Origin of the sequence: Streptomyces sp. NPDC051315 (genome assembly GCF_044455165.1) — a bacterium.
Taxonomy (GTDB): Bacteria; Actinomycetota; Actinomycetes; order Streptomycetales; family Streptomycetaceae; genus Streptomyces.
The window spans coordinates 302551-360221 of sequence record NZ_JBITEN010000001.1; the positions used below are offsets into that span (position 1 = coordinate 302551).

General features: G+C 70.2%; 36 protein-coding genes and 1 other RNA gene (2 of these 37 only partly in view). 24 read left to right on the plus strand and 13 right to left on the minus strand.

Annotation, left to right across the window (positions count from 1 at the left end):
* Both ACIBBD_RS01340 and ACIBBD_RS01345 read right to left on the minus strand, forming a co-directional pair.
* Positions 1 to 497 carry the 5' portion of an aldo/keto reductase gene (locus ACIBBD_RS01340; protein ID WP_399417182.1) on the minus strand. 490 nt of this gene lie to the left of the window's left edge, so only the first 497 of its 987 coding nucleotides appear in the window; the start codon lies at positions 495 to 497; its stop codon lies beyond the left edge, outside the window.
* Between the two features lie 57 nt (positions 498 to 554).
* Positions 555 to 881 (minus strand): nuclear transport factor 2 family protein, encoded by a 327-nt coding sequence (locus ACIBBD_RS01345; protein ID WP_399417183.1) that lies wholly within the window; start codon positions 879 to 881, stop codon positions 555 to 557.
* Positions 882 to 1007: 126 nt separating this feature from the next.
* Between ACIBBD_RS01345 and ACIBBD_RS01350 the strand changes: the two genes are divergently transcribed.
* Both ACIBBD_RS01350 and ACIBBD_RS01355 read left to right on the plus strand, forming a co-directional pair.
* Positions 1008 to 1553, plus strand: a complete 546-nt coding sequence (locus tag ACIBBD_RS01350; protein ID WP_399417184.1) for a DoxX family protein — start codon at positions 1008 to 1010, stop codon at positions 1551 to 1553.
* Positions 1554 to 1588: 35 nt separating this feature from the next.
* Positions 1589 to 1945 (plus strand): MazG-like family protein, encoded by a 357-nt coding sequence (locus ACIBBD_RS01355; protein ID WP_399417185.1) that lies wholly within the window; start codon positions 1589 to 1591, stop codon positions 1943 to 1945.
* A gap of 19 nt (positions 1946 to 1964) precedes the next feature.
* Here the strand turns inward: ACIBBD_RS01355 and ACIBBD_RS01360 are convergent, their stop codons facing one another.
* A complete protein-coding gene (locus ACIBBD_RS01360) occupies positions 1965 to 3158 on the minus strand; it encodes an esterase-like activity of phytase family protein (protein ID WP_399417186.1) in 1194 nt (397 codons plus the stop codon).
* Between the two features lie 180 nt (positions 3159 to 3338).
* Between ACIBBD_RS01360 and ACIBBD_RS01365 the strand changes: the two genes are divergently transcribed.
* The 3 genes from ACIBBD_RS01365 (at position 3339) to ACIBBD_RS01375 (ending at position 8937) form a co-directional block, all read left to right on the plus strand.
* Complete coding sequence (locus tag ACIBBD_RS01365; protein ID WP_399417187.1) at positions 3339 to 4019, plus strand: class I SAM-dependent DNA methyltransferase; 681 nt, start codon at positions 3339 to 3341, stop codon at positions 4017 to 4019.
* 89 nt (positions 4020 to 4108) lie between these two features.
* Entirely contained in the window at positions 4109 to 5965 is a 1857-nt protein-coding gene (locus tag ACIBBD_RS01370; RefSeq protein ID WP_399417188.1) for a SpoIIE family protein phosphatase, read from the plus strand.
* 944 nt (positions 5966 to 6909) lie between these two features.
* Positions 6910 to 8937, plus strand: coding sequence for an N-6 DNA methylase (locus ACIBBD_RS01375; protein WP_399417189.1), 2028 nt, complete (start codon positions 6910 to 6912; stop codon positions 8935 to 8937).
* 5 nt (positions 8938 to 8942) lie between these two features.
* Here the strand turns inward: ACIBBD_RS01375 and ACIBBD_RS01380 are convergent, their stop codons facing one another.
* On the minus strand, positions 8943 to 10430 hold the full coding sequence (locus ACIBBD_RS01380; RefSeq protein ID WP_399417190.1) for a serine/threonine protein kinase: 1488 nt from the start codon (positions 10428 to 10430) through the stop codon (positions 8943 to 8945).
* Between the two features lie 151 nt (positions 10431 to 10581).
* Here ACIBBD_RS01380 and ACIBBD_RS01385 point away from each other — a divergent pair, with 151 nt between their 5' ends.
* The 4 genes from ACIBBD_RS01385 to ACIBBD_RS01400 are packed head-to-tail and all read left to right on the plus strand — an operon-like array spanning position 10582 to position 19988.
* The gene (locus ACIBBD_RS01385; protein ID WP_399417191.1) at positions 10582 to 12225 is read left to right on the plus strand and encodes a PD-(D/E)XK nuclease family protein; all 1644 of its coding nucleotides are present in this window, start codon (positions 10582 to 10584) and stop codon (positions 12223 to 12225) included.
* On the plus strand, positions 12222 to 13397 hold the full coding sequence (locus tag ACIBBD_RS01390) for a hypothetical protein (protein ID WP_399417192.1): 1176 nt from the start codon (positions 12222 to 12224) through the stop codon (positions 13395 to 13397). Before ACIBBD_RS01385 ends, ACIBBD_RS01390 begins: the two co-directional genes overlap by 4 nt.
* Entirely contained in the window at positions 13390 to 16995 is a 3606-nt protein-coding gene (locus ACIBBD_RS01395; protein WP_399417193.1) for a hypothetical protein, read from the plus strand. Before ACIBBD_RS01390 ends, ACIBBD_RS01395 begins: the two co-directional genes overlap by 8 nt.
* A 23-nt stretch (positions 16996 to 17018) precedes the next feature.
* Positions 17019 to 19988 (plus strand): pPIWI_RE module domain-containing protein, encoded by a 2970-nt coding sequence (locus ACIBBD_RS01400; protein ID WP_399417194.1) that lies wholly within the window; start codon positions 17019 to 17021, stop codon positions 19986 to 19988.
* Positions 19989 to 19994: 6 nt separating this feature from the next.
* Here ACIBBD_RS01400 and ACIBBD_RS01405 read toward each other — a convergent pair whose 3' ends face one another.
* Positions 19995 to 20960 (minus strand): serine/threonine-protein kinase, encoded by a 966-nt coding sequence (locus ACIBBD_RS01405; protein ID WP_399417195.1) that lies wholly within the window; start codon positions 20958 to 20960, stop codon positions 19995 to 19997.
* Positions 20961 to 21137: 177 nt separating this feature from the next.
* On the opposite strand from ACIBBD_RS01405, the gene ACIBBD_RS01410 reads away from it, so the two are divergent.
* The 4 genes from ACIBBD_RS01410 to ACIBBD_RS01425 all read left to right on the plus strand — a co-directional run bounded on the left by ACIBBD_RS01410 (position 21138) and on the right by ACIBBD_RS01425 (position 35359).
* A complete protein-coding gene (locus tag ACIBBD_RS01410) occupies positions 21138 to 26387 on the plus strand; it encodes a DEAD/DEAH box helicase (RefSeq protein ID WP_399417196.1) in 5250 nt (1749 codons plus the stop codon).
* A gap of 44 nt (positions 26388 to 26431) precedes the next feature.
* Entirely contained in the window at positions 26432 to 29464 is a 3033-nt protein-coding gene (locus ACIBBD_RS01415; RefSeq protein WP_399417197.1) for a helicase-related protein, read from the plus strand.
* Complete coding sequence (locus ACIBBD_RS01420; RefSeq protein WP_399417198.1) at positions 29464 to 33603, plus strand: Eco57I restriction-modification methylase domain-containing protein; 4140 nt, start codon at positions 29464 to 29466, stop codon at positions 33601 to 33603. The genes ACIBBD_RS01415 and ACIBBD_RS01420 overlap by 1 nt, the downstream gene beginning before the upstream one ends.
* A gap of 103 nt (positions 33604 to 33706) precedes the next feature.
* Entirely contained in the window at positions 33707 to 35359 is a 1653-nt protein-coding gene (locus ACIBBD_RS01425) for a hypothetical protein (RefSeq protein ID WP_399417199.1), read from the plus strand.
* Positions 35360 to 35363: 4 nt separating this feature from the next.
* Here the strand turns inward: ACIBBD_RS01425 and ACIBBD_RS01430 are convergent, their stop codons facing one another.
* On the minus strand, positions 35364 to 35558 hold the full coding sequence (locus tag ACIBBD_RS01430; RefSeq protein WP_399417200.1) for a DUF397 domain-containing protein: 195 nt from the start codon (positions 35556 to 35558) through the stop codon (positions 35364 to 35366).
* A complete protein-coding gene (locus tag ACIBBD_RS01435; protein ID WP_399417201.1) occupies positions 35555 to 36421 on the minus strand; it encodes a helix-turn-helix domain-containing protein in 867 nt (288 codons plus the stop codon). The genes ACIBBD_RS01430 and ACIBBD_RS01435 overlap by 4 nt, the downstream gene beginning before the upstream one ends.
* Positions 36422 to 36618: 197 nt before the next feature.
* Between ACIBBD_RS01435 and ACIBBD_RS01440 the strand changes: the two genes are divergently transcribed.
* The 3 genes from ACIBBD_RS01440 to ACIBBD_RS01450 all read left to right on the plus strand — a co-directional run bounded on the left by ACIBBD_RS01440 (position 36619) and on the right by ACIBBD_RS01450 (position 41144).
* Positions 36619 to 36978, plus strand: a complete 360-nt coding sequence (locus tag ACIBBD_RS01440) for an ATP-binding protein (protein WP_399417202.1) — start codon at positions 36619 to 36621, stop codon at positions 36976 to 36978.
* 178 nt (positions 36979 to 37156) lie between these two features.
* The gene (locus ACIBBD_RS01445) at positions 37157 to 37966 is read left to right on the plus strand and encodes a hypothetical protein (protein WP_399417203.1); all 810 of its coding nucleotides are present in this window, start codon (positions 37157 to 37159) and stop codon (positions 37964 to 37966) included.
* Positions 37959 to 41144: a DEAD/DEAH box helicase gene (locus ACIBBD_RS01450; RefSeq protein WP_399417204.1), complete on the plus strand. Its 3186-nt coding sequence runs from the start codon at positions 37959 to 37961 to the stop codon at positions 41142 to 41144. The genes ACIBBD_RS01445 and ACIBBD_RS01450 overlap by 8 nt, the downstream gene beginning before the upstream one ends.
* A 99-nt stretch (positions 41145 to 41243) precedes the next feature.
* On the opposite strand, the gene ACIBBD_RS01455 is transcribed toward ACIBBD_RS01450, so the two are convergent.
* Complete coding sequence (locus ACIBBD_RS01455) at positions 41244 to 41780, minus strand: hypothetical protein (protein ID WP_399417205.1); 537 nt, start codon at positions 41778 to 41780, stop codon at positions 41244 to 41246.
* 127 nt (positions 41781 to 41907) lie between these two features.
* Between ACIBBD_RS01455 and ACIBBD_RS01460 the strand changes: the two genes are divergently transcribed.
* From ACIBBD_RS01460 to ACIBBD_RS01485, 6 genes are all read left to right on the plus strand, one after another.
* Positions 41908 to 42285, plus strand: coding sequence for a hypothetical protein (locus tag ACIBBD_RS01460; protein ID WP_399417206.1), 378 nt, complete (start codon positions 41908 to 41910; stop codon positions 42283 to 42285).
* Positions 42286 to 42358: 73 nt separating this feature from the next.
* A complete protein-coding gene (locus ACIBBD_RS01465) occupies positions 42359 to 42868 on the plus strand; it encodes a hypothetical protein (RefSeq protein ID WP_399417207.1) in 510 nt (169 codons plus the stop codon).
* Positions 42869 to 42935: 67 nt separating this feature from the next.
* Positions 42936 to 44225, plus strand: a complete 1290-nt coding sequence (locus tag ACIBBD_RS01470; RefSeq protein ID WP_399417208.1) for a hypothetical protein — start codon at positions 42936 to 42938, stop codon at positions 44223 to 44225.
* Positions 44226 to 44326: 101 nt separating this feature from the next.
* Positions 44327 to 45004, plus strand: a complete 678-nt coding sequence (locus ACIBBD_RS01475; protein WP_399417209.1) for a hypothetical protein — start codon at positions 44327 to 44329, stop codon at positions 45002 to 45004.
* A 66-nt stretch (positions 45005 to 45070) separates the two neighbouring features.
* A complete protein-coding gene (locus tag ACIBBD_RS01480; RefSeq protein WP_399417210.1) occupies positions 45071 to 45886 on the plus strand; it encodes a hypothetical protein in 816 nt (271 codons plus the stop codon).
* Positions 45798 to 46232, plus strand: a complete 435-nt coding sequence (locus ACIBBD_RS01485; protein WP_399417211.1) for an AAA family ATPase — start codon at positions 45798 to 45800, stop codon at positions 46230 to 46232. Before ACIBBD_RS01480 ends, ACIBBD_RS01485 begins: the two co-directional genes overlap by 89 nt.
* A gap of 45 nt (positions 46233 to 46277) precedes the next feature.
* Here ACIBBD_RS01485 and ACIBBD_RS01490 read toward each other — a convergent pair whose 3' ends face one another.
* The 4 genes from ACIBBD_RS01490 to ACIBBD_RS01505 are packed head-to-tail and all read right to left on the minus strand — an operon-like array spanning position 46278 to position 53004.
* Positions 46278 to 46898 carry a DUF262 domain-containing protein gene (locus ACIBBD_RS01490; RefSeq protein ID WP_399417213.1) on the minus strand — a complete coding sequence of 207 codons (621 nt, stop codon included), beginning with the start codon at positions 46896 to 46898 and terminating at the stop codon, positions 46278 to 46280.
* Positions 46895 to 48016 carry a DNA helicase gene (locus tag ACIBBD_RS01495; protein ID WP_399417214.1) on the minus strand — a complete coding sequence of 374 codons (1122 nt, stop codon included), beginning with the start codon at positions 48014 to 48016 and terminating at the stop codon, positions 46895 to 46897. The genes ACIBBD_RS01490 and ACIBBD_RS01495 overlap by 4 nt, the downstream gene beginning before the upstream one ends.
* Positions 48017 to 48022: 6 nt before the next feature.
* A complete protein-coding gene (gene drmB, locus ACIBBD_RS01500) occupies positions 48023 to 49873 on the minus strand; it encodes a DrmB family protein (RefSeq protein WP_399417215.1) in 1851 nt (616 codons plus the stop codon).
* Positions 49870 to 53004, minus strand: coding sequence for a helicase-related protein (locus tag ACIBBD_RS01505; RefSeq protein ID WP_399417216.1), 3135 nt, complete (start codon positions 53002 to 53004; stop codon positions 49870 to 49872). The genes drmB and ACIBBD_RS01505 overlap by 4 nt, the downstream gene beginning before the upstream one ends.
* 132 nt (positions 53005 to 53136) lie before the next feature.
* Here ACIBBD_RS01505 and ACIBBD_RS01510 point away from each other — a divergent pair, with 132 nt between their 5' ends.
* Entirely contained in the window at positions 53137 to 55071 is a 1935-nt protein-coding gene (locus ACIBBD_RS01510; RefSeq protein WP_399417217.1) for an RNA polymerase sigma factor RpoD/SigA, read from the plus strand.
* Between the two features lie 87 nt (positions 55072 to 55158).
* Positions 55159 to 57315, plus strand: coding sequence for a UvrD-helicase domain-containing protein (locus ACIBBD_RS01515; protein WP_399417218.1), 2157 nt, complete (start codon positions 55159 to 55161; stop codon positions 57313 to 57315).
* 54 nt (positions 57316 to 57369) lie between these two features.
* Here the strand turns inward: ACIBBD_RS01515 and rnpB are convergent.
* An RNA gene (gene rnpB, locus ACIBBD_RS01520) (RNase P RNA component class A) lies at positions 57370 to 57671 on the minus strand; it runs 100 nt beyond the window's last position.

Consider the following 57671-nt stretch of genomic DNA (forward strand, 5'->3'; position numbering starts at 1 on the left):
CAGGCGTAGGCGCGGACGAGCCCCTCCGACACGAACTCCTCGCACAGGTCGCGCAGTGCGGCCGCCTGCGTGGGGTGCGCGTCGGAGAGGTGCAGTTGGTACAGGTCGACGTGGTCGGTGCCGAGCCGGGCGAGGGAGGCGGTGAGGGCGGCACGCGCGTGCTCGACGGAGGCGTCCTGCCCGTACAGCGTCCGGGTGCGTTCGTCGAAGAGGTTGCCCCACTTGGTGGCGACGACGACCTCGTCCCGCCGCCTGCCGAGCGCCCGCCCCAGGATCCGCTCACTGTGTCCGGCCCCGTAGACGTCGGCGGTGTCGAAGAAGGTGACGCCGAGGTCGAGGGCGCGGCGCACCGCCCGTACGGACTCCTCGTCGTCGACCCTGCCCCAGCCGAGCGGCTGCCCCTCGGGGTCCTGCCACTCACCGCCGATGGCCCAGCAGCCGAAGCCGAGGGCGCTGACCTGTATGCCGCTTCGTCCCAGTGTCCGGTTCTTCTCCATGCCCGGGGACGCTACGAGTTGGAGCGCACCCCAAGGCAAGGCCCCGGCCGGACCGCTCTACGCCTGCCCGGTCTCGAAGCGGGAGATCCGTCCGTCGTCCTCGACGACGAAGCGCCACTTGGTGCGCATCTCGCCCCAGGTGTCGTTGCTGTAGCGGGCGAGCAGGACACGGCCGCCGTTCGACTCGTTGTCGACCTCCATGTGGCCGTGGGAGGAGAAGATCTCCCGGTCGATCCACTCGGCGAGGTCGCGGTCGGAGCCGTCGTCCGCCATGGTCGCGTCGGGTGTGAGGAGGGCCAGGAAGGCCTCCCGGTCATGGGCGTTGACGGCGGAGACGAAGGCCCGGACGGCCGGGTCGGTGAGTTTTCCGGTCTGGATCGTCATACGCGTCAGCGTCACACCGCTCCCCGGGCCCCGCCACCCGAACGGCGCCCAGGACGGGCCGGACGGGTGCCACGGGTGCGACGGTGGACACGCGGAGGGGGTCATCGCCGTCGTCTGGAGTTCACCGTGACTGGTTTCGACCGACATGATCTGGGCCTGCTGCTGCTTCGGCTGGGCACCGGAGGAGTGCTCGTGGCCCACGGCACACAGAAGCTGTTCGGCTGGTTCGGCGGGCACGGCCTCGAGGGCACCGGCCAGTTCATGGAGTCCGTCGGCTACGCGCCCGGCAGGGCCAGCGCCACGGCGGCGGGCCTGGCCGAGGCCGGCGGCGGCACGCTGCTGGCGCTGGGCCTGGCCACCCCGGCGGCGGGCGCGGCGGCGGCCGGCGCGATGGCGGGCGCGTCCGCCGTCCACGTACCCAGCGGCTTCTTCGCGCAGAGCGGCGGCTACGAGTACGCGGCCTCCCTCGGCCTGACCGGGGCGGCCCTCGCCATCACCGGCCCCGGCCGCCTCTCCCTCGACCACGCCCTCGGCCACGCGGTCAACCGTGGCTGGATGGTCCCCACGGCCCTGGGCTTGACGGCGGCGGCGACCGCGGTGATCGTCGGCCTGCGCACCCAGCGCCTGCGCAGGCGCGAGGAGGGCGAACAGGAGGCGCTGTTCGAGGAGTGACCCCCGGGGCGGGCCCGGCCTGGCAGGCTGCGGACATGACCGATCAGCGCCCCGCCCCCCGGCCCGCCCCCGCAGACCTCTGGGACACCGTCGACGCCCTGTGGACCTGGCTGGACGCCGGTCAGCCGGCCGGCGGCCGGGAAGCCCTGCTGCTGCGCATGCTGAAGCTGTCGGAGGAGGTCGGCGAGGCCGCCCAGGCGGTGATCGGCGCGACCGGCCAGAACCCCCGCAAGGGCGTCAGCCACACCTGGGAGGACGTCGGGTCCGAGCTGTGCGACGTCGTCATCACGGCGCTGGTGGCGCTGCGGACGCTGACGCCGGACGCGCGGGAGGTGTTCGCGCGGCACCTGGCGCGGGTGGCGGAGCGGTCGCTGGGCACGACCGCCCCGTGACACCCGCGCGGCACCACGGTCAGCGCAGCGCCCGCCGGTCCGCGTGCAGCGGTGCGGACAGCCGCACGGTGATGAACTCGTTGTCGTCCGGCCTCCCCGGCGTCCGGCCGGAGGAGAAGGGGAAGTTGTTGTCGTTGAGGACCGCGACCGTCCGGTCGTCGAGGAGGGCGAGGTCCTCGATGGTCTGGAACGGGAACCGGAAGGTCGTGCCGAAGCCGCCCAGGCCCCTGGGGTTGGCGAGGTCGAGCAGATCGGCGACGAGTGTCTTGTCGACGAGTCCGTCACGGTCGCGGTCGCGGATGTCGACGAGGTAGATCCTCTTGAACTCGGCGCTCTCCCCCTGGCCGCCGTCGCGCTCGACGACGAGGAAACGGTGCCGGTCGACGGCGATGGCGTCACCGATGGCGTTCGAGGCGGACTCGAGGCGGTAGGCGTACCGCTTGCCGGTGTACCGTCCCGCGCGCAGGTCGAACTCGCTGAAGCGCAGGTCACCCGGGGTGTCACCGGTGACGGTGCCCTCCGTGAGCGGGTACAGGTGACGTCCGTCGACACCGCGCACCAGGCCCTCGAAGCCCTTGCTGCTCGCGAGGGTCGGCCGGGCGCCGTCGAGGAAGGGGTTCTCGGGAGCCCGCACGCCCGCCAGGGGCACGGGGGCCTGCAGCAGTCGTCCGGTGGCGGAGAAGTGCAGCAGGAACGGGCCGAACTCGTCGCCCGTCCAGTAGCTCCCGTCGGCCACCCGCACGATCGACTCGACGTCGAAGTCGGCACCGGTGAGCACCCGGTCGGCGCGGGTCAGCGGGAAGGGCACGTGGTGGTCGGGGTCGCTGAGGTGGAACCCGCCCAGCACGGTGACCTTACCGGTCCGGGTGTCGGGCTCGACGCGGTGCACGCGCAGCAGGAAGTCGGCGCTGTTGGCCTTGGTGCCGTAGCCGTTGTCGGACAGCACGTCGTACGTCCCGTCGCGCCGGTCGACGACGCCGCTGAAGCCCTGCACGGGCTGGCCGGCGAAGGGGGCGGCGACCCCGTTGAAGGGCCCCGCGCCGATCGCGGACCCGGAGGGCTCGCTGCCCGGCACGAAGGTGGCCGCCGGCAGCGACGCGAACCCGGTGAGCGTGGCCCGCCCGAACCCGGCGGGGGCGGGATCGGCCACCGCGGGCGAGGTGAGTCCGAGGGCCAGCGCCGCGGCGGTGACCATGATCGAGAGTCTCTTCATGGCGCGGACGGTAGGGACACCGGGTGACGCCCGTCCCAACACCGGGCGACCGCCCGGTGCGGTGCGCGGGGCGGGGCAGGGCGGGGCAGGGCGATTCTGTTCGACCGGTTGCATCCTCCATGCCCAGAATGTGTGACTTGTGGAAAAATCGCACGGGGACACCCAGGAGGGAGACGTCTCGTGAGCAGCTCCGGCGACCAACGCGACTACGCGGGCCTGCGGCTCGACCGGACGGGGCAGGCCGAAGCCTTCGACGCCCTCGGCGACCGTTACCACGAGGCCTTTCCCCACAAGGCCGGCCAGGTGGCGGCCACCGAGTGGCTCATCGCGTCCCTGCCGGCCGGGTCCCGCGTGCTGGACCTGGGATGCGGCACCGGCCTGCCGACGGCACGCCAGCTCACGCGGGCCGGTATGGAGGTCGTCGGCGTGGACCTGTCGGCCGGGATGGTGGCGCTGGCCCGGGCGCAGGTGCCCGGTGCGCGGTTCCACTGCGCCGACATCGCCGACCTGCGCCCGGGAGGCGCTCATGACCTCGGCCGTTTCGACGCGGTCGTGGCCTTCTTCTCCCTGCTGATGCTGCCGCGCGCCGAGATCCCGCTGGCGCTGCGCACCGTGCGGCATCTGCTGCGGCCCGGCGGCCTGTTCGCGCTGTCGATGGTGGAGGCCGACGTGGACGACTTCACCATCCCGTTCATCGGCAGGACCATCCGGGTCTCCGGCTATCTGCGCGACGACCTGCGCGAGGTCGTCCAGGCGGCGGGCTTCGGGATCGTCGAGGAGTCCTCGTACATGTACGCGCCGGCGACGGCGGACGTCCAGCCGGAGGAGCAGATCTTCCTGCGCTGCCGCCGGAGCGACTGAGAAGAGCCGGATCGGGGCCGCAGCGGAGCCGGCGGAACCGCCGGCCGGGGCGCGGGCCCCCGAACCCAGGGTGGAGGGAAGCACAGCGCGTGACGCATCACCTCGGAGCCCACGAACGCCGTCCCGGCGGGACACCGTCCTCCCCGCCCGCACGGGGAGACGGCGCGGTGCTGCCCGTGCCGGTCCCGCAGCACGCGCGGTCCGCCGCCGGGTACCGGTGGGCCCGGCCGCCCGGAGGCGCGGGGACGGGCCCCCAGAACGACCGGCTGCGCTACCTCGACGCGGCGACCCGGCAGATCGCACGCGGCATGGACCTCGACGAGACCCTGCACGAACTGTGCCGCGCCGCCGTCCCGGCCTTCGCCGATCTGGCCCTCGTCCACCTGCGTGACCCGCTGCCGGTGGGGGACGAGATCCCCGCCGGCCCAGGGGTGCTGCGTCCGCACAGCGCGTACCGGGTGCCGGAGGACGACCGGGCCGACCACGGCGGGTCGCCGGCGCCGGTGGGCCCGCGGCCGCCGCGGCCCGCGCCGCCGGTGCGCCCGGCCGCCGTGGCGGGGCTCGCCCCCTTCCTGGCGGCCGGCCGTCCGGCGTTCGGGAACACGCCGGGACTGATCCCGGCGGTGACCGAGCTGCTGGTGTCGGCGGGAGTGGCTCCCGCGGAGGTGCCCGGGGACCTCCGGCTGATCGTCGCTCCGCTGCGCGGCCGCAGCCATGTCATGGGCAGCGTGGTCCTGGCCCGCGGACCCGGCCGGCCGCCGTTCACCCCGGACGACCTGCTCGTCGCCTCGCAGCTCGCCACGCACACCGCGCTCGGCGTCGACAAGGCGGTGCTGTACGGGCGGGAGGCGTCCGTGGCGAACGCGTTGCAGCGCACGATGCTCCCCCTGTCGCTGCCCGAGCCGGCCGGCGTGCGGCTGGCCAGCCGGTACCTGCCCGCGTCCCGGACCGCCCAGGTGGGCGGTGACTGGTACGACGCGATCCCGCTGCCCGGCAACCGCGTGGCGCTGGTCATCGGCGATGTGATGGGGCACTCGATGACCTCGGCGGCGATCATGGGCCAGTTGCGCACCATCGTGCAGACCCTGGCCGGCCTCGACCTGCCACCGGACGAGGTCCTGCACCATCTCGACGAGCAGGCGGAGCGGCTCGGCAGCCGGCACATGGCGACCTGCCTGTACGCGATGTACGACCCCGTGTCCCAACGCCTGCTGATCGCCAACGCCGGCCATCCGCCCCCGCTGCTGCTCCACCCGGACGGCCGGGGGGAGATCCTGCGGGTCCCGCCGGGCGCGCCGATCGGCGTGGGCGACGGCGGCTACGAGTCCACCGAAACGGACGCGCCGCCCGGAGCGACGCTGCTGCTGTTCACCGACGGCCTGGTCGAGGCGCGCGGCTCGGACGTCCTGACGGGTATGGAACGCCTTCTGGCCCGCCTGCGCAGGGCCGCCCCCGGCTCCGCGCCCCCGCCCCTCGAGCGCCTGTGCGACCGGGCGCTCGCCGGGCTGGGCACCGACGACCGGGACGACGACATCGCGCTGCTCGCCGCCCGCTTCGAGGGCATCCAGCCGGAGACCGTCGCCTACTGGTACCTGGCCCCCCACCCCCGCACCGCCGGCCAGGCTCGCCGCCTCACCCGCAGGACCCTGCGCCGCTGGGGCCTGGACGACCTCCTGGAATCGACGGAACTCCTGGTCAGCGAGGTCGTCGCCAACGCCGTCCGGTTCGCCACCCGCCCTCTCGCCTTCCGCCTCCTGCGCACGGACGTCCTGCGCTGCGAGGTGGGCGACGACTCCCCCCAGATCCCGAGAATGCGCCACGCCCGCCTGAGCGACGAGGGCGGCCGAGGCCTGTTCCTGGTCGACCACCTGGCCCTGCGGTGGGGGGCGACACGGGTGAGCACGGGCAAGGTGGTCTGGTTCGAGCAGCGCTTGCCGGGGGCGTGAGCGGCAGACGAGTCCGGCTGTCCGGTTCCCCCCGGATTCCCCCCCCGGATTGTCCCCAGCGCGTGATCTCTCAGGGTTGTGGGAGGGTTGCCGCAGGTCGATGACCTAGCGGGCAGACGAGTCGGGCTGTACGCCGGGTATCCCTGGAGCACCTTTCTGACCTGCGCTTTCGCGGGCCGGATCGGCTGTGACCTGCTGGGACGGGTTGCAGAGGCGATCGGAGGCAGTGAGAGGAAACCGCTCTGACTCGACCCCGGTTCGACCCGAGCTGCTCGGAGCCAGTCAGAGGCAATCGCCCTCTGATTGGCCCCGAATCGGCCGAGGTCAGGGCGGTGTCGAACGGGTCAGGACTCCTTTGACGGCGCTCCGAGTCGTTCTCGGTCGAGCCGCGATGGGGACGCGTACCTCCGCTGAGGAGCCAGGCAGACGACCTGTGGACCTGGCTGGAGACCAGCCGTCCGTTGGCGGTCGGGAGAGCCTGCCGCTGCGGCTCTTGAAGCCGTCGGAGGAGGTCGGCGAGACCGCCGAGGTTGCGATCGGCGCGACCGGACAAAACCCGCGCAAGTGTGTTGCCCTGCGCATGCTGACGCCGGAGACGCGGGAAGTGTTGGGCGCGACACTTGGCGCGGGACGGAATGCTCCCCGCCAGAAAGACACCATGACAAGGAGGTCAACATGGATGGCAGACGAGACAGATCGCCTGCGCATAGGGCGCGCATGGCCAAAGGCACACGCTCATCACACGCACGTCTCGAGCAGCCACTTCAAGGAATCGCCAACTCGTATACGACCGCTTCGGACCGGCCGAGCGAGCGAGCAATGTGAGGGCAAGCAGAGCCGGCCCCAGCATGTGCGTAAACTCAGTCAAACAATGCATCGTCCCCTCATACGCAGGTGATCACGATCCATTGTGAGCGAGGCCACCGCGAGCTCCGGAGGAGATCATGTCCACGACCGCAGGGTCACCCCCGGTAGTCGTCACCTTGGCGGAGATCGCCCGCATCGCGGGGGTCGGGCGCGCCGCCGTCAGCAACTGGCGGCGACGGTACGACAACTTCCCCTCTCCTGTCGGCGGCACCGACACGAGCCCGCAGTTCTCACTTCCGCAAGTCGAGGAGTGGCTCAGGCGGGAGAACAAACTCAAGACGGCGCTGAACCCGCTCGACCGGCTCTGGCCGGAATACGAGTCCCTGGGCGACCGGGCAACGACGGGCCTGCTGCTGGCCCAGGTAGGACTCCGGCAGAGCGGCGTCAAGACGGGCAGGCCGGCGGTGGGGCCGCTCCTTGATCAGCGTCAGACCCGCATTCTGGAACGCACTCTCGAGCTGGCAGAGCAGGATGAGGAGCACAGGACCTTCAACCTCCTTCTGGCGCGGTGGCTCCGGACGCACGTGCGGCAGATCACGACGACTCCGGTGCAGCTGGCCGAGCTCATGGCTCAAGCCGCGGCCATGAACCACCCAGGACCGGTACGGGCCGTGCTGGATCCTGCATGCGGGGTGGGGACGTTGCTCGTCGCAGCCGCCCGACAGTGGGGTGCTGACCATGCGGCGGGATTGCGTTTCCTGGGCCAGGACAGCGACGCGGTTCTTGTGGAGCTGGCCAAGGCGCACCTGGCGGTCGGCGGGTTCGCCGAGCGTGACCTGTCCAACGTCTCGTTGGCAGCGGGTGACACGTTGCGGGCCGATGCCCACCCCGGCGCACAGGCCGATGTGGTCCTTTCCAACCCGCCGTCGAACGAGCGTGACTGGGGTCACGCGGATCTCGCCACAGACCCGCGTTGGGTGTACGGGCAGCCTCCGCGCACCGAGCCGGAACTCGCCTGGGTTCAGCATGCCGCGGCAGCTTTGGCTCCTGGCGGCGTCGCGGTTCTCGTGCTGCCACCCGCTGTGGCGGCGCGCCGCGCGGGTCGCCGGATCCGGGCCGGTCTCCTGCGGTCCGGAATGCTCCGGACCGTGATCGCCCTGCCGCCCGGTGCCGCCCCGCCCTACGGTGTCGGGCTGCATCTGTGGATCCTGCGCGCGGACGGCGCCGAAGGCCTGGGCGGAGCAGACCGAGCGGAACTCACGTTCGTGGACACCACACACGCCGCCCGTCTCGTGTCCGTCGACGAAAGCGGCGTCGACTGGTCCGCCGTGACGGCGCAGATTGTGGGGGTCCTCGGCGATACCAGCACGCTGGGAAGCGTCTCGGTGCCCGTGGTCGACCTGCTGGACGACCAGGTGGACCTCACGCCTGCGCGGCGTGTTCCGAGGACACGGGCCGCCACCATCGTCGACCTCAGGCGCCTCTGGACGGGGTTCGACGCCCATATGAGGGAACTTCGCGATGCCGCCGACGCCCTGTCGGCACTCGTACCCGCGGACGGCGACGAGACGGTTCCGCTCATCAGCGTCGGCGAGCTGGAACGAGCCGGAGCCCTGGAGATCCGGACCGGACAGGGGCTGCCGGAGTCTCTAGTGCGCCGCGGGGAACACCAGGAGGACGAGGCGCGCGTCCTCACGGGTGCTCCGCTGTCCGGGCAGGCGCAGCTGTGGCTTCCAACGTCGGCCGTCGCGGCGGGCGAGCAGGACGGCTCGCTCACGGTCACAGCGTCCCAGGACGTCATCGTCTCGGTGCTGGCCCGGGCCTTCGACGCACGGGTGGACACCGACGCCCCGTCCGTCCTGGGGCCCCAGCTCGCGGCGCTCAGGGCGAATCCCACGGTCCTCGACCCATGGTTCCTGTCCGGCTGCTTGCGTGCCCCGGCCAATGTGCACAGGGCCGGCACTCACGCGTCCACCACGTCACGCATCGACGTGAGGCGTCTGCACATCCCGAGGCTCTCGCTGGAGGAACAGCGACGGTATGGGGAGATCTACCGGAAGATCACAACCTTCGAACGCGAGCTCACCGATATGAAGAGCGTGGGCGGCGAGCTGAGCCGGGCGCTGGGGGACCTGCTGGCCGCGGGGCACCTTCCCCGGAACTGATCCGGCTACAGCTCGGGCAGCCGGGCGAGGAGGTCGGTCACCTGCGCTTCGTAACCGGATTCAGCCAGCTCGACGGCAACCTCGCGGCAGCGGCTCGTCAGCCGGTCGGAATGCGGTAGGGCAACGAGAGACAGGCTGCGCACCACCGCGCGCCAGCCGCTGAACGCCCCGGCGAAGTCCCCCTCGGGCATCAGGCATTCGGCAACCCCGAGACGGGCCTCCAGTGCCAGAGGGTCCGAGGGGCCTCCGTTCTCGGCCACGTACTGGTACTGCTCTTTCGCCTCACCCGTACGACCGTCCAGCCGGGCGGCGTCGGCACACACCAGCCGCCCCTCCAGGACGATCGGCTCGCGGGCACCCCAGTCCGACACCGCCTTGGGCAGCAGGTCGAGGAGCTCGGCGCAGCGGTCGCCAGGACCGTCGGCGAGCAGTTCCGCCCGGGCCTGGGCGATCCGCCCCGCGAACTGGTTGCGCCCCAGCCACCCGCCGCGACGGCGGACCGGACGTCGTGATGCGGCACGGGGGGTGAGCCGCGTGTCCGTCGCGCCGGCCACCGAGCTCTCCCGCAGCCGATAGCGTGCGGTCGGGTCCGGATCCAGTTGCGGGTCCGGGGCCGGGTCGCCCGGCTTCGGCAGGAAGTCACGCAGGATTTCCAGCACATCGTCGATGGTGCTAGGGCGGTCCGCTGGGGCCTTGGCGAGGAGATCCCAGGTCAGGTCGTCCAGTTCCTCGGGAATGCCGACATTGATGCTCCGCAGCCGCGGCGGCAGGTCTTCGAGGTGCTGGGTGTCCTTGTTCCGATCCGGCTTGTCCTCGAAGGGCCTCTCGCCTGTGAGGAGTTCGAACAGCACACAGCCGAACGCGTAGAGGTCCACCGAGGCGGAGATGTCCTGCTGGCCCCGCAGCTGTTCCGGGGCCATGTACCCGGCGCTGCCCGGGGTCGCACCGAGTGCGGTGTAACGGGTCGCGTCGGGATCGGTGAGGTAGGCGATACCGAAGTCGAGCAGCTTCACCGCTCCGTCCGCGGAGGCGATGACCACGTTGCCCGGTTTCAGGTCCCGGTGCACGACGCCGTTCGCGTGCGCGTGCCCCAAGGCTTCGGCGACCTGGACGGCGACGGCGACAGCGGCGTCGAACGGGAATGGCCGGCGCATGTCCAGGAATTCGCGCAGGCTGATCCCTTCGACGTATTCCATGAGGAGGTAGGGCTCCTCACCCAGGTAGCCACGGTGTAGCAGACGCGGGATCCCAGGGTGCTTCAGTTCCTCGAGGACGACACCCTCGCGTTCGAACCGTTTCAGCAGCTCGACCCGGCGTCGCGCACGCTCTGCCGGAGTGAATCGACCCTGTGTGTAAGCGTCGAGCCGCAGCACCTTGACGGCGACCAACTGTCCGGTTCCCAGATCGGTGGCCGTCCAGATGGTGCCCATGCCGCCCTGGTCGAACGCCTCATTGACTCGGTAGCGGTCGTCAAGGACTTCCCCGGCTTCCACGCCTCACCCCCGGCTGTTCATGACACGGCGTCAGCCACACTGTAGCGGTTCACGGATCACAACGAGTCAATCGCTTGACTGAGTTCACACACATAGGCTTCCCTAGGAGTGTTTGGCGCTCTCGTCTTACCACGCCCGTAAGGGGTGCATCGTGCCGCTCCACCTGCCTCCGCCCGGAACGAACGGAGACATCCGACTCATCCGCACCTCGCTGCCACTGCTGCGCGAGGACCCTCAGGACTGCCCGCGCGGCAACGCCCTGCGCGCCAGGGCGCTGCTCGGTCAGGTTCCGCCGCGCCCGCGGGGCAAGCCCGTCGAGGACTTCGCCCTCGGGCCGGTCATGAGCGTCTTGGACGCGATCGAGCACGAGGGAGAAGACGTCGACAGCGTCTTGACCCGACTTCCGAGAAATCAGAAATACCACGCGGGACACGCGACTTGGGCGGAATCAGCCGTTCGGTCCTACCTGCTGGCGCGCACGGCGCGCGAAGCGCAGCGGCGCGGGCTCGGGCGCCCGCCGACCCTGCCGGTGCGCGCCCAGTGGACGGCCATCACTCAGAGCGAGGTCCCGGACGCCCGCGGGGCGATCCGCTACGAGCGCACGGCGTGGGGACGACGGTACGCGTCCGCCGACGGGTCGGAACGTGAGCTGTGGCTGCTGTCCGTGAATTCCGTCAAGGGGGATCGGCCACCCGCGGAGACCGCAGAGGCGGCGGCCGTGGCATTGACGGGCATCCCTTCCCAGTCGGCATTCCGGGACATCTTCCGTCCGGCGCCCGGCAGCACCGTCCGCCCGCAGCGCGTCCGGATCATCGGCATCGGCTGCGGCAGCGGCGATCACGACGTGCTGGCCGACTGGGACGCCGACGAGGTCGAGCGGCGGTTCACCGAGCACGCCAAGCCCGTGCTGCGCCGGGTGATCGAGGACGACCGGCTCAACCCCGGCTCCAGCTGCACGCGCTGCGAAGGTCTGGTTGCTTGCGAGCAGCCGCCCCGTGCTCCCGGCGTTCTCGGCGTCCCCGGGCCACGCCGCCCCCGCATCCGCCGCTCCGTGTCCGCGAGCGACCTGCGCGTCCATGCGCGCTGCCCGGCACAGTTCCACCTCACCCGCGTACTGCACCTTAAGTCGGGGGATCCGGAGAGTGAGCCGATCCGCAGGGGACGCGCGGTCGACGAGTGGCTCAACCTCCGCCACGAGAACGGATGCTGCCGCACGGCGCCCCTCCCGGACACTCTTCCCGGCCTCTCCCCCGCCGAACTGCCGACCGCCATCGCCCTGCTCGCCGAACACCAGCAGGCCTGCCCTCTCGACGGCCTGCCGTCCGACGAGGTCGTACGGGTGCAGCCACGCCTGACCGCGTACGACCCGGAACTGGACGTCGTCCTGATCGCCGACCCCGACCTCCTGTACACCCGCTCCGGCGGCTGGATCTGGCACGAGACGAAAACGGCTGCCAAACCGCCCTGGGAGGGCCGCGCGTTGCTGGAGACGTACCCGCAACTCGCCTTCGCGGTGCTGATGATGTCCGCCGGAGTGCCCGGTGGTGATCCGCGCCGGTCGCTGATCGAGCTGGAGGTGCTGTACCTGGACGCGAAAGGGACCGGGAAGTCGCGCTGCGAGGAGATCGATCCCGGCGATCCCGACACCCTGACCGAAGCACGCCACATCATCGCCGAGCTCGCCGGTCCCTGGGCGGTGGACGAGACGTACGCGCCGACGCCCAGCGGCCACTGCGGCGGCTGTGACGTGCTCACGCACTGCGCGGCCGGCCGCGCGCACCTGGAGGCACGGTGACCGCGACGACCGGCAAAGGAACGCCGCTGCACGACGCCGACTGGTCCGCCCACCGCGGCATCCCCCTCATGCGCACGCTCGCCACCGCTCTCACGGTGCTCGACGCGGCCACCGGCCCCGAGGCCTACTCTCTGCCCTACCCGCCCGAGGTTCAGCGCGCCCTCGACCGGACGGTGCTGGCCTGTCTGGAGCGCGGGGCCGAGCCTCCGGTGAGCCTTCCGGACCTGATGTCCTGGTGCCGCGAGCGACCGGTGGCGGACTGGCCGGTGGACCTGCCGGCCGAGGCGGCCGGACCGGATGATCTGCTGCTCGACCCGGAGTCCTCGCGTCCCACCGAATTGTGCTACGAGTGGGCGGAGCAGTTCTCGGACAGCGCGCTGGTTCTCTACGACCGTGAGATCATCCGCGCCGCGCTGCGGTTGTGCCGCGAGTATGGCGAGGAGGACGCGTACACCGAGTTCCGGCGGCTCCTGGTCACCCGGCCCGTCCTCACCTCGGCCGAGGAGTGGGCCCTGTCGATGGACCATGTACTCGACCCGGTGAAGGAGCTTCTGAGCCGCATCTACCGCCCCGTCCCGGACAGTTATCTGCGCGGTGACGTCTACGCGACCTGCGGCCGGTGTCTCACCCTGCTGACGCCGCTGCCCGACGGCGGCTGGTGGTGCGAGCGGGACCGCTGCCGCCGCCGGGGCCGGCCACCGGTGGGGCGTCGCATCGCGAAGGAGGAGGTTGGTGAGCTGCTCCAGCTGGCCAGGCCGTTGCGCCAGTTCGTCACCGGTCCTGGCCGCGCGGAGGTGCAGCTGGAAGGGCGGCTCACCGCGCTCGGGCTGAAGGTGCGGATGTGGCCGGCGTACGACGCCTACGACGTGCACGTCACCTTTCCCGACGGCTGGGTGTGGGCGGTGGACGTGAAGGACTGGGCCCACCCGGCGTTCCTGGGGCGGGCCGCCCGGCCGGTGCCGAAGGAGCCCCGTTACGACGAGGCGTTCTGGGTAGTGCCGCAGGACCGTGTCGACGACCGGCCGGGCTACATCGCCACGTATGAGCGCAACCGCCCGGCCGCCGCCCGCCGAGTTCCGTTGCTCACCGACACTCACCTGCTCGCCCGCGCCGAGGACCGGCTCGCGCGCGTCGGCGGGGCCACGCGTAAGGAGGAGACCGGCGATGCGTGACCGCGACAGCTGGCATCACCCGGTCAGCAGGGAGCTCGCCCGCTTGTGGGACGAGGTGCCCGCCGAACTCGGCGACGTGAAGCCCAGCCTGCTGTGTCAGGCGGAACTGGCGCTGCGGATCCTGGAGCACATCGCGCCGCATGAGCCCGCCCGTGGTGCGTACGTCCTGTTCGGCGGATACGAGTTCGCCGGTGCCCGGGGATACGTCTCCTCCCCCGAGCACGAGCTCATGCTCATCGCGGGCCGCCATCTCCTGTGGCACCTGCGCCGCGGCCGCACCTGGGAGCGCACGCTGGAGACCTACCGGGGCCTGCCGGACCGGCTTCGGGCCTATGAGGTGCTCGCGCTCGACCGGCCGGCGCGGCGACGCGAGCCTGCCGTCGCCTCGGACCGGTTCGCCGTGTACGACACCGCCCTTGCGGAGCTGCCTCCGCTGGCCCGCAAGGTCCTGCCCCTCGCGCCGCCCGGCCGTGCCACCTTCGTCGACCGGCGCCGTCCCACCTCCGTGACGCTGCCCGAGGAACTGCGTCCCGACCCCGTTCCCGGTCACGCCCCGGAGGCGGGACGGCCGGGGAAGGGTGCGGCCCTCACGATCAGCCGGGCCGAACTCGCCGAGACCGCCCGCTGGATGGACGCGACGGAGCGGGCGAACGAGATGGATCACCCGGGCCACTGGGAGGATCGCCTCACCGAGCTGCACATCTTCCCGCGCGACGCGGACGGGCTGGGCTTCTCGCAGGAGGGTGATCTCCGGCTCGACGGACTGCTGCACCTGGCCGGCATGGTCGGTGCGGGCAAGTCGACCCTGATGACGCTCCTCGCGGTCTGGGGAGCCCGCCGGACTCCGGCGCTGCGCACCACGCTCGTCGTGGGCGACGTGGCCGAACAGCTGCGTCTCACGGCTCTGTTCCGCGATCTGGGCCTGACCGCAACGCCGGTGCTGGGTCTGACCACCCGGGAGACACATGTACAGCGGCTGCACCGGCGGCTCGCCTCCCGCGGCGTGCACAACCTGCTGGACCACGACGACCCGGGCTTCGACCACCTGAGCACGGTGTGCGTGGTGGACGCCCTGCGCGGCACGGAGGCGGCGCAGCCCCTGCGGTTCGCGGACGCGCCGTGCATCTCGCTCTACCCCCAGAAGAAGCACACGCAGGACGAGAACCCGGACTCCGCCGGGCTGCCCGAGCCCTACCGGCCGGGACAGCGGCGGTCCCCGACCGAGGACGACCGTCCGGCTGAGGTGAAGGGAACGCCGCACGGGTGCCCCCTGTGGTACGTGTGCCCGCGTCACCGTGCGGCCCGGGAGCTGGTCGACTCCCTGATCTGGGTGGCCAACCCGGCGAGCCTCGTGCAGTCGGCCGTGCCGCGCCACCTGGGTGACGAGCGGCTGCGCCACCTGGAACTGGCCTGCCTGCGCAGCGACATCATCGTCGTAGACGAGGCCGACTCGGTGCAGATGAAGCTGGACGAGATCTTCGCGCCCTCGGCGACGCTGGTCTCTCCCGGACCCGAGTCCTGGCTGGACCAGGTGCAGACCCACCGCATCGAGGAGCTGTCCCGGCAGGGTCGGCTGCCGCTCACCGACCAGGAGATCGAGCGCTGGTCCGCCTCACTGACGGTGGTCCACGCCGCCACGGACCGCCTGTACAAGCTGTTGATCTCCGACGCGGATCTGCGCGAGTGGGCCGACATCGAGTACTTCAGCCCCTGGACGCTCCAGGAGAAGCTGCTCGGCTCCTGGTTCGCACAGGACCCCGCTGTCGGCGCTCCGGACGGGGTATCCGACGAATCGGAGCTGTACGAGGCGTACGAGGACGACGCTCCGGAGCCCGAGTCGGCCGGGCCGGAGGTGGATGTCCACCGTGCAGAACTGACCGAACAGTTCGACGACTTCCGGGACGATCCCCTGGGTGGCCGAGGCCCGTACGGCAACCTGACGGATGAACTGGTGCGCCTGGCCCAGGACCTGCTGACCACGCTGTCCTCCTCAGACACGCGCGAGCGCGTCCTCGCTGTGCTGCGCCCGCTGCTCGCAGGCACTCCCGCGTCCGTCCGGGCCCAGGACGAGGCGTGGCTCGATCTGACCGCCCGGCGCCTGGAGTTCATGCTTCTGCTCAGCGCCCTGAACCAGCGTCTCGACCGGCTGGTCTTCCTCTGGCCCCAGGTCGAGGCCGCCCTGCACCTCGACTCGACCGGCAACGAGCTGTCCCGCCGTCCGCCGCTCGACTACGCCCCGCTGGTCCCGGAGGCCCCGATGGGCAATGTCCTGGGCTTTCAGTACCTGCCCGACGAGCGGGAACGCGATGTCGAGGGACGGAGCAGCGGCACCCTGCGCTTCTTCCGGTGCGCGGGTGTGGGCCGCGAACTCCTGTTCTCCCTGCCCGACGTAGGCGCCGACGCGGGCCGCGGCCGCAAGGGACCGCACGTCGTGCTCATGTCCGGCACCAGCTGGGCGGGCACCTCGACACGCGCGCACGTGGTCGCCCAGGTGGGCGCGGTGCTGACACCCTCGCCACGGTCCCTCGAAGCCGTGAGCGAGTCGGAATTCACTACGCACTTCCTCTACGACGACGAGGGCCGCCCCCTGAGCCTGTCGGGCACTGAGCCGAAGGCCCGGCCCGCCGCATGCCGAGCGATGGTCAGCCGGCTCGGCTCCCCCGGCCGGGGCGGCGCCCCGAGCCCGCTGGAGCAGGAACTGGCCAGGGTCGCCGACAGCCGCCGGCGTCGGGCCATCCTCCTGGTCGGCAGCTACAAGGAGGCGCACACCGCGGCGGAGGTCCTGCACCAGATGGAGCGCTGGCACGGCCGCGTCCGTGTGCTGACCGCCGACGACGCCGACCTGGAGCAGGCCGTACGCGGCTCGGCACCGCCCCGGCCGGAGGCGGATCGGGTCACGGTGCTGCGCCGGGGCGACCTCGCCATGTTCGCCCAGGACCCCACGGCGGAGATCCTCGTGGCCCCGCTGATGGCCGTGGAGCGCGGGCACAACATCCTCAACGCCCAGCGCAACGCGGCTTTCGGCACGGCCCTGTTCCTCGCCCGGCCGCATCCGCGCCCGGACGACCTCGCTCTGGCCGTGTTAGCAATCAATGACTGGGCGGCCCGGTTCGCCCGCGACGAACCCGGGCTCCCGCAGGGCACGTTCAGCAAGCTGGCCACGGCCGCGGCGGATCTGGACGCGGCCGGTCTGGCCTTCCGGCACGTGGCGCGCGCCGAGTGGCGCCGGCTGCTGTCCCGCCGCTACATCTACTCCCGCCTGTCCGACCATGAGAAGGCGTCCTTCACGTGGGACCAGTTGGTGACGATCTGGCAGGTCATCGGCCGTCTGGTGCGGGGTGGGGTGCCCGCCCGCGTGGTCTTCGTGGACGCCCGGTTCGCGCCGCGTACGGCCAGGTTGCTGTCACCCGGCGCCGCGGCGGCGCCGCTTCCACAGGAGGACGGCCTGCTGACCGGTCTGCGGGACGTGCTCGCCCCCTACTTCGCGGAGGGCGCCCCGCCGCCCGACTGCCCCGATCCGGCGGACCCTGCGGTCGCCCGGCTGCTGTACGCGCCGCTGTACAAGGCACTGCGCGAGATCGAACACCACACCTGCTGACCCACCCGGAAGGACCCTTGATCATGGCTCGCCCCTACGACTCCATCCGCACCGCAGCCGCACGTCCCGTCTCCTCGGACGCCTCGGTGGTCGAGCGCTATCGCGCACTGCCCTTTCCCGAGGAGTGGACCGGGGCGCTGCTGGCCCTGTGCAACGCGGGCCGTGACAAGCCGCTGGAGACGGTGCCCACGTTCCGTATGGACCAGGTCGTGCAGGCGCTCGCCCCCGACGTCCTGGTGCGGCCCCGCCCCAACCGCCACCGCGGGGAGGGCCGGGACTTCTGGCTGTACGCCCCCGAGGACGTGCCCGATCCGCTGCCCGACGCGGCGCTCAGGGGGCTCCTCGGTGCCTGGCTCAAAGACCTGCGGCCAGAGCCCGATTTCCGTTCGCTATTGTCCGAGACCCGATCGGCGCTGCTGGAGAACCCTCCCCGGTGGCAGGAGGGAGTACCAGTCGAGCTGCTGCGCCACGAGCGGCCCACCGACGGTGGCACGGCCGCTCCGGAACCGCGCCAGTTCCAGCTGTCCACCGACTGGCTGGCCCGGAGGATCCTCGCCCTGGAGCCCTACGACTTCGCAGGCGGGCGGCTGCGCTTCCAGGCAATGCCGCGCGGCCCGATGGACAGAGGCGCCGAACTCGTTTCGCAGGCGCTGGAGTTCGAGGGAAGCCGGGGTTCCGAGTGGTACTCCGTCGTCCTGAACATCACGCTGCAGACGGTCCCCTTCGACCCGCTGCCCCGCCTCCATGTGCACAGCCACATCCGACGGTACGCGACCCGGGTGAGCGCCAGGACGGGGCGGCTGTACCTCCCGTTCGGCCGCCGCACCACGGTGCTGCTGCGGCCGCGCGTGCCGTGGCTGCCCGGGGCGCCGGCGAGCGACCGGTTCGCGGTGGCGCGACTCGCCTGGAGCCGGGGCGGGTACGACTGGGTCGGCGGCGGGCCCGCCGGGATGCTGCGGAGCATGTCCCTCACGGAGTCGTTCCCGGACGCCGACGCCATCCTCACGGACCCGGTCGGCTGGCTGGCGGACGACATGCGTGCGGCGGTCCTGTACAGCACGGCCATGGGCACGCACGAGGTCGGAGCCGGCCTGATGACGGACCAGCGCTCGAAAATTGTGGAGTGGACCCTGCAGGCCCTGCCGGAGCAGCTGGAGCCGGTGCCCGCACTGGTCCGCACCCGCCTGTCGGGCAGCACGCCCGGCAACCCTCGCCAGGAGCCCTCCAAGGAACCAGCAAAGGCCGAGGAGGAGCGCCGGCGCGCGGAGGCCCGGCGGCGCGGCACGGAGTTCGCGCTGCGCCACCTGCCCCAGGATCTCTCCCCGGGTGAACTGCCCACCCTTGAGGCGCGGTTGCTGTGGCAGACCCCCGTGATGCGGGACACCGCGATCAGCGCGCTCGTCGCGCACCTGGATCTCAAGGGCGACGGCGGCGCGCCGACGACCGAGGAGGCCCACGACGGCACAGTGGTCCTGGAGTGGCAGTCCCCCGAACTCACCGTGCGGCTGTGCTGCCGCAGGCTCTCTCGCTCCCTCGGCCAGGACCTCGCCCTGCCTGAGGGGACCCGGCACTCTCGATCCGCAGTCACCGCCGCGATCCGCGACCGCCGCCGGGAGATGGCGGCCTTCCTCACCGAGGAGGGTGCCTCCTCGCCCGCGCCCACGCTCGCCCTGGTGGAGATCGACCGGGCCAAGGACTTCTCCTCCCCGGACCACGACGCGAAGTTCGCGCTGCGGCTGGGCTGCGCGGATGCCGGCGTGCTCACCCAGTTCATGGCCGTGCCGAAGAAGGCCAAGGGTTACAACAGTGAGAAGAACAAGGAGTTCCGCGCGGCGAAGGCCTGGGACGACGGACTGCGGCAGCTGGGTGTGCGGGTCCACCCCGAGCCCAGCCTCGGTGAGCGTCTGCCCGGTGGCCTGCGGTATGCGGCGGTGTGGATGGTGCGCAAGAACCGGCGCAGCCGCACCCGGTGGGCGGGACATGTGCCCGTTGCCGTGCTGGTCACCCCGGATCCGTCCGGTGAGGGGCTGGCCCGGGTGGAGGGCTGGGACGACGAGGCGCGCGCTTGGGTGCCGTACCCGGTGATGCTGCTGAAGCTGACCAGGCAGTGCGAGGTGCCGAAGGACCTCGCCCCCACGGCGCGTGACGGCCAGGCCTCGGTGGCTCGGCCGTCCTGGTGGGCGGACATGGCTCAGCAGCGGCGGGAGACCGAGGAGTGGCTCCAGCGGGTACGCCGCACCCTGCGCGGGACGCCGACCATGCTGCTGGCCCACGGGCAGAACATGCGCTCGCACTGGACGTGGCTCCAGGACGGCACGGTGGTGGCGGACAAGTTCCGCGACGGCCACGCCCCCTCGCGCCGCTTGGATCCGGACCTGCGGCTGGTGCGAGTGCGTACGGCACGCAACCGCGAGACCGCCCAGTGGTGGGGTGTGAACCCTGACGGTCCCAACGGCCTGGCCGCCCACCTGTGGACGGACCCGAGCGCGGACCCCGACAAGGCTCGCGTCTTCTGGTCCACGACGCCCAAGGCCCGCACCTTCAAGCTGTCGGTCGCCGCCGACAAGCTGGCGCCCCGCGTCAACACAAAGGGCAAGGTGACCATCGACACCGACAAGGCGGCCTGGAATCCGGCGCTGGTGGAGGTCGCCGTTCTGGGGTGCCACCCCGGCGACGGCGACGTTCCGGAAGCGCTCGCGCTCGCCGCGCATCAACTGCGGCAGGCTCCCGATCTGCCGGACGCGCTGAGTCTGCCATTGCCCCTCCACCTCGCGGGACTCGCCCAGGAGTACGTACTGCCGACCCAGAACGAGGACAGCGGGGGCGGCGGCGAGGCCATCGACTCCGCCTCCGACGCCGACCCGGACACGGGGGCGGCTCCGGGCATCGAGACAGCTCCCGAGCCGGAGGAGACGGACTGGGAGCAGCTTGCTTTGAGGATCCCGGCGCAGTCCGCGTCTGTGGAGAACCTGCAGGAGACCGAGCCTCGCTGAGGTCCGCTACCGCGCCCCGTCCGCCTCCCTGGCCCACTGGCGGACGGGCCGCGCGTCCGGTGCCATGGGGAATCGGAACGGTCGGCACGGATCCGCCTCGGCCCAGGGCACCAGAGCCTCCTCCGGGTGTCCGGGGGCGGGGAGGTGAGCGGCGAGACGCCGGTAGACCTCACCCGCGTGTGCGGGGCGGTCGCCCGGTTTCTTGGCGAGGAGTTCCAGTACCAGCGTCTCGACGTCCTCCGGGACATCGGACCGCAGTTCCCGTAGCGGTTCGGGCGTGGCCTCGGTGTGCAGGCTCGGCACCATCAGCGGCGACTCGTGCTCGAAAACCGGTCGGCCGGTCAGCATTTCGTGGATCAGACAGCCAAGGGCGTAGAGGTCCGTGCGCCGGTCCACGGGCTCACCCAGCACCTGTTCCGGCGCCATGTACTGGAAGCTGCCGAGCCGTTCACCGGTCGTGGTGAGCTTCTTGGTGTCCCCGTCGAGGATGGCCGCGACACCGAAGTCGAGCACCTTGACGACACCGTCGGTGCGGATGCGTACGTTTCCCGGCTTGAGGTCCCGGTGGACGACGCTCCGGGTATGGGCGGCGGCCAGCACAGAGCAGATCTGCACACCGACGGCGGCGGCCTCCTCCAGGGTGAGCGTCTCGCGTTCCGCGATGTAATCGCCCAGGTCCAGGCCCTGGACGTACTGCATGACCAGGTAGTGCGTGCCCGTTTCGACACCCAGGTCATACACCGCCGCGAGCCCGGTGTGGTCGAGCCGCGCGACCGCCTTCGCCTCGCGCTCGAACCGCCCGGCGTCCTGGACGATCTGATCCGGCGTCAGCCCGCTCGTCGGCGTCATCGTCTTGACGGCGACCGGCCGGCCCAGGTGTTCGTCGTCCGCCATCCACACCTGCCCCATGCCGCCGCGGCCGATGGGGCTCTTGATGCGATAGCGCTTGGCGATGAGCGTTCCGATGTCCATAGGTGACTGAGTGTGCCACTCTCATGCACGGCCAGGAATCACACACCCGAACCTTATACACACCCCTCAACGTTCGCCTATGTTGACTGAGTTCACAAACGATGCTCTCATAGGGTCATCGGTGATACCGGCCCGTTACGAGCACCCGAGCCAGTACGGTGAACGGTGCAGGTCGGCGTGGGAACGAGTGAGGGTTTTGTGGACGTCTTCAAGGTGCACGAGCAGCTGATCGCCGACTACCAGGACTTCACCACAGGCTCCGTCGTCGTGAAGAACGAGCGGATCGAGGAGACCGTCCGCGAAGCACTCGTGCAGGGCAACCAGTGGCCCGACCCGTGGCTGTCCCTGAACCCCAGCTTCGCCCCCGGCGGAACCGTCGGTCAGTTGGTGGCCGAGGGGCTGCTGCACCCGGAGTGCGAGCGGATCTTCCGCGTGGGCAAGGAGAAGAACCGTCCGCCGGAGCAGGGGCGCCCCATCGCCTTCCACCGTCACCAGCGCGACGCGATCGAGGTGGCCCGGGCCGGCGGAAGCTACGTGCTGACCACGGGCACCGGCTCCGGCAAGAGCCTCGGCTACATCGTGCCGATCGTGGACAGTGTGCTGCGCGCCAAGCAGCAGGGAGCCACCTCCGGCGTCCAGGCGATCATCGTCTACCCCATGAACGCCCTGGCCAACAGCCAGAAGTACGAGCTGGAGAAGTTCCTGCAGCACGGCTACGGCGAGGGCCATGAGCCCGTCACCTTCGCGCGGTACACGGGCCAGGAGAGGGAGGACGAGCGCGAGGAGATCCTCGAGAGCCTGCCGGACATCCTGCTCACCAACTACGTGATGCTGGAGCTGATACTCACCCGGCCCCGGGAACGCAAGGCCCTCATGCGCGCCGCCCAGGGCCTGCGGTTCCTGGTCCTGGACGAGCTGCACACCTACCGCGGGCGCCAGGGCGCGGACGTCGCCCTGCTCGTCCGCCGAGTACGCGACGCCTGTGCCGCGCCGGACCTGCAGGTAGTGGGCACCTCGGCGACCATGTCGACCCAGGGCACCCTCCAGGACCGGCGGCGGGCCGTGGCGGACGTGGCGACGACCCTCTTCGCCACCCCGGTCACCCCGGAGCGCGTCGTGGGCGAGACGCTGGTGCGCGCCACCCGCGATCAGGATCCGGCAGACGCGGCACTGACCGAGCGCATACGGTCGCGCGCGCCCTCGACCGACTACCACGTCCTCGCCGCCGATCCGCTCGCCTCGTGGATCGAGACCGTATTCGGTCTGCGTACGCTCACCGACGGGCCGGACAAGGGCACTCTGGTTCGGGCCGAGCCGACGACCGTCCAGAAGGCGGCCCGGAAGCTCGCCGCGCGCACCGGCGAGTCCGAGCAGGCGTGCGTGGCCGCCATCCGTGACACGTTGCACGCCGGATCCCAGGCCAAGGACCCGGAGACCGGCCGGCCGCTGTTCGCCTTCCGGCTCCACCAGTTCCTGTCCAAGGGCGACTCGGTACACGTCTCACTGGAGGACGAGCGGACCCGGTACATCAGCCGCACCTACCAGGTGCGGGTGCCCGGGGCCAAGGACAAGATCCTGCTGCCGCTGTCCTTCTGCCGCGAGTGCGGCCAGGAATACCTGACCGTGGCCCGCGAGGAGCGTACGGACGGCTCGTACCGCTTCCGGCCGCGCACCGAGGACGACGAGGACAACGGCTACCTGTACGTCAGCGCCGACAACCCCTGGCCGGACGAGACCGGCAAGGCGATCGCCGAACAGCGCTTCCCCGACAGCTGGCTGAAGACGGACGAGGACCGGGGCGTCCAGGTACTCGTCGACAGCCGCCGCAAGCGCGTGCCGCAGCCGGTGTGGGTCAGGCCCGACGGCTCGGTCGTCGACCGGGACCAGGGGCTGTACGCGGCGTACATTCCCATGCCGTTCATGTTCTGCCTCAACTGCGGGGTCAGCTACGAGTCCGCCCGTGGTAAGGACTTCAGCAAGCTGATGACGATGGACCAGGAGGGCCGCTCCACGGCCACCTCCGTCGTCAGCTCCAGCATTGTGCGGCACCTGAAGCAGCTGCCGCCTAGCGAGCTGGACGAGGACGCCCGCAAGCTGCTCACGTTCGTCGACAACCGTCAGGACGCCAGCCTCCAGGCCGGCCACCTCAACGACTTCGTTTTGGTGACCCAGTTGCGCGGGGCTCTCTACCAGGCCATGTCGGAGGCCGGCGAGGAGGGGCTGCTGCACGAGGACCTGGCACCGGCGGTGGTCGACAAGCTGGGCCTGAAGCCTCAGGACTACTCCGCGAACCCCAAGGAGGGGTCCCGCCAGGCCCGGCGCACCCTGGGCGCCCTGGCCAAGGTGGTCGAGTACCGCCTGTACCTCGACCTGGAGCGCGGCTGGCGGGTCACCATGCCGAACCTGGAGCAGACCGGCCTGCTGCGGCTGGAGTACGCGGACCTGGAGGAGATCACCGCGGAAGAGGACCGGTGGGCGAAGACCTCCGGGCCGCTGCGCACCGCGGACCCCGCCAAGCGCGCGGAGTTGTCGCGCATCCTCCTGGACGAGTTGCGTCGCGTGCGTGCCGTGGACTTCCCGTACTTCGAGCAGTCCGACTTCGACGAGCTGCGCAGGCTGTCGTACCTGCTGACGGACCCGTGGGGGCTCGCCGAGACCGAGCGCACCCCGCCTCCGCCGGGCACGGCTTACGTGCGCCCGGGCCGCCCGAACCGGTTCCGCAGCGAGATGAACATCACCGCCCGCGGCGCCTTCGGCAAGTTCTTGCGCCGTCCCGGCCAGTTCCCGGCGCTCGGCCGGGCCCTGACCCTGGACGAGGCACAGCAGGTGATCGTCGATCTGGTCGAGGTGCTGGAGGACGGCGGCCTGCTCACCGAGGTGCCCGCAGGGCGCGGTGAGTCGCCCGGGTACCGCATCAACCACACGGCGGTGGTGTGGACTGCCCGCGACGACGAGTTCGGCGCGGTGGACCGGCTGCGCCGGACGTACGGCAAGGACCGGGGCCCGCGCGTCAACCCGTTCTTCAAGAACCTCTACAAGAACGTCGCCGGCACGCTCGCCGGACTCCTCGCACGCGAGCACACCGCGCAGGTACCCGCGCCGGTCCGGGAGAAGCGCGAGGAGGACTTCCGCAAAGGCACCCCGCTGCCCCTGCTCTACTGCTCCCCCACGATGGAGCTGGGCGTGGACATCGCGAGCCTGAACGCAGTCGCGATGCGCAACGTCCCGCCGACGCCGGCCAACTATGCCCAGCGCAGCGGCCGGGCCGGCCGGCAGGGCCAGCCGGCGCTGGTGACGACGTACTGCGCCACCGGCAACAGCCACGACCAGTACTACTTCCGCCTGTCCCACCTGATGGTGGCCGGAGAGGTGGCCCCGCCCCGCCTGGACCTCGCCAACGAGGACCTGGTGCGTTCGCACGTGCACGCCATCTGGCTGGCGGAGACGGGCCTGGAGCTGGGCCGGCGCATCCCGCACATCCTGGACGCCGACGGCGAGGAACCGTCGCTGCGGCTCTTCCCGCACGTCGTCGAGCAGATCCGGGACCCCGCGGCACAGCGGCGGGCGCTGAAGCGGGCCACCGCGGTCCTGAAGGAGTCGATGGACCGGCTGAGCGCCACCTCGTGGTGGGACGAGCAGTGGCTGGAGCGCACGGTGGAGAAGGCACCGGGCGGTTTCGACAACGCGCTCGGCCGCTGGCGGGAGCTGTTCCGCAAGGCGCTGCGGGAGCGGGAAATCCAGCACCGGCGCATCCTCGACAACACCCTGGGCAAGGAAGCCTCGGCGCAGGCGGAGCGCCGCAGGCACCAGGCGGAGACGCAGCTGAAGCTGCTGAAGAACGAGGACACCTCGGGCAGCACCCTGCTGTCGGACTTCACGCCGTACCGGTATCTGGCCTCCGAGGGATTCCTGCCCGGGTACTCCTTCCCCCGCCTGCCGCTCGCCGCGTTCATCCCGGGCACCGGCCGGGCCGTGCGCGGCAGCCGGGACGGCGACTACCTGCAGCGCTCGCGCTTCATCGCGATCCGCGAGTTCGGCCCCGGCGCCTTCATCTACCACGAGGGCAGCCGCTTCCAGGTCGACCGCATCCAGCTGCCCACCAGTGCCTCCGGCGATCTGCAGACCGAGGAGGCCAAGGTCTGCGAACACTGCGGCTACCTGCACACCGGCGAGACGCTGGAGAGCACCTGCGACTCCTGCCACAAGGAGCTGACCGAGGCCCGCTACAACCTGCTCCAGCTCCGCACGGTCTTCACCAAGCGCCGGGACCGGATCTCCTCGGACGAGGAGGAACGGCAGCGCACCGGCTACTGGGTGGAGGTGTCGTACAAGTTCAACAAGCACGGCACGCGGGACGGATCACTGAACGCGACGGCGGTCGACGCGGACGGCGCACAGCTCGCCGAGCTGACCTATGGCGACAGCGCCACCGTCCGCCTCACCAACCTCGGCTACCGGCGCAGCAAGCAGCGCTCCGGCTTCTGGCTGGACCCGGTCGAGGGCAAGTGGCTGGACGCCAAGAAGGACCAGGACAAGCCCGGCAAGGAGACCACCGAGGAGCAGGACGGGCTGGAGAGCGCGGAGAAGGCGGACCGCAAGGTGCCGGTGATCCCGTATGTCCAGGACACCCGCAACATCCTGGTCCTGCAACTCACCGAGAAGGTGGCCCCCGAGGTGGCGGTGACGCTGCAGTACGCCCTGGAGCGGGGTATCGAGGCGGAGTTCCAGCTGGAGGACAGCGAGCTGGACACCGAGCAGCTGCCTCCGCTCGACGGTCCGCGGGACCGTATCTTGTTCATCGAGAGCGCCGAGGGCGGGGCGGGCGTCCTGCGCCGTCTCCAGGCCGAGCCGGAGGCGCTGCGCCGGGCGGCGGCCCGGGCTCTGGAGATCGCCCACTTCCGGCCCGACGGCACCGATACCGGCGGCCGGGAGGGCGGCCCGCTCTGCGAGATGGGCTGCTACGACTGCCTGCTGTCCTTCGGCAACCAGCGCTGGCACCAGGTCATCGACCGCAAGCTGGTGAAGGACCTGCTGCTGCGCTTCGCCGGTGCGAAGGTCGCCGACGCCGGTCCGGGCGTCTCGCGCGACGAGCACGCCCAGGCCCTCACCGACGGCGCCGACAGCTCGCTGGAGCGGCGGTTCATCGCCTTCCTGTCCAGGCAGGGCCTGAAGCTGCCCGACAAGCAGCAGGTCTTCGTCTCCAGTGCGCTGTCCCGCCCGGACTTCGTGTACGAGACGAAGACCGGCCCGGTGGCCGTGTTCATCGACGGGCCGCACCACGACGACGACGTACAGGCCCAGCGGGACGAGGACGCGCAGGAACGGCTGTACGACGACGGCTGGGACGTCATCCGCTTCCGCCACGACGACGACTGGTCCGAGGTCGTCGGCCGCTACCGTTCGGTGTTCGGCACCGACCCCTCCTGACTCCCTCTGTCTGCATCCCGCACGTTCTTCCGAAAGGTCCACCGATGACGTCGTCCACCACCGCCGCGCCTGCCCGGGACGGCGAGACGCGGATCGCGGTCGGCTCGCTGGTGCGCGCCCGCGGCCGGGAATGGGTCGTACTGCCCGAGTCGAAGCCCGAACTGCTCGTCCTGCGCCCGCTGGGCGGCACGGACGACGACATCGCCGGGGTGCTGCCGGCCTTGGAGACGGTTGAGCACGCCAGCTTCGCCCCGCCGAGCCCCGCCGATCTCGGCGACCAGGCGGCGGCGGGGCTGCTGCGCAGCGCCCTGCGGATCGGGTTCCGGTCCAGCGCGGGCCCGTTCCGCTGCCTGGCCGGCATCTCCGTGGAGCCCCGCCCGTACCAGCTGGTGCCGCTGCTGATGGCGCTGCGGCAGGAGACCGTGCGGCTGCTGATCGCCGATGACGTCGGTATCGGCAAGACGGTGGAGGCCGGGCTGATCGCCAAAGAGCTGCTGGCCCAGGGCGACGCCCGCGGGCTGGCCGTGCTGTGCAGCCCGGCTCTCGCGGAACAGTGGCGGGCGGAGCTGCGCAGCAAGTTCGGCATCGACGCCGAGCTGGTGCTGGCCTCCACGATCGGGCGCCTGGAGCGCAGCCGCCTGTACGGGCAGTCGGTGTTCCGCCCGGATCGCAACTACGTCGTCTCCACCGACTTCATCAAGTCGCCCCGGCACCGGGACGACTTCATCAAGAACTGCCCGGACCTGGTGATCGTCGACGAGGCGCACACGTGTGTCGCGGACTCCTCCCCGGGCGGCGGCCGCCAGCAACGTCAGCTGCGCTACGCCCTGCTGCGCGCCCTCGCCGACGACCCCGCACGCCACCTGGTGCTGGTGACGGCGACCCCGCACAGCGGCAAGGAGGAGCCCTTCCGCAATCTGCTCGGCCTGCTGGACAAGAAGCTGGAGTCGGTCAGTCTCGACCACGAGGCGGGGCGCACCCTGCTCGCTCAGCACTTCGTTCAGCGCCGGCGTGCCGACATCCGCGACGACTTCCGCGACGACGCCAACTTCCCGAGCGACCGGCTCTCCCGCGAGGTCTCCTACGCGCTGCACCCGGAGTACCGGAATCTCCTCGACGAGGTGCTCGGCTACGCCCGGGAGACGGTGCGCAGCGCGGACGGCGCCCTCCAACAGCGCTTCCGCTGGTGGTCGGCGCTCGCCCTGCTGCGCGCGCTCGGCTCCTCCCCCGCCGCCGTCGGCAAGACGCTGCGCACCCGGGCCGGAGTGCAGGACGCCGACTCGGTGACCGAGGCCGACGCCATCGGCAGCCGCACCGTCACCGACCCCGCCGACGACGAGTCGGCCGAGTCCGCCGACGCCGTCCCCGGCACCCTGCTGGTCCCGGGCGACACCGACCCGGACGCCCGGTCCCTGGACGAGGAGGACCGCGCCCGTCTGCTGGCCATGGCCGAAGCCGCCGAGGCGCTCGCCGGCCCGGCGAAGGACCGCAAGCTGAAGCAGCTCATCGCCACGGTGAAGGAGCTGCTGGACGAGGGCTACAACCCCATCGTCTTCTGCCGTTTCATCTCCACCGCCGAGTACGTCAAGGACCACCTGGACGCCGCCCTCAATAAGGGCACCAAGGGCAAGAAGGGCAGCGGGAAGAAGACGTACGCCGTCGAAGCGGTCACCGGTGAGCTCTCCCCCGACCAGCGGGTCGCTCGTATCGCCGCCCTGACGGAGGAAGACGAGGACGGCGAGACTCCCCCGGAGCGCCGGGTGCTGGTGGCCACCGACTGCCTGTCCGAGGGCGTGAATCTCCAGGAGAGCTTCGACGCCGTCATCCACTACGACCTCGCCTGGAACCCGACCCGGCACGAACAGCGAGAAGGTCGCGTCGACCGCTTCGGGCAGCGCAGGGACGTCGTCAAGGCGGTCACGCTGTACGGCGCTGACAACGCCATCGACGGCATCGTCCTGGACGTGCTGCTGCGCAAGCACGCCCGTATCCGCAAGGCGACCGGTATCTCCGTACCCGTGCCGGACTCCTCCGAGAACGTGATGCAGGCGGTCCTGGAGGGCCTCATCCTGCGTGGCGAACGGGCCGAGTTCGAGCAGGAGGGCCTGTTCACGGTCGAGACGGTCGCCGGGAAGCAGGCGGCGGACCTGCACGAAGCCTGGCAGAGCGCTGCCGAGCGGGAGAAGGCCTCCCGCTCCCGGTACGCGCAGCACGCGGTGAAGAAGGACGAGGTGGCCAGGGAGGTCGCCGAGGTGCGGGCGTCGCTCGGCACGGGCGAGGAGGTACGCCGCTTCACCCGCCACGCCTTGACCGCGCTGCGTGGCGTCGCCGGCCCGCTGCGCGGCGAACCGGACGGCTTCACCCTGCACACGGACGCCCTGCCCGCCGCCCTGCGCGACGCCTTCGGCACGCTGCTCGGCCCGCGCCATCCCCGGCCCGTGGCCTTCCATGACACGCCGACCGCCCCGCGCGGCGAGGTGGCGCTCACCCGCACCGACCCAGTCGTGTCGTCCGTCGCCCGCTTCGTGCTCGACGCGGCGCTCGACGACCGGATGCCGCAGTGGCAGCGCCCGGCCCGCCGCTGCGGAGTGGTCCGTACGACGGCGGTGGCCAAGCGCACCACGCTGCTCCTGGTCCGCTACCGCTTCCAGCTCACGCTGCCCGGCCGCGACGGCAGAAACTCTCAGCAACTGGCCGAGGACGCCCGCCTGCTGGCGTTCCGGGGCGGCGCGGCGAACGCCGAGTGGCTGCCCGAGGAGGAGGCGTTCGCGCTGCTGGACGCCCGTGCGGCGCAGAATACGGAGCGCCAGTTCGCCGAGGACCACATCACGAAAATCCTGTCCTCTCTCGACTCCCTCATGCCCACGCTGGAGCAGCACGGCGAGGAGTTGGCGGCCCGCCTGCTGGAGTCGCACCGCCGGGTGCGCGGCGCCTTCCGCGACGTGCGGGGCGCCTCCGGCCCGGCCCGCCGAGGCCTGCGCGTCGCCGTGCAGGGCCGCCCGGACGTGCTCGGCGTGTACCACTACCTGCCGGTCCCCGTCCTCACCGGCACCACCACGAACGGGGAAGCCCACTGATGAGCCTTGCGAAGACCATCGTCACCGACTCGGTCCTCACCGTGGGCGGCCTGCTGCCGCCGGACATGCTGATGCGCGTCCGCGACGGCAAGGACGTCCCGGGTGCCCAGCCGTCCGACTACGGCCTGTTCGCGGTCAACGACACGGTCCGGGACGCCGCCGAGCGTTCCTGGTCGTACCTCAAGGGCGTGTGGGCGGCCTTCCAGGACCAGCTGGTCAGGGACGGCGCCGACCGCAACGACGGTATCCCGGCCGTGGGCGTCACCGTCGAGCGCTGGCTGCTGCCGCTGTTCGAGCAGCTGGGCTACGGCCGCCTGCCGGACGCGCCCGGGGAGGGCCTGCCGTCAGCGGACGACGAGAAGCGGTTCGCGGTCAGCCACGTGTGGCAGGGCACGCCGGTGCACCTCACCGGCTGGAACGTCGACCTGGACCGCAGGAGCGCGACGCTGCCCGGCCCGGCCCCGCAGTCGCTGCTCCAGGAGTACCTCAACCGCAGCGGCGACCAGGCCCTGTGGGGCGTGCTCGCCAACGGCCGGCTGCTGCGCCTGCTGCGCGACTCCACCTCCATGGTCGGCTCGGCGTACGTCGAGTTCGACCTCGAGGCCATCTTCGAGGGCGACCGCTTCGCCGACTTCCTCCTCCTGTGGCGCCTGACCCACCGCTCCCGCCTGGAACCCCACGGCGACAGCGGCCCGGCCGGCTGCTGGCTGGAGAAGTGGCGCACGGAAGCCATCGCCAGCGGCACCCGCGCCCTCGACCAACTGCGCAAGGGCGTGGAAAAGACCCTGGTCACCCTGGGCACCGGCTTCATCTCCCACCCCGACAACGGCGGGCTCCGCGAGGAGCTCCACGAGTCCGAGGTCACGGTCCGGGAGATGCACCCGGCGCTGCTGAACCTGGTGTACCGCCTGCTGTTCCTGTTCGTGGCGGAGGACCGCGACCTGCTGATCCCGCCGGACGCACCGGCCGAGGCCCGCGAGCGCTACGACAAGTACTTCTCCACGGCTCGCCTGCGCCGCACGGCCACCCGCCGCACGGGCAGCCCGCACGGCGATCAGTGGCACGCCCTGCGCCTGGTCCTGGACGGCCTCGGCAAGGAGGGCGGACTGCCCGAGCTCGGCCTGCCGGGCCTGGGCGGCCTCTTCGAACGCACGGATAAGGACGAGGTCCTGGACGGCCTGGAGCTGTCCAACGAGGCCCTGTTCACGGCGGTGAAGGCACTGTCCGTCGTCGTCGACCCGAAGCTCAACCGCCCCCGCCGCGTGGACTACCGCCACCTCGGCGCGGAGGAACTCGGCTCGATCTACGAGTCCCTGCTGGAGCTGGTCCCCCGCTTCAACCCCGCGGCGAACAGCTTCGAGCTGCGCACGCTCGCCGGCAACGAACGCAAGACGACCGGCTCGTACTACACACCCTCCTCGCTCATCGACTGCCTGCTCGACTCAGCCCTGGACCGGGTGATAGACGACGCGGTCAAGTCGGGAGCGACCCGGGAGGAGCAGGAGGCGGCCCTGTTGCGCCTCACGGTCTGCGACCCGGCGTGCGGCTCCGGCCACTTCCTGGTCGCGGCGGCCCGCCGCATCGCCAAGCGCCTGGCGGCCGTCCGTACGGACTCGCCCGAGCCCAGCGCCGAAGCCACGCGTACGGCTCTGCGGGACGTCATCGGCCGCTGCATCTACGGCGTTGATCTGAACCACATGGCCGTGGAGCTGGCCAAGGTGTCCCTGTGGATAGAGTCCCTGGAGCCCGGCAAGCCGCTCAGCTTCCTCGACTCGCACCTCAGGCACGGCAACGGCCTGGTCGGTACGACGCCGAAGCTGCTTGCGGAGGGCCTGCCCGACGAGGCGTTCAAGCCGATCGAGGGCGACGACAAGACGTGGGTGACCCTGCTGCGCAAGCGCAACGCGGCGGAACGGGCGGCGTGGCAGGCCCGATCGTCGGGCGTCCACCAGGGCGAGCTGTTCACGTCGGTCACGGCGCTGGCCGGCTCGAACGAGAAGCTGGCCCGGGCGGCGGCGGACATCACCAACGCGCCCAACGACGACCTGGAACACGTGCACCGGCAGCGGGACGCGTACCTGGCGCTCACGGCGGACCCCGAGTCGGACTACGTCCGTGAGCGGGACCTGGCCGACGCGTGGTGCGCGGCGTTCGTCTGGGAGAAGACCAAGGAGGCCCGTCCCCCTGCTCTGACGCTGGAGAGCCTGCTCGCCCTGCGGGAAAGCGGCTGGGAGAAGCTGCCGGAAGGCACGCGGAAGAAGGTTCACCGGCTGCGGGACGAGTACCGGTTCTTCCACTGGCACCTGGAGTTCCCCGAGGTGTTCTCGGTGCCGGAGGACGCGGACTTCTCGGCCACGGGGGTGGATGAGCGCACCGGGTGGGGCGGGGGGTTCAGCTGTGTGCTGGGGAATCCGCCGTGGGAGCGCGTCAAGCTTCAGGAGCAGGAGTTCTTCGCGACGCGCAGCGAGACCATCGCGGGCGCGAAGAACAAGGCAGCCCGGGAACGGCTGATCAAGGCGCTGGTGACGAGTGAGGAACCGGCGGAGCGCAAGCTGTACACGGACTTCGCCGCGGCCAAGCGCCAGGCGGAGGGCGTCAGTCACCTGCTGCGCGACTCGGGCCGCTTCCCGCTGGCAGGCCGTGGTGACGTGAACACGTACGCCGTGTTCGCCGAGACGGCGTCCCTGAGCATCGCCCCGCACGGGCGCTTCGGCCTGGTGCTGCCGACGGGCATCGCTACGGACGCGACGACGGCGCCGTTCTTCTCCGACCTGGTGCGCAGCGCACGGCTCGCGTCCTTCCTGGACTTCGAAAACGAGGCGTTCCTGCTGAGCCGGGCCGTGGACCACCGGGTCCGCTTCTGCCTCCTGACGGTGGCGGGCCGGGAGGAGCGGGTGCGGGAGGCGTCCTTCGCCTTCAGCACGCGGTACATGGAGGACCTGCCGAGCCGCCGCTTCGCGATGCCGCCGGAGGAGATCCTGCTGGTCAACCCCAACACCGGGACACTCCCGGTATTCCGCTCACGCCGGGACGCCGAGATCACGCTGGGGATCTACCGCCGGGTACCGGTCCTGATCAGGGAGGGCGACCCGGACGGCAACCCGTGGGGCCTGTCGTTCATGCGGATGTTCGACATGTCCAACGATTCCCATCTGTTTCGCACACAGGAGGAGTTGTCGGCCGAGGGCTGGACCCTGAACGGCAACGTCTTCGAGCGGGACGGGCAGCGGTACCTGCCGCTGTACGAGGCGAAGATGCTGCACCACTTCGACCACCGCCTGGGCACGTACGAGGGCCAGACGGAGGCGCAGGCCAACATGGGGACGCTGCCTCGGTTGACGCCGGAGCAGCATGACGATCCTGCGTTTGTGCCGATGCCTCGGTACTGGGTGCCGGAGCTCGACGTGCACGCCGGGAAGAAGGACCGGAAGGGCAAGCCGGTCAGGGAGCATGGGGTGGCTTCACGGTTGGCGGAGCGGGAGTGGCGCCGCGAGTGGTTGATGGGGTGGCGGGACATTGCTCGGTCGACCGATACCCGCACAATGATTGGGTCAGCTCTTCCGGCGTACGGTGTCGGCCACAAGTTCCCGCTCATGCTTGTGCGGTCTCAGGCCGCCACGCTCCAGGCCGTCCTCGCCTCATTCGCCTTCGACTACGTGGCCCGGCAGAAGGTCGCTGGCACGTCCATGACGTACGGCTACGTCATGCAGTTCCCGGTTCCCGAGCCGGATGCCGAATTTCCCTTCCCGGCTGCCCCTGAGCCGACGAGCCTTGCCGACTGGTGCACGCCCCGTGTGCTGGAACTCGTCTACACCTCAAACGACATGGCCGACTTCGCCGCCGACCACGGCCTCGACGGCCCCCCGTACCGCTGGGACGACGAGCGCCGCATGCTCCTCCGCGCCGAATTGGACGCGGCCTTCTTCCACCTCTACGGCCTCGACCGCGACGAAGTCGACTACGTCATGGACACGTTCCCGGTCATCAACCGCAAGGACAAGGCCGCCCACGGCACCTACCGCACCAAGAACCTGATCCTCGACATCTACGACCGCATGGCCGAGGCCGAGCGGACCGGCACCGCCTACCAGACCATCCTCGACCCGCCTCCCGGCCAGGGCCCCCGCCACCCGGCGTGACCCAACCGCACCACCGCGCCTGAGCACCCCCACCGGCGCACCGCCCACGCGGTGCGCCGTACTCGGCGTCTCCATCAACCGCTGCACCGCCCAGGAGCCGCCCATGGAACCACGCAACTACCGGATGGTCGTGTCGACCAAGCAGGACTTCGTCACGGCCTCCGCCATCGCGGACCGCCAACTGCACCACTGGCTGAGCGTGCTGAAGCCGTACGACACCTCGGCCCTGGACGAGGGGCGCAACGAGATAGCCGAGGGTGTGACCCTCGACCACGACGCAGTGTCCGGCCGGCATGGTGCGTACTCCCGCTGGCGGTTGCGTGAGTGGAAGGACCACCCGGTCCAGGGCACCTGGCAATCCACGCTCGTCGTCCGTTCGGACCCCCGGGAGGACGGCCACCGCACGTGGATCCAGGTCGACATCGAGCACCTCCCGGCGTCGTCGGACGTGCGGCTCATCCGCGCCAACACCCCGGGCATCGCGAAGCTGTTACTCGACACGCTCGACGCTCAGGACGGTCTCGCCGACGTCGGCACAGTCCCGAAGTTCATCGAGCCGGACGACGTGGAGGAGGTGATCGAGGAACTCTGCGACCTGGACCGCCGGCTCCCCATAGTCGTGGCGAGCGTCCCCTACGGACAGAACCCGGAAGCCTGGACCGAGAAGGTCGTCGAACCGGCCTTCAAGCACCTCACCGGCCTCGCCGTAATGTACGTGCTCCGCCCGGACGCACAGCAGTTGTTCGAAGACACTCTCGACTACCACCGCGTCTTCGGCGGCGGCATCCGCACCTACCTCCCGGGCGTGGACCCGGCCTGGCAACCCGACGCCCAGCGCCACCCTGTGATGTCACGCGCCACGCTGGAGGCGAACCCGAAACGCGCGGCAGCCATCCTCGCGGCCCTCCCCCAGAGACTGGCCCTGCGCCTGCCGCTCCCCGGCCCCCTGGACAACCTGCCCGTCCAGCGCACCCGCCCCCGCCCGGCGGCCCACGGCTCCGGTCTGGAAGAACTCCGTGCGAAGAACGCCACCCTGACCACGATGCTCGACGAGGCCGAACAGCGCGAGAACGCCTTCGCGGACGTGCTGCGCGACCTGCGCCAGCAACTCCAGATCGCGGAGGAGCTGGAGTTCGACCAGGCCGCCGAGAACCAGGACCTGTACTCCAAGCTCAAGCACGCCGAGCGTCAAGTACGGGTCCTTCAGATACGGCTTGAAAAGGCAGGTCAGTACGACCTCGCGCACGCGCCCGTCGAGGAACCCGCCGACTGCCCCGCCACCTTTGCCAAGCTCCTCGACCGGATGGGCCAGTTCCGTCACCTACGGTTCACGGGCAACCGGAAGATCATGAGGGAACTCGACGCCCAGTGCATCGGCAACTGGGTCGAGGTCGCCTGGGACGCTCTCCACGCCCTCAACGCCTACGCCTCTGCGTCAGCCGCCGGCACGGCGGGCGGCGACTTCCGCTACTGGTGTTCCCACCTGCCGGACGACTGCCAGCACCCCTTCCCGGCGGGCAAGGTCAAGATGAAGGAGTCCAAGACCGTCGGAAGCCGCGAGGACTGGCGCCGCGAGCGCACGTTCCCGGTTCCTGAGGCCGTCGACCCCAGCAGAAAGCTGTTCATGGAGGCCCACCTCCGCATCGGCGGCGGCAACATGGTGGCCCCACGGCTCTACTTCCACGACGACGGCCCCAACACCGGCCTGATCTACGTCGGTTACCTCGGCCCGCACCCCACCAACACCAAGACCTGACGGCTCAGCGTCCGGAGGCGAACCGTACGAACGCGTCCCACTCCCGGCGCCGGAAGGCGAGCTGGGCACGGGCGGGATCCTTGGAGTCCCTCACGTGCACGGCGCCGGGAGCGGCGGCGACCTCCAGACATTCGCCGCCCTCGTTGCCGCTGTAGCTGCTCTTGAACCAGCTGAGGCGCACGGGTTCGGCAGTGCTCATAGTTCTCCCAGCATGCTGTTGATCAGGTCGAGGGACTCCCGCATGGTGAGCGCCTGAGCCCTGATGCTTTCGTACCGTGCGGCCAGGATACGTACGTCCTCGGTATCCGTGAGCAGGCGGCTGCTGTTCTGCACCTCCGTGTATCCGACCTGCGGCTTTCCCTTCGGTGTGAGCAGGACGAAGGGGCCGCCCATCCCGGCGTGCCCGCTCCGGTCCGTCGGCATCACCTGGAGTTCCACGTTGCGCAACTGGGCGAGCCTGATCAGTTGCTCCAGCTGCTCCTTGTGAACCTCCGGTCCGCCAATGGGCCGCCGCAGCACTACCTCCTCGACGACCGCCGTCACCATGGGCGGCGGCCAGTGCGTCAGGATCTCCTGGCGGGCCATCCGCGAGGCCACCCGTTGCTCGATGATGTCTTCACCCAGCAAGGGCTTGCGCATCTCGTACAGCGCCCGGATCCGCCGCTCGGTCTGCAACAGGCCGGGAATGTCGTGGTTGTTGTAGAAGTTGATCTCAACAGCCTCCCGCTCCAACCGCGCATAATCCCAAAACCAAGCCGGATGCCGAACCCGCGCCTTCGCCTTGGCCCTCTCCACGTCCTCAATGGCGGCCTTCAACACCCCACCGCCCTCGAGGAGTTCGTCCGCCGCCTCTAGCAACTCCCGCTGCGGCGTCCGCCGCCCCCTCTCCACCGAGGAGATCAGATCCTCGCTGTATCCGAGCGCATCGCCGAGCTCCTTCTGCGTCATCCCGGCCCGTTCCCGCAGCACCTTCAGCTGCTTGCCGATCGCCCGCATCAGGTCACTGCTCAGCTCGCCGTCGTCGCACGACTCGTAGGACTCCTGCGCCTCCGCCACCGTCACCCCCATCTCAGGTCACGGCCGACATCCCGCACGGAACACCGTCCGTACCGGTACACACACCCTCCGTACCGAAGGGATTGCTGGTCAGCGTAGAGCGAGCCGACCACGCTCGGTGAACATGAAGTCGCAAATCCCCACCCCCGGGGCGACCCGGCATTTCACCCAGCTCCTCAGCGCCACACCCCCGCGGTGCCCGCGTGGCCCGGCTCCTGACGGTGCAGCAACTCGCGGAGTGGGGCTGGCCGCCCACCTGCACCGCCAGTGAGTCCGCCGGCCTGGTGGTCGCCGAGTTGGCCGCGAACGCGGTGACCCACGGCCGGGTGAGAGGCCGCTGCTTCCGCCTCAGGCTGGTCGTCGAGGCGCCGGACACCCTCCGTGTCGAGGTCGCCGACCCCCGCGGCGACCGTCGACCCCAGCCCCGTACCACCACCTCCCCCGACTCCGATGCCGAGTCCGGACGCGGCCTGGTCCTCGTCGACGCGCTCGCCACTCGCTGGGGCACGGTTCCCCGGCCGCCTTCCGGGAAAACCGTCTGGGCATGTCTCCCGCTCACCTGACGGGGAATGCGAGACAGTCCGTCCACAGGCGGACACACGGCGTGGACAACGCCCCGGGAGGTGGAGAGAATTCTGATCACACCGTCGTGCTCAGCAGTGGCCGGACGCACCACCCGGCCCGGTCGGGCGGTGGCACGGGGCCGGCACGGGGGTGCCGGGTGGGGGGAAGGACGTACGCGTGGGGGAACGCAGCGCCGCACCGCGCATCCCGCAGGGGATCGAGTTGTACGGCGGCACCGACGGAGCCGTGACATGGAGCGGCGTCGGGCTGACGCCCGAGGTGATGCGGGAGTTAGGTGCCGGGCCGTGGGCCGAGCGGGCCGGCGATCTGGAGGCGACCCGGGACATCGTCACCGAGCTGCGGTCGCTGGCCACGACCGACATGGAGACCGAGTTCATCGGCGCCCTGCTGGCGACCGAGCCGGAGCCGAAACCCTGGCAGTTCGGGGAAGCCCTGGCCGAGGTGCTGCTGGAGCACTGGCACGGCGCGGTGTGGCTGTGGGACGGCGCACGGGACCGGCGTACCCGCAAGGCGAGCCTGCCGGGTGCCGATCTGGTGGGCTTATGGGTGGCGGACGGGACGGCGACGCTGCTGTTCGGCGAGGTGAAGTCGTCGTCGGAGGCGAAGAGTCCGCCGAAGGTGATGACCGCCCGGCCGGACGGCATGATCGAGCAGCTCAAGCGGCTGTCGCAGGGGAACGACCACTTCACGCTGATGAAATGGCTGCGCCACCGGTGCCGCAGCGCCGAGCACGTCAGCGCGTACCAGATCGCGGCCCGTCGCTTCATCAGCTCGCAGGGCAGGGACTTCCGGCTGTTCGGCTGTCTGGTGCGGGACACCGCTCCCGTGCCCACGGACCTGAGCGGGCCCGCGGCGGAACTGGCCAAGACGGTCGTGGAGCCGATGCACGCGCTGCTGACCGCCTGGTACCTGCCGATCGGCATGGCCGCCTGGCCCGCCCATGCGGGGGTGGGTGACGTTGGCTGATCTGGGCTGGCTGGAAGGCGCGCTCGAACCGGGTCTTGTACGGGAGGCCGGTGAGCGGGCGCAGCGGGTGCTGATCGGTTCGGCCCTGCGGGCGGTCGACGCGGAGGTTCCGCAGGGCTCTCCGGACAGTCGTGAGGCGGTCGACTTCGCGGTGGGGGCGCTGGATCTGCTGGCGTGGGACGCCATCGCTGAGGATCCGAAGGCTCCGGCCACGCGCCGGTTGTGCGGTCAGATGTTCGCGCTGGCGCGGGCACGGCTGCCCGAGGGTAACTCTCCCGAGGCGCGGCTGGAGCTGCTGCGCACCGCGTGCCTGGGGTGGATCGCCGACGAGACGCCGCTCGCGGCCCGGCTGCTCGCGGACGTCGAGCTGCCCTCCGCACCGGATCCCGAGGAGGACTGGGAGGGCCGGGTGCGGCGCGGTACCGCGGACGTGTGGCTGCTGTTGCTGCGCAAGCGCGGGTGGGAGGACCTCGACGCCCTGGACCATGCCATCGCCGAGCTGCGCGAGGACCAGGCGGTGTGGGAGGAGGCGTACCTGTCGGGGGCGGGGGACGATGCCCGGCCCGCCGCTTGGTCGCTGGCCGCCCACTACCACCTGCTCAAGACGGCGGAACTGCTCGCCGCGTATCTGGCGACCGGACATCTGATGCGGGAGAAGCGCCCCAGCCGTCACTACGGGGTGCGCCAGCGCGTGCAGGCGCACTGCGACCGGGCCCTGGAGGCGGCGGTGGCCTCCGCAGACCCGGATCTGGAGGTGCTGGTCCGGCTGCTGGCAGCCACGGCGGACCAGATCGTCGACAACAGCCTGTGGACGGTGGCCCGCGCGGTCAGCCCGGAAGTGAACGCCTTCGTCGCCTCCCTCGTCGACCGGGGACGGCCGCGCCCGATCTTCGAGGTGCTGCCGCCGCAGCGCGTGGCCCTCGCCGAGCAGGGCCTGATCAGGGCGGCGCACCGCAGCGTGGTCGTCAGCTTGCCCACCAGCGCGGGCAAGACCCTGATCGCCCAGTTTCGGATCCTCCAGGCGCTCAACGCCTACGACAAGCAGCGTGGCTGGGTCGCGTACATCGCCCCGAACCGGGCGCTTGTGAACCAGGTGACGCGCCGGCTGCGCCGCGACTTCGCCGGCCTCGGGATCGGGGTGGAGCGGGTCAGTCCTGCCCTGGAGTTCGACGGTCTGGAAGCGGACATGCTCACCGACCGCAGCGAGCGGCAGTTCCGGGTGCTGGTGTCCACACCGGAGAAGCTGGACCTGCTGCTGCGGTCCGGCTGGCAGGAGAAGATCGGGCGTCCGCTGTGTCTGGTGGTGGCGGACGAGGCACACCACCTGGGCGTGGACAAGCGCGGGATCAAACTGGAGCTGCTGCTCGCCACGGTCAACCGTGAGGCCCAGGACGCGGGGTTTCTGCTCCTGACACCCTTCATCGACAACGGGGACGTCATCGCCGCGTGGCTGGACAGCGGCAGCCACCAGTCGGTCGGCCTGTCCGTGGACTGGACACCGAACGACCGCATCCTGGCGCTGGCCCGGCGCGAGCGAGCCCCGGGCAGCGGCGGTTTCCGGGCCGCCCTGGAACCCTTGGTCACCAGCCGGAGAACACTCAGCGTTCCGGACCTGCTGCCCCTGGACGGATACCGGCCGCTCGGGCTGTCCTGGTCGCAGGTGAACAGCCCGGGCAAGCTCGCCGCGGCGACGGCGACGGTTCTCGCGGCACGCGGCCAGACCATCACTCTGGCCCAACGGCCGGACCACGCCTGGTCGATCGCGCAGATCATCGCGGGCGGGCGCGCCGAGTTGACGGACATGGGCGAAGACCTGCGAGCAGTCCGAGAGGTGGTCGAGGAGGAGTTCGGCGCGGACTTCCCGCTGGCGGGTCTGCTCGCCAAGGGGATCGGCGTCCATCACCGCGGTCTCCCGGACGAAATTCGAGTCGTCACGGAGTATTTGATGGAGACCGGCGACCTGACCCACCTGGTGTCCACCACGACCATCGCCCAGGGCGTCAACTTCCCAGTGGCGAATGTCGTTCTGGCCTCGCACCAGTTCCCGTACGGCAACGACATTCCGGCGCCCGACTTCTGGAACCTCGTCGGGCGTGCCGGGCGGGTCGAGCAGGGGGAGGTGGGCCTGATCGCGCTGGCCGCGGAGGACGAGGTACGCGCCGGGAAGCTGCGAAAGTTCGTCGGCCGGCAGGTCGCGGAGCTGAACTCCACCCTTGTCGACATGGTGCGCACGGCCATGAGCGAATACGGGCACCTCGACCTGCACACCCTGGCGCACCTTCCCGAGTGGTCGTCGTTCGTGCAGTACCTGGCCCACACGTACCGGCAGATCGGCGACCACGAGGAGTTCGCCGAGGAGGCCGAGCAGATCCTCCGCGGCACGCTGGGATTCCAGGACCTGCGTCAGGTGAACCGCGACTGGGCCTCCCAGCTGACGCGCAGCGTGCGCGAATACGCGGAACGCCTCTCCGGAAAGGCACTGGCGCTGGTCGACAGCACAGGCTTCTCGTGGGAGAGCATCGCGGGCACGCTGCAACGGCTGGGTGAGGCGCAGATCGACCGCGACGTGTGGGGCACCCCGCTGTTCGAGGGTGACCGCAGACCCCTCGCCCAGCTGATCGGGGTCATGCTCCAGGTGCCCGAGCTGCGGGACAACCTGCAGGACGTCACGGCGGAGCACGAGGGCCGGGCCGGTGATTACATCGCTCGTGTCATCCAGGACTGGGTGGGCGGCGCGTCCGTACCGCAGCTGGCCGAGGACCACTTCATGAAGGAGGGGGAGAAGAACACCCTCAAGGCCATCACCCGGTGCTGCCAACGGCTGTTCGGAGAGATGGCCCCAACGGTTTCCTGGGGCCTGTCGGCGCTCCAGTCCCTCACCCTGGGCCAGGAGTTCTCGACCCTCACCGCCGAGGCGCAGCGCGAGCTGCGGAACATCCCGTCGTACGCCTTCTACGGCGTCCGTTCCGAAGATGCCATCGCGATGCGGCTCGCCGGCGTACCGCGGTCGGCGGCGGCCCGCATGGCCGCGACGATCGCCGGTGAGGACCGCACGAGCGGCCCCGCGGCGGCACGCAGCCGGCTTGCCGCCCTGCCCGAGACGGCCTGGCGGTCGGCTCTGGGGTCCAAGGGCACGGCCTACCGGACGGTGTGGCGGATCCTCGACGGAGTGCAGTGACTCATACGCAGGACGCCCACAGCACGTACGCCCGGCGAGCCTGTGCGAGCAGTGCGGCCGTGGCGGCCGGAGTACCGAAGGAGTCCACCACCCTGTCGGTCACCGTGCGCAGGTGATCGGCGGCGATCCGGGTCCGCTCCAGCCGGACCTCGTACGCCGTGAGGCGAGCGCCTGGTCCCGCTCCCACATGTCCTCCAGCGTGCTGTCCCCTGGGTCCTCCACGTCGTGCACTGTGGGGATCCGGGGCAGGTCGTCCGCGGTGAGGCAGGACACCGCCGCCTCGTCGGCGGCGCCGGCCGGTTCCTCGTCCTCGTCCTCTCCGAAGAGGATGCGGCGCACCACCACCCGGTCCGCCTCCGACCTGGCCACGTCGGCCGCGAGTGCGTCGAGCCGGTCCAGTAGAGCCGGGACAGCCGTATGCTCGCGGCGACGCAGCAACACGTCGAGCTCCTGAATCACCTCGTCACCGGTTTCCTGCGCGTGATCGAGCAGAAGGTTGCACCGGCTGATCTCGTCGAAGGCCCGCTGTGCGGTGCGTACCGCCTGCTCGATGTTCCGCAGTGACTCGTCCAGGTCGTCGTCCTGGCGGCGCCCCGGAACCTCCGCGTCGGTCGTTGTGCCGTACGTCGTGGTCACGCCGTTCCCCCTCGTTGTCGTCCCCGCGACTGATCATAAGGAACCCGGTGATCGGCTGACCCCACCGGAGAGCCGCGGAACGCCGATCACCTTGACTCCTCTACGCAAGCTGAACATTATTAGCGCTATGCCATCTATTGAACTCGATGAGCAGACGTACGAGAAGGTCGTCTTCGCCGCGCGTCTCATGGCGTGCACGCCGTCCGACGTGGTACGGCGGCTGGTGGAGTCATGGAGCATCCCCGAGGAGCCCGACGAGGAGTCGGACGACGTCCGTGTCCACGCGGTGTACCGGGGTGAGCGGGTCCAGGGCCTCTTCCACCCGGCCACACGCAGCCTGACGGTCACCCGGGGGCCGCAGGCAGGTCAGTCCTTCTCCTCGCCCAGCGCCGCCGCCATGGCGGTGATCCAGGAACTCAACCCGGACCGGTCCCCCAACGCGAACGGCTGGTTGTTCTGGCGTGTCACGAGCAGCGGCGCCGAGCTGAAGTCCCTACGCAGGTAGCCGGACTCGCGCAGCAGCCGAATCTCCGCAGCCCTTCGACAGAACCGCCGCCTCTCATCAAGGACGCACCTTCATGACCGCTTCGGACGCACCCGCCACCCACCTGATCATCATCAGCGACCGTGAACCCCTCGCCTGGGTTCTGGAATACCAGCGCATGGCCTTCCCCGCCGGTCGCGCGCAGCAGTCCCTCAGCCTGAAGAAAGGCGACGAGGCGCTGCTTTACACGACGCGCGGCTGTTTCGGGAATCCCACCCGCGACCTCGGGCGCGTCATCGGGCAGGCCACCCTCACCAGCGAGGTGAGCACGCTGGACCAGCCAGTGTCGTTCGGCGAACGACGGTTCACAGAAGGCTGCCGTCTGCGGATCCATGGCTTGGTCCCCTTCAGGGACGGGGTCGTCCTGCGCGACCTGGTGAACGACCTTGAGGTGTTCCCGGACCCTCGCACCTGGAGCGTCCGCATGCGCCGGGCCTCGCTGAAGCTTCCGGAGCGCGACGCGGCGCTCATCAAGCGCGAGTTGCAGCCGCTCCTGAAGCCCTACGGCTCAGTGGTGGGCGACTACTCCCTCAAGCGCCGCTGACGAGGCGGCCTAAGCTACGACCAGGCACCACGACACCGCCGCCCGCCTTCGACAGGAGTGAACTGCCTTGCCGTTCCCGCCCGGTGACATGGTCGCCGCCTTCGGCTTACACCTGCATTTCCAGTCCCTGGCACAGGCCCTGCGTGAACGCCACCCCGAGCTGGCTGAACGGGTAGTCTTCGACGACTCACAGGGACGGATGCTCCTGAAGGTCCTTCTGTCCGGGTCTCAGTCGGTCGGCCTGGCCCACGTACGCATGGGGCACAGCATCGTCTGGGCGGTGCTGGATCCCGTCCTGAACAGCGAGCCGTCCCTCTGGCCGCTGAACACCCCCGACGACGTACTCGTGGATGCCGTACACGCCCACGCCTCGGCCCAGCTCACCGGAGAGCCGCTGCCGTCCCCCTGGCGCTGGAACGAGTGCGAGCCATCCGAGATGACCGAGCTGGCCGACCTCCTGGACATGAGGGGTGTACGCGTGCGGCGGGTGGTCGCCGGGAACGGGTACTTCGCCTACGGGCCACGCCACGCGCCGAAGCTCGACGTCCTCGACGGGCGCGAGGGAGCGTTCCTGGAAGCCGAGTTGCCGGACGCCTTCGTGCGCGTCTCGCTCAAGCCGACCCTCGGATGGCTGGTGGACGTGCACACACCGCGATGGGGCGGGTGGGGGCGTGTCGACCTCGCATGGTGCCTCCGCACCACATCGTCCTCCATACCGGGCGTGCCGCAGGCGGACGTATCCGTTGAGGAGCTCGCCGACTTGTTGTGCAAAGGACCGGAAGCGTGGGACATGGAGCCACCGTGGGCGCCGCCGGAGCCCGCCACCCTACCCTCTCCAAAGCCCAGATCTGCCTTGCAGGACAGCCTTTTCCCAGATCTGCCCGAGCAGACCGCCCCCGAGTGGATGGAGGAGTTCACCGATCTCCTGGACGGGCTCGAGGAGAGCGCGCCCGAACGCCGCCCGGGCCCAATGACCCCTCGGGAGATCACGGAAGCGGTCCTCCACCAACTCACCACGCTCGGTTTCTCGGACCTCGTGGCAGGCGAGGCTGACGTCCCGATCGAGTCCGAGGTGTTCCACATCGAGTGGCGCAGCACCGGCAAAGACTTGTCGGCCCCCGAAATCCAGCGGCTGAACGGCATGGCCGCGGCGGCCGGCGAGGATCTGCCCAAGCGCCTCATCCTCATCACGGGCGGCGGTCTGACCCGCCCGGCGGCAGAGTTCGCCGACAAGGCAAAGGCGTACGCCTTCCACCTGGACCGGACGACAGGCAGGCTCATCGCCCTCAACTCCCGTGCCCGAGAGACGTCGCTGCCCGTCGAGGCGCCCGGCGCACGGGAGCTCGACCCCTGGTGACCGCACAGCCGGGACGGGCGGGTCTCCACCAGGCTCCCCCGTTCCGGCACCAGCCGTGAACTCCCCGAGCCCAGCCCACCGGAAGCCGATGATCCGGCATCATGACCTTCGTGGCGGACGAACCGGACCTGCAGGCGGCAGCATCACAATTCGACCGAAGCACGGTGACGGAGGCCGGAACGGCCGCCGAAGACGAACGTAAGCAGGTGCTGTCGCAGTTTCCTCTGGAGACGTGGGCGACGATGCCGTTGTCGCGCTACGCCCTGGGGCAGCCCGCACTGTCCACGGACGGACCGACGTACTGCCGGCTGATGGAGTTCGGTACCCCGAACCTCGGCAGCATCAAGGGCGGCAGCGCCGCGAAGCACATCATGTATCACCACAATTCCGGTGAGTGGCGACTGGCCGCTCCGCTGCGCGGCATGGAGCCGCAGGAGGCATGGGAAGAACTGCGCGGACAGTTCGTGCGAGCCTTCGAGGCCGTGGGTGCCGGGGACTTCGACGCCGTGGACGATCTCGAGGTGCTGCGATTCGGACCGGCACTGGTGACCAAGTCCCTGGCCACGTACTTCCCCGAGCATTTTCTGCCCATCTACGCGGCCGAGCACCTGCGCCGGTTCATCACCCTGCTGGGGGGCTCAGCGCAGACCGACGCACCGGCCTGGCGCAGCAATCGCCGTCTGCTGGAACTCGTCCGCTCCCGCCCTGAGTTCGACGGCTGGAGCGGACAGGAGGTCATGCGCTTCCTATATCTGGGATTCGATCCGCGCCCGCGGTAGAACACGATCTGGAAGATCGCACCCGGTGAGCGCGGCCGGCTGTGGGAGGAATGCCGTGACGGCGCGGTGATCCGCGTCGCGTGGGACGAGCTCGGTGACCTGGGTCAGTACCAGAGTGACGCCGAACTCAAGCAGGCGCTCGACGCGCGCTGGCCGCGCAGCAGCGGAGGCAGTCTGACACTTGCCCGGCGGTTGCTCGCCTTCCGAGACCTGGAGCCGGGGGACCGGATCGTCGCCAACCGCGGGACGGACGAGGTCCTCGCGACCGGCACGGTCAGCGGGAGTTACCGCTTCGAGCCGGACTATGTCGAATATCGGCACGTCGTTCCGGTGACGTGGGACGTTTCGCACGCGCGGAAACTGTCGAAACCGCAACACGGTTGGCGGTCCACGTTCGCCAAGGTCGACGCGGCCCTTTTCGCGCAGGTCTCAATGGGTCTCGCAGTCCCGGGCACACGCCCCGCGGAGTCACGCACCGGTGATCCCGTCACGCTGCCCGAGGACGTGGAGAGCGTACTGGAGGCGCTGGACCGCAAGGGACAGGTGATCCTGCACGGGCCTCCCGGCACAGGCAAGACCCGGCTCGCGCTCGGCATCGCCCTCGCCCTCACCGGCCGGGCGGACGCCCTGAGCTCTCCGCCTGAGCAGCGTGCCCCCGCCCAGGCGGAGATGTTGCGGGCCGGTCGCGTCCATATGGTGACCTTCCATCCCTCCTACGGATACGAGGACTTCGTCGAGGGCTTCAAACCGGACATGAATGTCACGGGGCCCGGACTGACGCTCGCGCTCACCGATGGGGTGTTCCACACGCTGTGCGCCCAGGCCTCCCGCCCACCCGGGCGAGAAGTTCCTCCTGATCATCGACGAGATCAACCGAGGTGACCTGCCGCGCATCTTCGGAGAGTTGGTGACGCTTCTGGAACTCGACAAGCGCGGCCTGCCCCTCACTCTGCCCGTCAGTCGACGCACGTTCTCGGTACCGCCGAACGTGCGGATCATCGGGACCATGAACACGGCGGACCGCAGCATCAGTCATCTGGATGCCGCCGTACGCCGCCGCTTCGCCTTCCTGCCGGTCGGTCCCGACCCGGACGTCGTATCCGGCACCGTCGATCCACTGGACCTGGCACAGTTCTTCGAGTCCCTCAACAACCTGAACGCAGCGAAGCGCAGGGCCATTTCCCGGTCGTTCATGCGCAAGTGGTCACGCAGACCAGTCGCTTCATAGAAGACGTCCGTGGACGTCATCTCCTTCAGGATGCGGCGACTCCGCTTACCGCTCATGCAATGCCGGATTTCCTGCGCGTTGAGGGGCGTGCCTCCGGTATTGATGCGCTTGAAGATGTCGTACATGACATCCGGAGGAGTCGTCGGATCGATCACGTGCGCCATGATCTGAGCGTTGTGGATGCGCCGCTTCCACGGCGCGGGGAGCTCCTCGAAACGCTTGCCCTCGACCACCTTGTCGAGGTATTCGAGGCCTTTCAACGCGAACCCCGACTCCTCTCCCCCCCCGGACGAAATCATGAATGGTCGAGAGTCGCTGAAGGCCGTCGACCACACGCATGAGCCCGTCCGCGTCCTCAGCGAAGTAGAACGCGGGCAGCGGAATCTGCAACAGCACTGACTCGATGAGACGGGACTTCTGCCCCAGCTTCCACACACGGCCTCGCTGGAAGTCCGGAGCGAGCTCAAGCGACTCGTCGTCGATCATGTCCAGGGCATTACGCAGTGAAAACTGCTTCGTGTTGACCCTGATCTGCTCCGGGTTCCACGGCCTGTCGATCTCCGGCGGTTCCTCGTCCGCCTCGGTCTCGACCTCGACGTCCATACCCTCGTCGAGGAAGTACTCCTCATGGGCCGTCCGCGCCTTCTGGATCTCCGGGGTGGTCATGAGGCGATCGTATCCATGCCCTGGTCCCGGGCCAGCTCCGTCGCCGGAACGTGCGCCAGCAGCGGCGGCTCCGTGTTTCCTGTGTATCCCAGGAACAGACGGGTGCGGGCCCGGGTGACCAGGACGTAGTACAGCATCTTCAGACCGGCGCCGGTCGGGTCGTCGCCCGCGTCGAGGTGGGTGTCGGGGACGAACATCGTGTCGAACTCCAGACCCTTGGCACTCCTCCGGTTCAGGACGGTGACGCCGGGGCGGGCCAGGTCCAGCGTGCGGTAGCGGCCAGTTCCCTCCCCCACGTATGTCTGGAGGCGTGAGCGTGGCATGAGGCGCTCCAAACGCTCTGTCAGGTCCATCTGGTGACGTGTGTGCCGGAAGACCACGCCGACACGCTCGCCGGGGCGAGTTCCTGCGTACTCGGCGACATGTGCCGCCACCTGCTGCGCGCTGCCGTAGCGCCGCAGGGACGGCGTCGGGCCTTTGAGGTCCGGGAGGGCCGGCCGAGCCTCGCCGACGTGGAAGCGGGCCGCCAGAACCGCCACCGGACGGGTTATGCGATGCGTCGCAGTCAGATCGTGACGGTTCGGGCCGGTGAGCAGGGAGCCGATCTCGGCGAGCGTGGACTGGGTGTCCGTGATGCGCTGGCACTCGTCGGCGAAGACGGTCGTACGGGCGCCGATCAGCCGGCACAGCCGGTAAAAGTCCAGCGGCAGGTCCTGGCCTTCGTCGATCACCAGCAGGGGGCCGGGCCGGCGGAACTCGGACGCGGCCACCTGGAAGACGGCCGCCCATTCGAACCAACCGTCGTCCTCCGTCCGCGGAGCGGGGCGGCCGGTACGGGCGCGGTGCCAGGCGTGCATCCAGCCGTGGACGGTCGACACCTCCAGGCCCTCCTCCGGACCTAGGGCCGCCGCCAGCGGCTCCAGTGACTGGCGGAGCAGGTTCGAGCGCGTCAGGAGGGTGACCGGCTCTCCGGTCAGGGCGAGCATCACCGCGCGCTGTACCGCGAGGACGCTCTTGCCCGATCCCGGTGGCCCCGTGACCAGGTGATGGCCGTCGAAGGGGAGGGAGGCCAGCACGTCCTGCTGGTCCGGGGTCAGCGAGAGGAAGTCCACGAGCACCGGCCCTTACTCCTCCTGGTCCACCGCGGTCGCGCGGGCCGAGGTGATCACGTCCTCGAAGAAGCCGGGGACCTCGCCGCCACCGACCACAAGCACCCGGTCCAGCAGGGTGTTGCCCGTCTCGCAGCTGGTCTCCGGGAGCAGGGCGCAGGCGTGGCAGGCGCCCCGGTTGAGGTTGCCGAAGCCCTGCCCGGAGTGTTCGGCGCACAGCGGGTCGGCGGAGCACCAGGCTGCGGCCTCGATCATGCGCAGCAGAGTCTCGGCGAGGTGCGGTGGCTCGCCCTGCTGGACCAGGCCGCCGAGGGTGCCGGCCGCGTCACCGGCCGCCGTGTAGACAAGCAGCCCGGCCTGGTCGCGGTCGGCACGGGCGTATACACGCTCCCGCAGACTGGCCGTGGTGTAGCCGGACTCGAACGACAGCTGCCGGATGAGCAGGTGCGCGAGCGTGTGGAGCAGGACGAATCGCGGGGCCAGCACCGTGCCGGTGTGTGCCTCCAGCCGGTCCTTCTGGAAGCTGCGGTCCAGGTCGGCGCGTATGCCGAGCACCCTGTTGCGTACGGCGGTGTCGCGTTCCCAGTCGGTGAGACGTCCGGAGTCGAGGGTGAGGAAGACGCCCTCGCCGTAGACCTCGACCGCCGGGAGCCAGCGCAGACGGCGCGAGGTGTCGGCGGGTACGAAGGTGGCGTCGGGGGCGACCCGGGTGAATCCCTGCAGGGCCCGCACCTCCCGCAGCCGGTCGACGAGCACCACCTTGCCGATCCGCTCCCGCAGGGTCGTCCACGGCGCCTGGTTCTCCTCGGCCAGCCCCAGGTCGGTGTGCCGGACCACGAAGTCGCGGGTGGCCTCGGGCGCGGGCGCGGTGAGCGCCGCCCACTCCTCGCTGCTGAGGTCGGGGTAGACCGGCTGGTCCGGGGCGGCGGTGGTGACGGGCGTGCCGGCTTCCTCGGCCAGGAGGGCGTCGATCAGTGCGTCGTCGGCCTGGGTGTCCTGTTTGATCATCCCGCGCAGGGCCGGTGCATTCGGGCCGTCCGGCGCGCTGCACAGGGCGAGCCACAGGGCGCTGGCCCGGACCCGCTCGGCCACCTCGCCCTCCCAGACCGGGGGTCCTTCAGCCTCCGGGATGTCCAGCGCGGAGTGCACCACGGGGTAGTAGAGGTTTCCAGCGGTGCGCTGCACGACCTGAACGGTCTCGCGGCAGTCGGCCCGTTCTGTCGCGCGCTGCCAGGGGTTACGTCCGGAGCAGCGCAGACCGTGCGTGCCGAGGATGTCGAGGAGGTCCCGGGCGCCCCGGCACTTCGGCGCAGTACAGACGACCGACAGCGCCTCCAGGCCCGCGGCGCGCTGTTCGACGCGGAAGCTCAACTGTGCCCGGGAGTCCCGGGATTCCCGGGACGGGCAGGCCTGACGGTCCTCCGGGTCCAGCCGGGAGTGCGCCCAGAACCACCAGTCGACGTCGGAGAGGTGTCCCGCCTTGCAGATCTGCACGAACCTCATCGGGACGAGCGGGCGCCTCGGTGAGCACTGGTGGCACTGCGGAGGCGTGCCCGGGGTCTCGTCGGCGATGCGCCAGCGCCGCATGCGGCGGCAGCTGCCGCAGAACAGCCAGGTCGGGAACCGGATGTAGGGGGCACCGGGTGCGTCCTGGTTGTCGTAACGGTCGTTGAGGGTCGGTGGGGCCGCGAAGAAACCGCTCACTCGCAGCCGTGCGGCCAGCCGCGGTGAGTCGACTGGCTGCCGTTTGCGCGGCCAGTCCCCGATGCCGGTGGCGACGAACGATTCGCCCTGGATGTCCAGGACGGCCCCGACCCCGAACGGCAGTACGGTCTGTGCCTGGCGCACCCTCAGTTTGCGGCTCACCGGTCGGCTCCCTTCACCGTGACCTGGCACTCGCGGTCGACCGTGCGCAGGGAGTGCGGGGTCTCCCACAGGCCGCCGTACTGCTCGAAGTTCTTCAGCAGGTTCAGGTGCCCCTTACCTTGGCCCCGGTAGTACAGGGGCTTGCTCGCGTCCCGGGCCTCCTGGGCGCGCTGCTGCCACGCGGCGAGCAGCCCGTCGAGTTCGTCCCCCACGGCCTGCGCGGCACGCGGGTCGCTCGCCCGCACCCAGGCGACGAGCTCCTCGGCGAGCACCACGGCCCCCGGCAGGTGGTCCAGCAGCTCACCGGCCTGATCCTCCGCCGAGAGTCCGAGACGGTGCCGGACGAGCATCACCAGCGCGGCGTGCAGGGCGCGCCGACGGGCCGGCACCGACCAGGGCGTGACGCTGGTCGGCTCGACGTGCCGGTACAGCGAGCGGTGGTAGACCCCGAAGGTCTCGTAGTGCGACCGGTCGCGCGGACGGGTGGCGTTGAAGAAGGTGACGACGAGACCGGCCACCTTGTCGCGGCCCACACGGCTGGTGGCCTGGATGTACTCGGCGGTCGTCTTTGGCTGCCCCAGCATCAGCATCAGGGCGAGCCGCTTCACGTCCACGCCCACCGACAGCATGTTGGTGCAGGCGAGGAAGGAGATGGCCCCCGGCTCGGTCCAGGGCTTGGCCAACCGGTCCAGCAGCACGGGCTGTTCGGCCCGGTTCAGGTTGCTGGTGAGCTCCTGCACCTGCTGGTCGGTCAGCTCCCGGGCACCTGCGGCACCGCCCATTCCGGCGAGCTGGGCGGGGATGTCGTCCCCGGTCGCGGTGATCGTACGGCCGAGCTCGCGCAGGCTGTGGTGGTAGACGACGAGGGTCCAGTACGCGTCCCGGTGCTCCTCCGGCAGTTCGTACGCGCCCTGCAGCATCGCCGCCGCGGTGGCGACGGAGGCCCGGCCCGCGGTGTGACCCTGGGCCATGACGCCCAGATAGCGGCGGCCCCGCCGGCCGCGAGAGCTGGTGTCGGGTTCGGCGAAGTACGAGTGGCGTGCGTCGAGACCGGCGGACGGGAACAACTGCACGTCCCGACCGTAAAGCCGGCGCACCTGCTCTCCCGAACGGCGGATGGTCGCTGTCGACGCCACCACCTTGGGGCCCCTGCCCTCCTGCACGGACAAGGACAGCACCGCCGACTCGTACAGCCCGGTCAGCGAGCCGAGCGGGCCGGTGAGCAGGTGGAGTTCGTCCTGGATCACCAGGCTCGGCGGACGGTTGCCCGCTCCCCCGGCGCCGAAGAGCCGCCCGGCCCTGGCCTCCCAGGCCAGACGCGCGAACTTGTCGACGGTGCCGAGGACGAAGGTCGGCGGTCGGTCGTAGAGCTGGTCGTCGACGACGGCGACGGGCAGCTCGTCGTGAAAGAAGCACTCGTCGCGCGGACAGTAGAACGCGAAGGACGTGGCCGTGGCACGGATGCCGTAGTCGCCCCGATCCGCAGACTTGGCGTACGGCAGGATGCGCGTGCCGCACCAGGGGCAGCGGTCGAGGATGAAGGCCTCCCCCGGGTGCGCCGCGTACCGCAGGTTGTCGAAGGCCTGCTTCGCGTCCGCGTAGCGGTTGGGCACCGTGGTGTCGCCGACCCACAGGCCGATGGAGAATGGCTCGCTGCCGAGCCGCCGCTCGTTCCGGCGGCGCAGCCGTTCCAGCGCGCAGACCAGGGTGGCGGCACGCTGGAACTGCTGAGTGGTGAGCAGGCTCAGGGTGTAGCGGCTGAGTACGGCTGTGCCGCCGCCGTCCTCCTGGAAGCGGCGCAGCACCATGACGAACGCGGCCAGCAGCAGGTAGGCCTCGGTCTTGCCGCCGCCCGTGGGAAACCAGATCAGGTCGACGGTGTCGCGGTCGGGGTGGCCCGGATCCACCGCGCCGTCCAGCGCCAGCAGGAAGAAGGCCAACTGGAAGGGACGCCACGCCGCTTCCGGATCGGGGTCGGGCTCGAGGAGCATGGCCGTGCGGCGTTCCCGGCGCTCACCTGCCTGATCGCGCGCGCTGTGCCGCATCTGGAGCGCCATGGCCCGGTTCGCGGTTTTGAAGGCCGCGAGGATCTCCGGGCGCCGCGGATCGCAGAGGGTCTCGATGCCTGACTCGATACGCGTGACAGCGGCCTCGACTCTGGTCAGGATGCGGTCGGCGGCCGGGCATCCCCAGGGCGGGACGTCGAGAGTGCGCTGCTCCTCGTACCAGGCCCGGTATCCGGCGGCGAACGCGCGGAGCTCCTCGCGCAGGTCGCCGACGGCCACCTGGTCGTCCGCGAGACGGGCCAGCCGCAGGACGGGCAGATCGGTCGGCCCGGCGGCCCGGACGTCGGGAACATCGACGTGCGGCAGCAACTCGGTGTTCAGACCCACCACTCGCCCGTCGGCGAGCACCTCTCCCACTGCGCATCCGTGGCCGATGGCGTAGGTGCGGACGTGGCGGTACTGCAGGCGCAGCTCTTGCTCCTCCTCGTCCCGGCTGATCAGTGTGGTGCTCGGGTACTGACGGATCCGACCGCCCGGCACGGTGACACCCAGGCGCACCTGGAACAGCATGCGGTCCCAGGCGGGTGTGCGCCGGTCCTCGTCACCCGCCCGGGCGGCATTCGCCAGGCCCACGGTGACGAGGTGACCTTCCCTGAACGGCCGCCAGTACACGGTCAGTTCACCCCGCCCCTCGAACACCTCGACGGGGTTGTCGTCCTTGGGTCCGACGGACCTGGTCTCCTCGGGCAGCGGCTCACGCCGCCACTGTCGGGCTCGTTCCCCCTGTTCGGTGAGGTAACGGGCACTGGAGCAGGTGACCTGCAGTTCCGTGGCGTCGGTGTAGAAACTGATGCCCAGTGAGGAGGGCAGCCAGGAGTTGACGGAGGGCAGCGGGTCGACGGCCGGGTTCGTGTCCTCACGGACCTCCTCCGTTCCCCGGCCCTCGTCCTCGTCGTCCATGTCGCCCGCCAGGCGCAGTTGCCCGTGCAGGTCCGCATCGCGCGGGTACAGGGTGCCGACGAGGTACTGGCGGTCGGGCGGGAACAGCAGGACCTCACGTTCACCGTCCGCCGGACCCATCAGCTGCCTGCGCAGGTACGCGGTCAACTCGTCCCGTGGATCCATGGTGCCCCCTTGCAGCGGCCGGTACGTGCGCGGCCGTTCCCCACCCAGCGTCCCCACGCCGGGGCCAGGGATCCTAGCGCTGATTCCGACACGTCAGGGCCGGTTGTCGTATCCCCGTGGCACAGTCGTCCCATGGCAGGCATGACGCCGGGCTTCCGGGGGGACAGGGAGCAGGGGATGCGGCTGGCGCTGGGGGCGCTGCTGAGACGGCTGCGCGAGTTGGCCACGGACGGTGCGGTGACGCGCGAGGAGTTCCTCGCGGCTGCTTCCGGCCTCGGTCTCAGCGACGCCGAACTGGACCGCTTGACAGGCGAGTTGAAGAAACTCGGCATCAGAGTCGTGACTGCTCGCCCTGCGGCGGCTGAGGTCGGCGGCCGCCCGTCGCCGCTGCGGGCTGCGGCCGGGACCAGGGCAGCCACGGCGGTCCACGCTCCGACGAGGAGCAGGACGGCTCACACCGGCTCGGCCGGGGCAACCGACGCGGGGCGCGCCACCGAAAACCGGTCGCTCGGCCCGATCGAACCGTCGAGGCGGAGGGAAGATCTCGGTCCGAGGATGACGGCAGTTCTGAAGCTGGCCCAGCGCTACGCCGACTCTGCCGCCCCTGCCTCTCGCGTCGTACCGGGACTGGCGCGACTGTGCGGGCTCGACAACAGCGAGACTGGGCGGCTGGCAGCTGCGCTGGCTGGCCCGGCACGCGTGGAGTCGCCGGTACCGGTCCGTCGGCCCACCTCGCAGCCGCAACAGGCCGGGCACAACGCGACACACACGGAACCACCGCGCCCGGCGCCCAGCCGCGACGAGCAGCCGCTACAGGCCGGGCAGAAGGCGAAACGGGGCCTGGAGCCCTTGCCCGCCATCCCTGCCCAACCGTCCCCACCCGTCAGGGAGAAGTGGTCGGCCGAGGTCTCCGCCGCCAGGTCACTGCTCGCGGAGCGCCGCTTTCTGCGCCGCCCGGCCAAACGCATCCTGACGGCACAGGAGGAGACCGGGCTGACCCTTCTGCTGCGCGAGTGGCCCACCACCTCAAGTTCCCAGGAGCCGACCGAGAAGGAACTCGCCGCCCTCCCACGCAGCGACGTCCGCCGCCAGGCCTACGAGGCTCTCGTCGAGCACAATGTGGGCCTTGTCCACGAGCTGCGCAAGAAGTACACGGGCCAGGGCCTGGAGGACGAGGATCTGCTTCACCACGGGGTGCTCGGCCTGATGCACGCGATCTGCAAGTTCGACCCGGCCCGGGGCTTCAAGCTCTCGACCTATGCCTACAACTGGATCCGTCAGGCGATGACACGCGCGATAGCGGACTTCGGCAGCGCCATCCGCATTCCGGTGCACCTGCACGAGGAGATGCACAAGGTGGCCGCGGCCGAAGCCAAGCTGCATGCGCTGGGCCGTGCGGCCACCAAGGATGCTGTCGCCGTTGCCACGGGGCTCACGGTGACCCGTGTGGCGGAGATCCGCGGTATCAGCAGGGTGACCGCCTCTCTCGACCGTGAACTGTTCGAGGGCGCCAACCTCGGCGACGCCCTCTCCTACGACCTGCCTTCTCTAGGGCCCGAAGACCTGCTGCACCCACAGTGGTCGCGGGAGGACATCGAACAAAGGCTGCTGAGCAAGCTCGACGCCAAGTCGGCGGACATCCTGCGAAGGCGCAGCGGCCTGATCGACCAGGAAGTTCAGACCCTGGACGCGATCGGCTCCGTGTATGGCGTCACCAGGGAACGGATCCGCCAGCTCGAGACCAAGGCCCGGAACCGGCTGACGGAGATCCTCGCGGAAGCAGAACAAGCCCACTCACACCCCGACTCCAGGCAGCGGCCGAAGCGTCGTCCACGCACCGCGACGCCGGTGCCCCGTAGCTTCCGGCCCTCCGCCGAGAGCGACGGGTTCTCCCCGCAGGCCGTGGAGCTGGCTGCGCGGCGCATGACGTCCCACCTTGGTCGGACGGCCCTCATCCGGCAGGCAGGACATCACGGCGCACACATCATCCGTGCGATCGCGGACGGCAGACTCCCCGGTTCCGCGGCGTCCACACGACTGCGCAGAATCCTGATGGAGTACCGATAAGCCCTCTCTGGCCCTACTCAGGGGCCTGCCGGCCGACAGGCCCCTGAGTAGGGTGTGCACATCGCACCGCGTGGGGAGGACGGTCCGTTGCCGCAGCTGGCTTTCGCCAACACCTTCTGGGACAAGTACGAGCAGTTGGAGAAGCCGGTCCGGGCAGGCGTACGGAAGGCGATGAAGAAGTTTCAGCAACTCACCGTCGCCGAACTGCACGCCGACAAGGGTCTGCACCTGGAGTCCGTGGTGAACGCCCGCGATCCGCGCCTGCGGACCATCAGGATCACCGACTTCTGGCGGGGCGTCGTCCTCGCACCCGACGACGGCGGTGACACCTTCCTCCTGGTGAACGTCGTACAGCACGACAAGGCCTACGAGTGGGCCGCCAAGCGGCTCTACACGGTCAACACCGCCACGCGCGGCCTGGAAGTCCGCAATGTCGTCGCCATCGAGCAGCTCACCCCGGTGCTGGAGCAGACTGCGGCGAAGGCACAGGAGCGCTTGTTCGACGGCTTCTCAAACGCGTCCCTGACGCGGCTCGGCATCGACGAAGGAACACTGCGCGCGGCCCGCACCATCACCGACAAGGCCCAGCTGGAGGCGTTCGCCTCACTGTTCCCCGAGGACCAGTTCGAGGTGCTGCAGTTCCTCGCCGAGGGCTTCGACGAAGACACGGTCTGGCGGGAGGTCGTAGCTGTGCGCCGTCCTGCAGACCCGGGACCCTACGACCCCGACGACCTGTCCTCCGCCATCGCCAACACTCACAGCCGTATCACCGTGGTCACGGGAGCGGAGGAACTGGAGGACATCCTCACCAAGCCGTTCGCCGCCTGGCGCATCTTCCTCCACCCCACCCAGCGCCGGGTGGCCTACCGGGCGACCTATGCCGGCCCCGCCCAGGTCACCGGTGGTCCCGGCACGGGCAAGACCGTGGTGGCCCTGCACCGCGTGAAGCACCTGCTCCAGAGGACGCCGCACGCAGGCAGGATCCTGCTCACCACGTATACGACCGCGCTGGCGAAATCCCTCAGGGAGAACCTCGCGCTGCTCCTAGAGGACGATGCTCTGCTGAAGCGGGTCGATGTCACCACGGTCGACGCCCTGGCCCGGGACGTCGTGCGCCGCCGCCGGGGCTCGGTGCCCCGGTTGTGCGACGACGCCGACGAGCGCTTCCGCTGGCGCAGGATCCAGCAGACCCTCGGGCTGGAGTGGAACGAGCAGTTCCTTTCCCAGGAGTACCGGCACGTGGTGCTCGCCCAGTCGATTTCCGCCGAGGACGAGTATCTGCGAGCGGTGCGGCGCGGCAGGGGGTCGGCCCTGGGGCCGGTCAAGCGGGCGCGGGTGTGGCGGGCCATGAGGATGTTCGAGCAGGGGCTGCGCAAGGACGGGAAGTGCACCTACCTGCAGTTATGTGCGGAGGCCGCCAGACTCTTGAGCGAACCGGGGGCAGCTCACCCGCCGTACGCCCATGTCGTGGTCGACGAGGCGCAGGACCTGCACCCGGTCCAGTGGCGGGTCCTGCGTGGAGCCGTCGCGCCGGGGCCCGACGACCTGTTCATCACGGGGGACCCGCACCAGCGCATCTACGACTCTCGTGTCTCGCTGGGTTCTCTCGGTATCCCGGTCGCGGGCCGTTCCAGCCGGTTGCGCATCAACTACCGCAGCACGGAGGAGATCCTCCGCTGGGCAGCAGCTCTGATGGAGGACGAACCGGTGGAGTCACTGTCGGGCGACGGCAAGGACTCACTGGCCGGTTACCGTTCCCTCCTGCACGGCCGTCGGCCCGCCCTGAGGGATTTCGGGAGTGAGGACGCCGAACTGAGCGCGGTGGTCGCGAAGATACGTGAGTGGGTCGCAGGCGGCGCGGCGCCGGCGGAGATCGCGGTAGCCGCCCGGTTCCACCAGACGCTGGACAAGGTCAAGGCGCGACTGGAACGCGCCGAGCTCCCCGCGGTTCTGGTCAGGGAGGGGCCAGCGCAGCAGGACGTCGGGGTGCGGCTCGCCACTCTGCACGCGATGAAAGGCCTGGAGTTCCGGTGCGTCGCGGTGATCGGCGTGACGGCAGGCACCTTCCCGTTCCCGCCGGCCGTCACGCCACCGGATTTGGACCGACTGCAGCACGAGGCGGACATGCTGGCCGAACGCTGTCTTCTCTTCGTGGCCTGCACGCGCGCCCGCGAGGAGCTCTATGTCTCGTACAGCGGCAAGGTCAGCCGATTCCTGCCGGTGGCATCCGAGGCGGGAGGCTGAGTCTTCGCTGCACGGGCTCACAGCTCGAAAGGTTGGTGGGGGTTAACGAAAAGGCAGACGAGTCGGGCTGTACGCCGGGTTCTGTCGCCCGGTCGCCTCGCGGCGGCCGGGGAGACGGCCATCCATCTAGGACCGGCGTTGCCGCCGGCCTCGTGCGGTCTACCCGCGGACTCGGGCGGGCAGCCCTCGATCGTCCGCGCAGAAACACCGGGGTGTTTCCTTTTGACCTTGCTCCGGGTGGGGTTTACCTAGCTGCCTGAGTCACCTCAGGCACTGGTGGTCTCTTACACCACCGTTTCACCCTTACCCAGCACCGAGGTGCTGGGCGGTCTGCTTTCTGTGGCACTGTCCCGCGG

Excerpts from the sequence above, each read along its gene's own strand:
- ACIBBD_RS01355 (WP_399417185.1), top strand. The coding sequence starts at position 1,589 with ATGACCGATCAGCGCCCCGCCCCCCGGCCCGCCCCCGCAGACCTCTGG.
- ACIBBD_RS01405 (WP_399417195.1), bottom strand. The coding sequence starts at position 20,960 with ATGGACATCGGAACGCTCATCGCCAAGCGCTATCGCATCAAGAGCCCC.
- ACIBBD_RS01360 (WP_399417186.1), bottom strand. The coding sequence starts at position 3,158 with ATGAAGAGACTCTCGATCATGGTCACCGCCGCGGCGCTGGCCCTCGGA.
- ACIBBD_RS01475 (WP_399417209.1), top strand. The coding sequence starts at position 44,327 with ATGACCTTCGTGGCGGACGAACCGGACCTGCAGGCGGCAGCATCACAA.
- ACIBBD_RS01375 (WP_399417189.1), top strand. The coding sequence starts at position 6,910 with ATGTCCACGACCGCAGGGTCACCCCCGGTAGTCGTCACCTTGGCGGAG.
- ACIBBD_RS01345 (WP_399417183.1), bottom strand. The coding sequence starts at position 881 with ATGACGATCCAGACCGGAAAACTCACCGACCCGGCCGTCCGGGCCTTC.
- ACIBBD_RS01395 (WP_399417193.1), top strand. The coding sequence starts at position 13,390 with ATGCGTGACCGCGACAGCTGGCATCACCCGGTCAGCAGGGAGCTCGCC.
- ACIBBD_RS01465 (WP_399417207.1), top strand. The coding sequence starts at position 42,359 with ATGACCGCTTCGGACGCACCCGCCACCCACCTGATCATCATCAGCGAC.
- ACIBBD_RS01490 (WP_399417213.1), bottom strand. The coding sequence starts at position 46,898 with ATGACCACCCCGGAGATCCAGAAGGCGCGGACGGCCCATGAGGAGTAC.
- ACIBBD_RS01505 (WP_399417216.1), bottom strand. The coding sequence starts at position 53,004 with ATGGATCCACGGGACGAGTTGACCGCGTACCTGCGCAGGCAGCTGATG.
- ACIBBD_RS01485 (WP_399417211.1), top strand. The coding sequence starts at position 45,798 with ATGGGGTGTTCCACACGCTGTGCGCCCAGGCCTCCCGCCCACCCGGGC.
- ACIBBD_RS01415 (WP_399417197.1), top strand. The coding sequence starts at position 26,432 with ATGACGTCGTCCACCACCGCCGCGCCTGCCCGGGACGGCGAGACGCGG.
- ACIBBD_RS01460 (WP_399417206.1), top strand. The coding sequence starts at position 41,908 with ATGCCATCTATTGAACTCGATGAGCAGACGTACGAGAAGGTCGTCTTC.
- ACIBBD_RS01510 (WP_399417217.1), top strand. The coding sequence starts at position 53,137 with ATGGCAGGCATGACGCCGGGCTTCCGGGGGGACAGGGAGCAGGGGATG.
- ACIBBD_RS01425 (WP_399417199.1), top strand. The coding sequence starts at position 33,707 with ATGGAACCACGCAACTACCGGATGGTCGTGTCGACCAAGCAGGACTTC.
- ACIBBD_RS01400 (WP_399417194.1), top strand. The coding sequence starts at position 17,019 with ATGGCTCGCCCCTACGACTCCATCCGCACCGCAGCCGCACGTCCCGTC.
- ACIBBD_RS01430 (WP_399417200.1), bottom strand. The coding sequence starts at position 35,558 with ATGAGCACTGCCGAACCCGTGCGCCTCAGCTGGTTCAAGAGCAGCTAC.
- ACIBBD_RS01420 (WP_399417198.1), top strand. The coding sequence starts at position 29,464 with ATGAGCCTTGCGAAGACCATCGTCACCGACTCGGTCCTCACCGTGGGC.